Origin of the sequence: Streptomyces carpinensis, from assembly GCF_002154505.1 — a bacterium.
In the GTDB taxonomy this organism is placed as follows: Bacteria; Actinomycetota; Actinomycetes; order Streptomycetales; family Streptomycetaceae; genus Streptomyces; species Streptomyces carpinensis.
In genome coordinates, this window is record NZ_MUBM01000011.1 from 1 (window position 1) to 45,833 (window position 45,833).

Here is a 45,833-nt window from a genome sequence, read left to right on the forward strand (position 1 = left end):
GCAGCATAAACGCCAAGCTTAAGGCTTGCCGATCATCAATGTGTCGTCTTGATCTTGCCGTTGGGGCAGGGGTACGCCGAGTTGATGCAGGCGTACCGACCTGTGAGTTCCCACTGAACAGGCTTCGGTTTCCCTGGACTTACGGGCCTCCACGGGTGTGAGTAGTTGCGGTACAGGAATCCCGATGCGAACGATCATGGTCCGGTCGGCGCGAGCGCACTGACCCGGTTCTCGGGGTTGGATGTGCCGCCCAGGGCAGCGTTGGAGACGCTGCCCTGGGCGGGGGTGTGACGGCCAGCCTCGGGTCCCGTCGGACGGGATGGGCCTGGGCCGAGCGAAGGGCTGGGGATCGCACGGGGCGGCAGCGCCCTTGACGGCGGAGTACCAGGTGCCGACCTGGTTGCGCTCGATCACCAGGGTGTCGCCGCGGTGGAGGGTGACCTGCCAGTCGGCGTCGGCGCCCTTCCCCTCCGTACCCGGCGGCATCGGGAACGCGATTCCGCGGGCGCCCTCCGCTGCCCACTCGCGCATGAGCTCCTCGACCGCCTCGCGGTCCATGACGCCCGCCGGGTGCTGGAGGACCTCCCCCCTGGGCCAGGCACAGGCGGTGCCGGCAGGCGGGCTGTCGACGCTCACCAGCACTCCCAGCGCGCGCAGCCGGGCCACGAGTGCGTCCTGCTCCTCGCGCTCCGGTGTGAGGTCGAAGAGGTTGACGGTGACGCTGCCGTCTCCGTTCTGGTCCACGGCGTACGCCTTCGACGCCCCTGGCGACCCGGGCAGCACCACCGCAGTCACCGCCGCCGCGGTGGCCAGCCCGGCCGCGAGCGCGAGCCGCGGCACGGTCACCACGCGGCGCCGGGGCGCCGGGGCGGGCTGCGGTCCCCGCGCTGCGATCTCCCGCTTGAGCTCCTCGAGCAGCCGGTCCTCGAATGTCGCCTTCATGTCCTCTCCCCTGTTCCCGTGATGAGTGCGTCCCTGGCGAGCGCCGGCCCCGGCGTCCGCTGATCCGTTACGCTCTGGGCCGCCCCATGCAGCGTCTTGCGCGCCCGGTGCAGCCGCACCCGGGCGGTCACCTGGCGGATGCCGAGCGCCGCCGCTGCCTCCGGGAGCGTGAGCTGGTCGACGGTGATGAGCTCCAGCAGCGCGCGCTCCCCCTCCGGGAGGACGGCGAGCGCGGCCAGCGCCCGGCGGCCCGCGGCCTCGGCGTCCAGCTGCTCCTCCAGGCGCGCGATGTCGTCCGCCTCCAGCAGCCTGCGGCCCGCGATCCGTGCGCCCAGGGCCGCCTGGCGGGCGGTGCGGCGGGCCTCGGCGCAGACCAGGTTGCGGGCTATGCCGTACAGCCAGGCCGTCTCGCTGCCCTGTCCCGGGCGGTAGGAGTCCACGGAGTCGATCGCGGCGAGGAAGACCTCCGCCGTCAGGTCGGCGACCGTGTGGGGGTCGGCGACACGCCGGGCGATGAAACGGGTGATCGCGTCGAAGTGGCGCCGGTAGAACTCCTCGAAGAGGTCCGGGTCGCGGGCTGCTGCCGCCGGTCCCTCCCTGCCGCGGGTTTCGCTCGTCAAGGTGGTGCCTCCCATCTCCCAGCCTGCCTGTCACATGTACTTGGCGGCGGACGGGAGAGGCGTTACACGAGCGCCGCACGACAGGTCTAAACCAATTTGTCCACAACCCCTTGTCCGGGGGTGAGGAGTTGCGGTACAGGAATCCCGATGCGAACGATCATGGTCCGGTCAGCGCGAGCGCACTGACCCGGTCCTCGTACTCGCGGCGAGCCTTGCGCTGGGTCGGAACCGACTGGGCGCCCGGGGTGTCGTCGAGCGGCTGGCAGTGGGCGAGGAGCTGGCAGTGGGCGAGGAGCTGGAGGTGGACGGCGGGGGCGGCCGTGACGCGCAGGGTGTAGCCCTGGCCGCGCCGTACGGTCACCCCCTGGTCGAGCGCAACCCACTCGGCGGGCTCCAGTTCTGTGGTGCGGAGGTAATCGGCGACCTTGCCGGCATGTCGAGGGTGACCGGCAGCTCCGGGGCGGGGCGTCCCCCGTGGTCACCGCTCCAGCTTGAATCCGGCGACCATGCAGTTGCGGCACCAGTCGTGCCATCGCAGGCCGAGGCCTGTCAGGTCGACGATTCGGGTGGCGATCGCAGGCTCCCCGCACGAGGAGCAGTGCGCCCGGGTTGGGGAGTGCGGGTAGATGCGGGCCCGGTAGCCGGTTGTCCGCGGCGGTCCGGCGGGTGCCGGGTCAAGGCGGGCGGGGTCGATGCCGAGGAATGCGAGGGCTAGCAGGTCGGGCCGCATGCTGCCTCCGGTGCGTCGCCCCCCTCTTGCTGTGCTGGTGGGCACCCTACCGCCTAGAATCGAACGTGTGAACGACTTGCCGCCGGACCTGCCGGGCCTCCGCACCCCGGAGACCTGGCTTGCCCTGTCCCTCGAGCGGGTCCGGCAGCACATCGCCACGGCCGAACGGCGCGACGCCGAGCGGCAGCGCGGCGAGCAGGCCCGGCCACCGGTGCCGGACTGGATCCTCGAGGGCGGCCTCAACCGGGACGCCCCACCCGTCGCCGTCCACGTCGGCGGCTGCCACATGGCAGGCAAGCGGTGCAAGGGCGTGCCGCGGGACGTCGCGCTGAGAGCACTGGCTGAGGGCGTCGAGGCGTGCGGACACTGCCGGCCGGATGCAGAACTCGGCTTCATCGACGGCTAAAAGGCATTCTCAAGGTGACAGGCTGGTCAGCCGGCTGACCCGAGCGAGGCCAAGAATCAGGCTCCGGCGATGGTTCGTCCCGGCATCGGGTCCGCGAGCGCGGCCCGCCAGGCCGGCGCGGCGAAGGGGTCGGCGAAGTACTGCGTCTCGTGCACCACGTGCTGGTCAGCGAATTCCATGATGCTCACCGAGTACGAAGGCGCACCGTCATAGGTGATGATGCATTCGCTCACCCACAGGTGAGCATGGCCAGTGATTCGCTGGACGGTGAAGTGTCGGTCGGCCGGGTGCCCGCCGCGTTGCGCCAAGATCGTCGCTCGGCCCTGGAATCGTTCACCTGACTGCGGATAGTCCAGGATCGCGTCAGTGGCATAGATGGCATGTTCGGCTTCGGTGTCCCCTCGTTCCGAGGCCCGCCAATGCTCCTCGATCGTGGCCCTGGTCCGGGAGTCAGCATCCATGGCACCGCCCTTCGGTAGCGGTGACAGCCTATGTATCCCGGGCCGCCGTCAGCCCAGGACCAGGCGGACCTGGCTGTCAAGTCCTCCCTTTGGCCGGATTGGGGAGCAGGCGACCACCATGGCAACGACGTCGCACCCGGACGGCTGAGCGCTGCGCGGCCGTCGGCCCGTCGTCTTCTTCTCGGTGGTCTTCTTGGCGGGTTGTTTCTTCGTCGTCTTCTTGAGGGCGGGCATCTCATGCACCTGGGCCTCCCCCTCCTTGCCGCGGGAGGCTTTGGCGCGGGCCACCGATTCGTTCAGCAGTGGTTGCATCACCGCTTCCGATCAACCCGGAGGTCCCGGTGCCCCGCCTCGGCAGCACCGGGACCTCCGTGGCATCTCACCCAGACCGACCGCCCCGAGTGCGCGGAACCGCCCGCCCCCGCAGGCTGGCGGCATGGCTGCTCAAGTCGTCATCTATCCGCCCACCATGGCCGGCGGCCGGTGCGTGCGCGTCGACGGACAGATCCTCGGCACCGCCTACAGGCTGATGGACGTGGCGGAGTTCCTGCGCCGTGCCGGGATCGAGGACGCGGACGCGGTGTACCTGGGCGGGTCTCAGCTGATCGAGTGGCGGGGTGGCGGGCCCGAGGTGTGGGAACACTGAGTCCAGCTGGGCAACCCGCCCTTCTGCGTCACGCGCGAGGCCCGGCCTTGGGCTGCAGACCTTGTGCACCGTGGTGCCTCCGGGTGCCAGCATGGGGCATATGGGTGCGAAGCTATGGAAAAGTCACCCAACCATGCAGGCGAGCCACGCGTTCCTCGTGATCCCGCTCGCTCTGATCGTTGTGATCGTGATTGCGGACGTCCTGACAGGCAAGGGTGTCCAGCTGGGTCCTTTGCTGGTCGTCGCTCCTGCCGTCACCTCGTCCTTCGCCGGCCCGCGCCTTACGGGGCTCATGGGTGTCCTGGCCGTGGCGGGCCAGGTCATCGTGCCCTTCATCGAGGGCGCCGGCATCACTCCGGGGCTGCAGATTCAGGTGATCGGTATTGCGGTGGTCTCCGGGTTCCTGGTCGCTCTCCGCTCGGTGCGCGATCTGCGCGAGCGGCAGCTCGTACAGACACGCTCCGTCGCAGTGGCTGCACAAGAAGTCCTGATACGACCGCTCCCCCAGCGTTGTGGACGGCTGCGCATGGCCGCCGACTACATCGCTGCGGAGCAGGAGGCGCAGATCGGCGGCGACCTGTACGCGGCCACCCGTGCCAACGGCGCGACCCGGTTGATCATCGGTGACGTCCGAGGCAAGGGGCTGGCCGCCATCAAGGACACCTCCCATTTGCTCGGCGCTTTCCACAGCTCCGCCTATCGCAACCTCTCGCTGCTGGACCTGGTGATGGACCTGGGAAACGCCATGCACTGGAGCTGGGCCGCCGCCCCCGACGACGACCCTGAGGCCGGCGAGTCCTTCGTGACCGCGCTGCTCCTGGACTTCCCCGACGATCTCGACCAGGTGGAGACGATCAGCTGCGGCCATCCCCCGCCTCTGCTGCTGCGCAACGGCAACGTCAGCCGCCTCGAAGCGCGCAGTCCAGGGCTCCCGCTGGGCATCACCGCGCCCTTGGAAGACCAGTACGCTGTCGACACTTTCGGCTTCGGATCAGGCGACGTCCTGCTCCTCTACACCGACGGCGTCATAGAGGCTCCCGACCCGAACGGCGCCTTCTACCCGCTCACCAAGCGGGTCGAGGCGTGGGACGGCGCAGGCGGCCCCGAACGCCTCGTCCGGTACGTCCACGAAGACCTGTTGAATCACACCCGTGGTCCCCTCGGTGACGATGCCGCCCTCATCGCCATCCAACGCCTCCCATGACGCTCGTGAGGCACTGACGCTACGGCCAGCTGGCCAGCTCTTCCCCGGTCTCCTCGCCGACGAGGAGGAGACGGGCGTCGTGCAGGCCGCTGTACTGCCCGACCCAGCCGGAGAACTTGTAGCGTGCGGTCGCCTCCCTCGACCACCAGCCTTGCTGCACCCGTCGGCCGCTGGCGGTCAGGGTGAGGTCATAGCGCTCGGGGTGCACAGTGCGCACGCTGCGGCCGCTCGAGCTTGAATCCGGCGACCATGCAGTCCCGGCAGGAGTCGTGCCATCGCAGGGCCGAGGCCGGGCACGTTCACGATCCGGGTGGCGACCGCAGGGTCCCCGCACGAGGAGCAGCGTGCCCGGCTCGGGGAGTGGACGACGATGCGGGCTCGGTAGCTGGTCGTCCGGAGTGGTCCGGCCGGTGCCGGGTCGAGGCGGGGAGGGTTCAGCCGAATTCGCCGTCCCGCACGCCCTCGCGGAAGGCAGCCCACTCCGAAGCGGTGAAACGCAGGTCACCGCGCTCCCGGGCGTTGGAATCCCGTATCGCCACGGCGCCGTCGCCGAGGTCGGCGACCTCCACGCATTCGGGGCGATAGACGCTCTTGCTGCTCTTGCGCCACGTCACCGCAGACGTGTCCCTCGCATACAGCTCTTCCTTGCCCATGATCATCCCTCCTTGGGTTGTTTCCGCTCCTCCCTCCAGCCTCAGGTGCCACAACTCGACGCGCAAACGGGTCGCCGACTTCCTCCGCACCGCCGAGCTGGAGCCCGCTGTCCTGTGACATCGAACCTTGATCGTGTGCCATCAAGTTTGAGTGGTCCGGGTCACTTGATCGTGATCCCTTCTGTGCCGGAGGGCAGGGCGGGGGGTTGGTCCAGCCGGCATGACGGGCGTTTACGGGCTCGCCAACCAATCGGTGTACCAGGATCGGAAGCCCGGGCTCACCGGTACGAAGCCACCCCAGTCCGGATCGATCTGCCAGATCTCTCCTGCGTGTGGGCCGTTGAGGATGAGCCGGTTGTAGATGCCGCAGCCCTGTTCGGCCAGCATGAGCGTGCCCTGGGTCAGATCGGCGGGTGCCCCGATCGGGCCGGGCAGGGGTTCGGTGGAGTGGGAACGGCCCGGCAGCCGGTCTTCCTCCCACTCGTCGTCCGCAGCCCACTCCTCGTCGGCCTCCGGGCGTGGGAGGGTCAACGGCATCATGCCGTGCCCGGGCCCGGCTTGACGACGTACACCTCCCAGGGCTCCCCGCAGGGTCCGGGGACCCAGATCTTGTCCTGGAGGACGTAGCAGCAGGACGTGTCGTTCTCCTCGAAGGTCGCCAGACCCGCGTCCGTGAGCCGGGCGGCGGCCGCGCGGCGACGTCCTCGGTGGAGGCGACCTCGACGCCGAGGTGGGCCAGGCGGGTGTCCTCGCCGGCTCCGCCCTCGATGAGGACGTGAGCGGCGGCTCGGTGACGGCGAAGTTGGCGTAGCCCTTGCGGCGCTTGGCCGGCTCGGCGCCGAACAGCTTGGAGCAGAACGCGATCGAGGCTTCGAGGTCGGCGACGCGCAGGGCGAGCTGGACACGGGACATGGCAGGCTACTTCGACCAGGCCCACTTCGGCCACGAGTTCCGGGCGTTCACCGGGCTCACGCCGACCCGGTACGTCGAAGTCCGGCGGTGGTTCCTGCGCGGACATCCCGGCCACGCGCTGGACGGCTGGCCGCTGTCGGCCGATTGATTTCTTACAAGAGCGACAGCTCACGTCACGCTAATTTGGGGCACCCCAAAGCAGAGGAGGGCCCCGTGGGCAAGGTGGTCATGTACAGCTCGGTCTCGGTGGACGGCTTCGTCGCGGACGAGAATGACCAGCCCGGACCGCTGTTCGACTGGTTGTCCAGCGGTGACGTCCCGTTGGACCAGAGCGGCGAGGTGAAGGTGTCGCAGACGTCCTACGACTACACCCGGCCGTACTGGGACCAGATCGGGGTGACAATCTGCGGCCGCCACGTCTTCGACATGACGGACGGCTGGGACGGAAAGCCTCCGAGCGGGATCGACCACGTGGTCGTCGTGACACACCGGCCGCAGCCCGAGGGCTGGGACCCCGAGGCGCCGTTTCACTTCGTCGACGGCGTCGAGGTAGCCGTGGCCAAGGCGCAGGAGCTTGCGGGTGACCGCATGGTCGAGGTCGCCGCTGGCGACGTCGGTGGCCAGGTGCTTGCCGCGGGCCTGATCGACGAGGTGCGCATGGACGTCGTACCCGTCGTGTTCGGGTCCGGCAAGCGCTACTTCGGGTCGGTCGACGCGCAGCACCTGTTGGAGGATCCTGACGTGGTGATTCAGGGCAACCGGGTGCTTCACCTGCGCTATCGGGTGCGCCGTTGACCGACGAAGCGGGCAACCTCGCCCTGTCCGCCCACATCCTCGCGCTGGAGCGCAGGCGGGGGATGTCCGGGAGCACCGGCTCGGACCATGCGGAGTTGCAAATGCCCAAGAACACGACCGCATTCCCGCCATGTCCACCGCAGCTGCGGTGGGAGATGGCGTGTTCGTCCTGTCCGAGCACGGCCTCTTCCAGACTGTGGTCGTCCCGGCGGGAGAACCGCTCGCCTCTGGCGAAGCCGTCCTCACTCAACACACTTGCGCACCTCTCACTTGCCTCGCTACGTGATCGTCGAACCGCACGGCGGTGCCCTCTCAGACGACCCACCGGCCGCCGTCCCAGCGCAGGGCAAGGACATAGGTGTGACCGAGCTCCAGCCGGGGTGCCTCCAGAGCCGTTCCCTCGATCCGTTTCCCGCTCTGGAGTACTGACCAGCCAGGGGGCTCATCGCGAACTCGCTCCCCGCCTCATGCCGGGCGGTATCGGCGGACCAGAGAGCCTTCTCCTGTCGCAACGTCACCGACCGGTCGAGCGTGTACCGCACGGGTCCCTTGTCGAAGTCCTGCCTGTTGATCTCTCGCTCGGAGGTCGGCCTCCCCACTACAACGTGATCCGCCCCGGCCTTCCAGCCTGTCGCATTCTGGGACCGGCACGCGTCACTGGCCGGGCCGTAGCCACCGCCGTGTCCAGCCCCTTCCGGCCGATCAGAACCCTCGCCGTGAGACCGGCGAGGGCAGCGCAACGGCGCTTGCGCCCGACAGCGGCGGGGCCGTGAATCTGACAGCCATGCATGTCGTACTTGCCTTTCACGCGTTCTTGTCGAAGCGATGCCATGGTGTTGACGCGACCGTCCCGAGGGCTTGTGCGTCGGTGCCCACTCATGGAACGACAGCGCCATGTAGGGCCAGGCGGGCCACCCGTACTGTTCATATCTGGTGGCGTGTCTTGTGGCCGCTCGCCCCGGTGTACGGCGACGCGACGCGGTACCGCTGGAATCCTTCGGCCCGGCCCTGTCGGACGGATTCACGGTGTCGGCCTGCCCGGGACGGGAGCGACTCGTGGGTGCTGTGGTGGCCGTTGTCGGGGGATCACCTGGGTGTCGCACGTGGCGCCCACGGCCACGTGGCCGGCCTCGGTGTGAGGCCACCGCCGAGAACCGCCTGTCAGTCGCGCGAGCGTCTCGGAGCTGTCGAAGATCCCGCCAGTGTCCAGGAGGCCAGCAGGCTCAGCGCCTGGGCGGACGCCGACCGGGGTTCGGCGGTGTAGAGGACCAGAGTGGTTTCGCTGTCACCGGGAAGCGAAAGCGTTTCGTACTCCACGGTGAGTTCACCGACCAGGGGATGCCGAAGCCGCTTGGAACCATGAGTGCGCTGGTGCCCGCGGTGCTGCTGCCAGCAGCGGTCGAAGTCGTCGCTCCGTTCCCTCAACTCGGTGACGAGCGCCTGCGTGGCCTGCCGGTCCGATTCGCGGACCGCGTCCAGACGCAGGTTCTCCACCGCGGCGCGGGCCTGGACGTCCCAGGCAGCCGGGGCAATCGAGTTCACACTGGCGGAGGTTCGGCGACTCCTGGCAGCTTGTCGTTCTCCACCCCCGCACCTTCGTGGTCGCCGAGGACGACACCACGCGCTGAGCTGGTCGAACCGGCTCCGACGACGCCAAGCGGTCGCTCGGCGCTGTCACTACCTGCGGCGCTGTCGCACGATCGAGGGCGGCCTGCCGAAGGCCACACCTGATCACTGTGCAGCCCGCTACACTCCAGCCGCCCAGCAAAACCCGCAGGTCAGACTGCAAAATCCTGCTGGAGTACTAGTGGCGCTCGAGATACGCGACGATTCCCGTCTCTCGAGCCGCGCTGATCGCTTGGAGTCGCGCGAAGTTGACCGTGCTCATATCCCGCCTCCACTCGTCGATCGTCGCTACACGCCACGCGGTGTGCTCGTTCGTGATGTGCACTTGGGCGAGCCGATCGTCGGTGAGTACGCCTCCGTCGAAGATGAAGCCGATGTGGTTGACCGGCCAGGTCGTGCGTTGGGGGACGAAGTGGACACCGAGGAGGCGCTGCGGCCCCCGGAAGTCGATGCCGGTCTCTTCCAAGCACTCGCGCCGAGCGCACTCCCAGGGTGTTTCGCCAAGCTCCATATTGCCGCCCGGCCACTGCCACACTTCCACGCCGTTGCGTGAACGTAGTTGGAAGGGACGGCCGGCGGTGTCTGTGAAGTAGAGGCAGGCATAGGAGGTCGCGCGTGCGATGGTCTCGATGTACTGCTCCGGCGGGAGCCACGCATTTGTCATACTTGCGTCCCTGCGAGAAGGAACCTTGCGGCCATGAGCTTTAGCTAGAGAGCGAAGTACGTGGCGGCATCCAGCGCAGTCGTGCGACTGCGTGCCTGTGATGGTGATGGCGCGGACATCGACGTGCACGTCGTGCCATGAGTGCAAGCTGTTGTTCCGTGGGTTTGTCCCTCTCACGCCGATGACGGCTTATGCGACTTCGTCGTACTCATACCCATTTCTAGCATCTGAAGCACATGCGGTTTTCCTAGCCGACACGCCGTCAGTGAATCGACCGTGACGGCCCGCTCGCGCTACTCCCGGCTCGGTCCACCCCGGTTCGCCCCGCGCCCGTCACCCGGCCGGCGCCCGCGGTGCCCAGCCAACCGGTGCCGACGTCCTGCTGCCGGGCGGCCCAGAACGCTTCGACGGCCTGCTGGTCGAAGTAGAGGAGGCGGCCGACGGTGCAGATGAACTTCCGGGTGCCGGTCTTCGGGCTGCTGATGACGCTGGGCGTACCAGCGGGCCGCCGTCGCCGCTGACGCACCCGTCAACTCCCGGATCCAGGCACGGCTCACCATCCACCGCCCCTCATGCACCCGGCGCAGCCAACATCCTCCGCACCCGCCACAGACCTTAAACCCATCCACGCCGACAGGGCGCTGGTCAACCGCGGCATCCTCTCAGGGCCGGATTCGCGCTCCAGCACGACAGCGGTCCGCCGCGGTTCGCTGACCGTCTCCCTCGCACCGTGGGCTGTGCACACTGGACCGTGATCGACCGGACAGCTCCTCAACTAACCGGCGCGGCAGGGCTCAACTGGCTGCGCAACGCTGTGACCAGCTGTGGTCGGAGTAGCCCGTGGCTCCCACGCCAGGGTGGGCTGGGGCTGCGCGGGGTGCCGGTGGAGGCAGTCAATGTGACCGGCTGCTCATGGGCTCGGGGCGGCGGCTGCGTCGGCTGGCAGGCCGCGGGCTGTGACCAGGTGGGTGGTGCCGCCTTGCAGGAGGTAGGTCATGCCCACGATCGCGGTGCGTCCGGCGGCGAGGTGTGCGGCGAGGACCGGGGAGCGCTCAAGGAGCAGGTCGACGGTGTGCCGGACGTGCTCGGCGATGACGTCGCGGTCGCTGCTCAGGCCGGCGGCTCGCGCGGCCAGCACGCTGGGCATCACCCGCTCGATCACCTCGCGTACGTACCCTGTTTCCGTGATGGTCCCCTCGTCCACCCCGGTTTGGGCGGCCGCGACCGTCCAACATGTGTCGTGGCCGAGGACCACCACCAGTGGGCAGCCCAGCACGCCCACCCCGTACTCGATGCTGCCCAGCACCTCCCACCCCACTACGTGGCCCGACGTGCGTACCACGAACAGGTCCCCCAGCCCCCGGTCGAAGATGATCTCGGCGGCAAGTCGGGAATCGGAACACCCGAACAGCACCGCGAACGGGCGCTGACCGGGCGCCGTCTGCGCCCGGCGCGCGGCATCCTGATTCGGATGCTGCGGGGTGCCCGAGGCGAATCGGCGGTTTCCGCTCAGCAGCATCTCGAAGGCTCTCGCGGGAGTCGGCATCGCAGCGTTCGTCATCAACCGCAGGCTACGGCCCAGGTGCCGCCTTCCACCGCGCGGTGTCCGCACAGCCGAGCCGGGCCGTCGGTGAAATCACCCGGCTGCCGGTCGGGCTGGCCTCAACCGTGCGCGGCTGATCCGACAGCCTCGCAGCCAACGAGCGGGGCGTCGGGGATGACGGCCTCGCCGCCCCCGATGGGGTAGTGGACTTCGGGGATCCAGTCCAGCGGCCGGCACAGCACGCCGCGGCGGCGTGCGTCTTCGAGGAAGGCGAGGCCGGTCTCGGTGACCGTCAATGCGTGTCCGACCCGCTGCCGTGCCGCGGTCCGGTCCGACACCGTCTTCGACGGCCGCCGTCCCCGCAACTCCGGGCACTCGCAGGCGACCTGCATCCCGCGCGCGCCTGGCTCGCGCGGGCGCTCCGCATTGGCGCGCCACTGGGCGCGCCGGTGTTCGGCGGCGGTGTGGATGGCGCGCGCCACTGGCTTGTGGAGGCTGCCGGTGACCGGGTCGCTGAGGAGATGTTGAGGTCCTGGATGAGCCACCTCGGGAGCTCGTGCAGGAGCCGAGTGCGGGGCGTTCGCCGCTGGTCGGAGCGGGTCGCTCGCTGGTGGCGCGCGCCACCAGCTCGGCGGGTGGCTCGTCTGGCTCGCAGGTGGAGAGGATGCGCGCCACCGTGTTGTGGTGGATACCGACCTGGCGCGCGATGCCGCGCTGGCTCATCCCATCGGCGGCCAGCTGGCGCACGGTGGCGTCCCGGTCAGTCGTCGGGGTCGTCATGGTGGTTCCAAGAGAGTGACCGGCCCCGCCGGGAGGCACGGGGCCGACCGGTCGGCGGGTGGTCAGCTGCCGTTGCGGCGCCGCTTCGGGGCGAGCTTCCACAGGGACAGCCCGGCCGCGATGAGGGTGGTGCAGGCGACGACGAGGGCGACGGTGTCGAACCCGGTAGCGGCGAGCGCTCCGGCTGCTCCGGCTCCGCCGATCTGACCGCCGACGATGGCTCCGTACATGAGTGCTTGATCTCCTTGCGGGTTTGGGGTTGGGGGTGTGGGCCCGCGGTCATGTCGTGGCCCACTGCTCCTCGCGCCGAAGGACCAGATCGGCCAGGGCGCGGAAGTACACGGCGTGCTGGAAGAGGTCGTAGGCGAGCTCGACGACGAGCAGCGCGGCGAGGAGGCGGGAGCGCCAGCCGGCGGACCACACGGACACGACTTTCTCGACGACGAAGACGGCGCCGATCGCGGTCCAGAACGAGGACACGCCGAGACGGCCGAGGTAGGCGAGCTGCAGGGCGACGAACGCGAGGTAGAGGGCGAACGCGAGCGCCCCGACGCCCTGCATGATCTGCTTGCCGAAGTACGGGGCCGTGACTCTCGTCAGCCCGTACGTGCGCAGGTTCTCCAGGGCGCCGCGCTGCCAGCGCAGACGCTGCGCCCACAGCTTCGGCAGCGTGGCCATGACCTCGGTGGTCACGGCGCACCCAGCCGGGCTCATCGTCCGATACCCGAGCGTCTTGACGGCCTTGGTGATCTCGTCGTCCTCGGTGAGGGACGCGGTGGTGTAGTAGGAGCTGCCGCCCGGCAGACGTCCGGCCAGGCGCGCGGCCTTGATCTCCCGCAGCACCCGCACCCGAAAGAGGGTGGCGGTGCCGGTGAGGACGACGGCCCGGTCGCCGTTGCGGTGGATCTCCCATGCGTACCGCTGGAACTCCATGCGCTGCAGCTGGCCGAGCAGCCCCCCGCCGGGCTCGCCGTAGAACACGCCTCCGACCGCGCCGACCTTCCGCCGCATCGCGGCCCCAGCCGACTCGACGAACCCAGGGGTGAGGATGGTGTCGGCATCCTGAATCAGGATCAGGTCCTGGTCGTCGAGCTCGGGCAGGACGTCGTCGAGGGCGGCGTTGAGCGCGCCGGCCTTCTTCCCGCGAACGCCGTGGAGGTCGAGAACTGCGGCGCCGGCGTCCCGCGCGGCGATCGCGGTCGCCATGCAGTCGGTGCAGTTGTTCGTCACCGCGATGATCTCGTCCGGGACGCGGGTCTGGGCGTGCAGGCCATCGATGGCGGTGGCGATGCGGGCGGATTCGTTGCGGGCGGGGATGAGCGCGATCACCCGCGCCGCGCCCATGGTGGGGCGGCGCAGGGTGAGCGTGGTCTCGTTAGAGGTCGTCATGAGAGCACCAGACCGAGGGTGGCATAGGCCGAGAGGGTGAACACGAAGAACAACGCGCCGCATCCGCTCTGGGTCTCGTGATCGAACGACGCACGGTCTTGGAGCTGGCGCGCGGAGTGGCCGCGTTGGCGGTCCCGGCACGTGCGGCCCGTGTCGCCCGGTCGGTGTCACCCGCGCTGCCCCAAGAGTGGGGCGGCGCAGGGTGAACGTGGTTGCGGTGGTCATGTGGCCTTGCCTCAGTACGTAATCCGCTGGCAGCCCTTGCGGTCCTTGGCGCGGTCCTTGTCCTCCCACGTCTGGCCCTGGCGGGCGGCGCGCTGGGCGCACTTGCTGCGGTGCCGCTCGCGCCGCAGCCGGGCGGCCCGGTCCGAAGCGGACTCGCGGCCTGCGTACTGCTCGGCGGCCAACGCGCGGTCGTCGCCCGGTCGAAGGCTGCGGACGAAGTCGCGGATACCCATCAGTGGCCTCCGGTGGTGGGCGGGGTGCCGTCCTGGGCCGAGGCGGAGACGGTGCCGCGCTGGGTGACGGCCTCGCCGGTCTGGTCGCGCTGGGCGCGGTCGGCGGCGCAAGCCTGCACGGTGGCGGGCTCGGCGAGGATCTTGCTGGGCTTCGGCGTGAAATCGCGGCTGCTCATCGGGTGACCGCCTGCCGGGGGAACGGGTGCTCGGCGAAGTGCGCGGTGAGCGCGCGGCCCTGCCGGGCGAGGCCGGGGTGGTGGAGGCTGGCGCACAGGTTGCAGTTGCGGGCCGAGTGAGGGCTGTGCGGGCGCTATACGGTGGCAAGCGTTGGTGCTCCCGAGAGGGAAGGGAGCGGCCGTGGCCGATCAGCCGGATGGCGAGCAGGAGGTGCGGATCGTGACGGACGTCGTCGACTCGCTGGAAGCGCTGGAGGACCCAGCCGAGCGGGCGAAGCGTGCGGGTCGGCTGCTCGCGGAGTGGCCCCCGCTGGGTTCGCGTCTGCGGGACATCCGGCAGGAGGCGGTCGTGGCGATGCGTGCGCAGAACGTCAGGTACCGGAAGATCGCTGAGGTGCTCGGGATCTCGCTGGCGCGGGTGCAGCAGATCGAGGCTGGCGAGCGCGGCAGGAAGCCGAAGGTCGAGGGGTAGCGGTGGACGATCTCGTGCAGTGGCTGCGCGCCCAGTTCGACGAGGACGAGCGGATCGCGCAGGCGGCTGATGCCGAGCTGAGCAACGTCTTCACGCGTATCGAGACCTTCGATCCCGAGATGGCGGCGGACGAGCGCCAGATCATGGAGCACCGCCCGGCGCGGGCGCTGGCCGAGGTCGACGCCAAGCGACGCATCCTCGATCTGTACGCGTCCTCTGTTGATGACCGCTCGGCGTTGCGCGCCCGGATGCGCGAGGTGATCTACACGAAGCCGGACGAGCTCTCTGGGCTGCATCGGCAAGAGAGCGCGCTGATCGAGACCGCCGAACAGATGGCCCCCGTTGTACGCCTGCTCGCCTTGCCGTACGCGAACCGGCCGGGGTACCGCGAGGAGTGGCGGCCGTAGCCGCAACCGGAGCGCCCCCGTCTCGCGGGTCGAGGCGGGGGCCGTTCGTATGCCCGTCTTGTGAACGGGACCGCGAGGTGGCCACGCGTAGCACCGCCCACTGGGGCCTGTCTGACGGGTCGCGTCACCGACCCCGCACCTGACAGCAATGTCACCCGAACGGCCCAACATGACGTGCCACTCGCATGGATGAACGTCAAGCTGATTAGTGCCCCAATCAAGGCAATCCGTGAAAGGGGAACCGAATGCGCATTCGACGAATCCTCGCCGCCGTCATCGCCACGGCAGCCCTCACCGGACTCGGCCTCACAGGTGCCGCCACCGCCACCGCCGCCACCCTCGCCCCGAGTCAGGGCGGCGCCGCCCTCACCCCGGGTGAGTGCACGGACGGCGGCGGTACGGTCGATTGGTCGAACCCGAAGGTGCCCCATACCGGGACCTGCAGGGGCGGCACGCACGACGGGCAGACGGTCGACTAAAACCCACTAAGCGCCCCGCAGCCACGCGCTGCGGGGCGCTCCCGCGCGAGTAATCGTCAAGACCTGTGGACTGGGTGATTAGAAGAAGCCGATCGTGTCCTTGAGGAGACGAAGGGTTTTTGCGCGGTATGTGGCGCTGTCGCGCCAGGTCTTCTCCACCTGCACGCTGGTGATCGTGACGCCTGCCCTCCCGGCCGAGTTCTCCGCGGGCGTCAGGTGGCCGCAGGCGATGAGTACGCCGATGCGAAACAGGGCGATGCCCAGTTGGCGAGCGGCCTGGGGCTGGGACAACCAGGCGTCGTCTGGCACCCGGGGAACCCGCAGGAGCTTGGGGTAGCGGCGCTCGTCTCGCGATGTCATCAGGCGGCCCTCGCTTCGGAGCGTTCGACGAGGTGACCGTTCTCGAAGCGTGCTCCGGCGCGGACGAGGGCGACGAGCTTGGGGGCCGTGATCGCGCGCCAGCGGGCCTGGGCGGACTCGACGAGCTTGAACACCATCGCCAGAGCCGCGGCGAGCATCCGTCGGGCACCCTCGCGGACGAGGTCGTCCATCAGGGATCCGCTCTCGGTGGTTCCGTCGTTGTTGACTACGCTGAGCACGGGCGTGCCTTCCCAACTCGCGGTGCAACGCGGGTCTACTCGGTGACCATCAATCGATCACTCGGGAAGGTACGCCCTCCACGTTCCGCGAGGCACCCCTCCCGAGGCCGATCCACAGGTCTTGAGCATTGCTCCTCCCGCGCGAGCGTAGCCGGGCAAGTCGCAGGGACCGTGTCATCTGTGATCGTCTTAAGACGGCTCCGACTCGTCCGGCCAGGTCGCCAAAACGGTGCCGTCCTGCTCGTCGACGAGGGTCACGTGAGCGTCCGGCAGGGCGCCGTACTCGCCCACCCAGCTGACGAACTTGCCGTCCGCCAGGGTGCGGTCGTCCCACCAGCCGCGCACGACCCGGCGGCCGGCGGTGGTGGTCAGCGTGTGGCGGTAGCGCCCGGGGTCCACGGTTCCCACGCTACGGCCGCTCGAGCTTGAATCCGGCGACCATGCAGTCGCGGCAGGAGTCGTGCCATCGCAGGCCCAGGCGGGGCACGTCGACGATCCGGGTGGCGACCGCCGGCTCCCCGCACGAGGAGCAGCGCGCCCGGGTCGGGGATTGCGGGTAGATGCGGGCCCGGTAGCCGGTCGGCCGTAGTGGGCCGGGGCGAGATGGGTGGGGTCAATGACGCCTGCCTCGGGCCAGGGCCCAGGTAGGCCAGGAACGCCCGCTCGGGCAGGCCCGAGCTTCATCAGCCCGGATCGCTACACGGAGCGGCACCACTACAGGTGGGACAGAATGGGCCATTATGTGCAAGAGTGATCGAATTGAACGGAGTGGGCGATGGGGCGTCCCTGGCTGCGCGTGCTGGCACAGGTGGTGCCCATTCCGCTCGGGTTACTGCTCAGCGGTGCGCTGGTCTGGAGTGCCACAAACGCCGACTGGAGTGGGACCACCAGCAACAGCGGCAACACGTGGGAGTCTGGCTCGCTGGGGCTGGCCAACGACAGCAAGGTGCCCATGTTCCGCATCGACAACATGCGACCCGGCGACACAGGCTCCAACTGCATCAGGATCGAGTCGAACGCTGACTTCCCCACCGCGCTCAAGCTGTACAGCAACTCACCGAACTGGCCCAGCAACTTCCAATCCTTCATCAACCTCAAAATTGAGGTAGGCAGCGGCGGCACCTTCGGCGACTGCAACGGCTTCACTCCGCACAAGACGGCGTTCGACGGCACCCTGGACCAGTTCGTCGCCCTGTACACCGACTTCCGCACCGGCCTGGGTCCCTGGACCCTGCCCGGCAAGCCACCCAACTCGCTGAGCTTCCGTTTTGCGTGGAAGTTCAGCCGGAGCGCACCCAACAGCGCGCAAAGCGTGGCCACTAACGAGGTGACGTTCACCTGGGAAGCGCGGGAACACAAGTGACTCTCCCAAGTGACCCAGCCGCCAGCGCGCCCTGCCAACCCGTGGTCAAGGGCACCCCGCACCCGATCCGCGTGGTCACCTCGGTCACCTCACGTACCCTGCTCGGTTCGCTGGTTGGGCTGCTGTTGTGGGCGCAATTGCCCGTGGTGGCGCTGGGCTGGACAGCGGGCGTGGTGCAGTCCGGCTCCATGCGTCCCGCCCTCATGCCGGGCGACGTCGTCCTCTACCAGCCACCACCGCGCAACCGCACACCGGCGGTGGGTCAAATCGTGCTGGCCCAGGACCCCACCCGACCTGGCCAGCTGCTCACCCATCGGGTCTACCAGGTACTTCCCAACAACGACCTGATCACCAAAGGTGACGCCAACTCCACACCGGACTCCACCCCGATCCGGCCCACGGCGCTCCAAGGCGTAGCACGGTTGCGCGTCCCCTGGATCGGGTTGGCAGTCCAGCTCTGGCGCGCCGAGCAGCCCGTGCCCGAGGCGATCCTGCTGCTCGCACTTGCCATTCTGCTTGCGCTTGCCACTCTGCCGGTGCACAGCCGCAATCGACACAATTAGCCACGGCCAGGCCCCCGATCCCTGCCCTTGAGGGCGCGTGCTGCGCAGTAACGCGCGGGACGCTCACCAGTCCCGGGTGGCGATCAGTTCCTCTACATCCGCGTCCGTGAACCCGTATGCCGACGCGACAAACCAGAAGTCCTCAGCGATCACCTCGCGCGCAACCGTCTCGATCTCACTCCCGGTTGCCTCGAACTCCGCCTCCAGACGGTTGATCCTCAGTTGCGGCCTGGGCAAGCACATACAGGGGCTCCCGCCGGGTGCGCGGCACCGGCCCGTGCCCGGAGGCTGGGGGCATGGCCGCTGCGCGCGTCGTCGTGTACCCGCCGTCCGAGACAGGCGGCCGGCAGGTGCGCGTCGACGGGCAGATCCTGGGCACGGCGTACTCGCTGCCCGACCTGGCGGCGTTCCTCGCTCGGGCAGGGATCGACGACACAGACGCGGTGTACGTCGGGGCTCCACAACGGGTCGAGTGGCGGGGCGGCGGCTCGGACGTGTGGGAGCACTGACGCTCACTCCTCGAAGAGGGGGAGCTGGTCCACGGGCAGGTCGTCGCGGAGGCGGAGGTAGCGGACGGGGTGCCGGTAGACGCCGGCGTCCAGTGCGGTGTCGGCGAGGACTTCCGCGACCAGCTCGGGCCGGACGGGCGTATAGGTGAGGTCTTCGTGGTGCCCCAGCGAGCGGGGAAGCGGCGCCCGATCCATGGGTGGTCCGGGTTGGCGGGGTGGATGCGGCGGGCCAGCTCCTGTCGCGCGGGGCCGCGCAGGAGGGTGGTGCGGGCGACCATGTGCAGCCGTTGCTCGGTGTCGTAGCGGGCGAGGAGCAGCGTGGTGGGCGAGCTGGCCGGGCCGGTGATTCCGGCGACGGTCGCTTCGGTGGTGGTGCGGGCACGTACCTTGATCCAATCGCGTTTGCCTGGCCGGTAGGGCTGGGCGAGCCCTTTGACGACCACGCCCTCGATCCCTGCTGCGCCCCACTCCGGGGCCATCCACTCCTCGGCCGCGGCCCGGTCGGTGGTGGCCGGACACGGCGTGAACGGCGCGGCCAAGATGCCGCCGGCGAAGAGCTGCTCCAGGAGTCCGCGCCGCTCCCTGTACGGCTGGCCCAGGAGCTGCGTGCCCGCGGCCTCGAGGACGTCGAAGGTGACGAGGAAGGCGGGCCGGGTGGTGGCGACCGCGCGGGCGATTCGGCCGCGGCGGCGGGCGCGGGCCTGCAGCTCGGCGAAGTCGAGGCGGCCGTGGTGGGGCACGACGAGTTCGCCGTCCAACACGAGGTTCTGGCCGAGGGCGTCGGCGGCCTGGGCGATGTCGGGAAAGGCGCCGGTGAGGTCGGCGCCGTTGCGGGACTGGATGCACACCCGGCCAGGGCGGGCGAAGACGACGGCCCGGTTTCCGTCCGCCTTCTGCTCGTAGGCGAGCCCGCCGGGCAACTCCTGCTCGCCTTCTTGGCCGCAGCGCCGACTGGCTTGTTGTCCTTCGTCGGCGTGCTGTCTGCGGATGCGGTCGACGAGCTGCTCGTGTCTGTGGACTTGGTGCTGTCGGTCGGCGCGCACGCGACGGCCATGCTGGCAGCGGCGCAGAGCGGGACAGAGCTGATGATGCGGGTACGCACGATCGGGGGGATGCCGGCCTGGTCGGCAGCGGTGACGGCACCGGCTTCTGATGCTGTAGGAGCGGCCCACGACCGGGAGGTCCGCGCCGCCGCCGAACGGCGCTCAAAAATTGGCGAGTACACGCCCATTGTCCTGGGCGCGGCGAAGAGGTTACATGGTTCGTGCACGCGGACGAAAGCGCTTTCTATGAGTCGGGACAACCCGGCCTAATGCCCCTTCACCGCCGCTGGGAGGCTGTATGTCACCGCCCCGCACCAGACGCTACTCACTCGCCGTCGCCGCGCTCGCCGCAACCGCCTCGCTTGCCGCCGCCACGTTTCCGGCCCAGGCGGCCCGCCCCTCAACCGCCCCCACTTCGCTGCGAGCCCAGGCTGTGGCGGCGTACGACTTCGGACACCCGGACCCCGCCGACCCCGGTCGCGAGCAGGACATCGGACGCTCCGGCACCACGCTCAGCCTGATCAACGGCGGCTCCGCGATGCGCGTGGCCGACGAAGCGTACCCGGGTGCTTCGCCCGCCCTGCAGGTGCGCCAGCAGAACCCGGCCACCGCGGGCAACGACGACTGGAAGGCCGGGGCCTGGGACGCCGAGGGCATGTCGTCCCTCCGGGCCTTCCGCAGTGCCCGCGGTGCCACCGTCATGGGCTGGTTCAAGATGACGGGCGACAATCCCGCCCTCAACTCCAACACGCCCAACCCGAGCGACCGTTACAACGCGATCGGACTGGCCGGCGTACTGTCCGGAACCTCCGACGGTCACGCGGTGCGTGCGCTGCTCGAACTCATCCAAGTAAACGGCGAGTTGAAGCTGGTCGCGCTGGGGAGACGCCTGGACAGCGGCGCCTCCCAGACTTTCGCCGCCGAGGCCCCGTGGGAAGAACTGCTGCCCCGCGGTGAATGGGTCCATCTGGCCGCGACATTCGACTTCCGCGACGGCACCCTCGCGCTCTACCGCGACGGCAAGCCCCTGGACGGCTTCTACGTCACGCCGGGCGACCCCTGGGAACTCGCCACCACGCCGGCGCCCCACCGCGCCTCGCCCACCGATCCCCGCGGCATCAAGATCGGCGGCAGCTTCCCCCAGAACACCCGGGAGAACAACGCCTGCGACTGCCGCGTGGACGACCTCCTGTTCCTGGACCGCCCGGTGCCGGCCGGAGCGGTGGCGGCGGAGTACCAGCGCATGACGCAGAGCCCCTGACCGTTCCGGTCCTGGATCTTTTTCCCTACTTGTCGCGGCCACCACGAAGGGACCCGCATGGCGTCACGACATACACATCGAAGGAACTGGGCGGCCGTGGCCGTCAGTGCAGCCCTCGCCCTGGGCGGTCTCGCCGCCCCTTCCCACGCAGACGAGCCCGCCGCGGCGACAGCCGCCCTGACCGACCCCATTCCACAGAAGCCCGTCCAGTCCACGACGGGCCTCGTCCTGGAGGAGTTCGCGCAATTCCCCAAGTCGGAACCCGTTCCAGCACCAACGGATCCGCGCCTGATGCGCCACGCCCGGATCAACACCATCAATGAACTCCCCGACGGCTCCGGCCGGATGGCGACTCCCGACCTCAACGGCACCCTGTACCTCACCGACCCCGGCACCGCGACCAGCGCTTCCGGCGGCACCCCGCACCCCTACCTGGACGTCAAGGCCGCATTCCCGCACTTCTTCTCGGGCCGCGGCCTCGGCCAGGGCTTCGGGTACGCCGCGTTCCACCCGGAGTTCGGCACGAACGGGCGCTTCTACACCATCCACACCGAGCTCGCGTCGCAGGCCACCGAGACCCCCGACTTCCGGCAGGCCGGCACGCCCGCCTATCACGGCGTTATTACCGAGTGGACCGCCGACGATCCCTCCGCGGCCGTCTTCCACGGCACCCATCGCGAGGTGCTGCGTATCGCTTTCACCGGCCAGGTCCACGGCATTCAGCAGATCGACTTCAACCCGACGGCTAAGCCCCACGACGAGGACTACGGCCTCCTCTACCTGGCGGTGGGCGACGGAGGGCAGGGCGTCGGCAACAGCGAGCCGCAGAACCTGGCGCTCCCGCACGGCAAACTTCTGCGGATCGATCCCACGGGCCGCGACAGCGCGAACGGCCGGTACGGCATCCCCGCGTCCAACCCGTTCGTCGGTGAGCCCGGTGCCCTTGGGGAGATCTACGCCATAGGCATGCGGGACCCGCACCGCTTCAGCTGGGACGCGGGCGGCAGCCACCGTATGTATCTCGGCCACATAGGCGAGCACGCCATCGAGTCGGTGTACGAGGTCAAGGCCGGGGACAACTTCGGCTGGAGCGAGCGCGAGGGCCCCTTCGCATTCGACAAGAAGGCCACCGACCCGTGCGCCCGCATCCTCCCCCTCCCCGCCGACGACGCCCAGTACGGCTACACCTACCCGGTCGCCGCCTACGACCACGACCCGGGACCCGACTGGAACTGCCGCTCCGACGTGGGCCGCGCCATCGCCGGAGGCTCCGTCTACCGCGGCAAGGACGCGCCGGCATTGCGCGGAAAGTACATCTTCGGCGACCTCGTGGACGGCCGGATCCTGGCCGCGGACACCCGCGACATGCGCCGAGGCGCCGACCTCGCGCCGCTCGAGCAGCTGATGCTGTTCGACAAGTCGACCGGGAAGACGGTCACCATGCGCGACCTCGCCGGTGACCAACGTGTCGACCTGCGCTTCGGCTCCGACCGCGGCGGCGGCTTGTACATCGTCTCGAAGGCCAACGGCAAGGTCTGGAAGGTGACCGGGACCCGCACCTTCGCCGACTGCGAGATCGGCAACACGCCCACCACCCACACCACCGGCCCCGACAACTGGGCGCCGGTCACCCCGGCCAAGTGGGCGTACACCGAACGCGAGACGATCATGACCGAGCCGGGCGTCGCCCACCCGGGACCGCGGCGCCCCTTCGAGTACGCCGTCCTGACCGCGGGCCCGCGCTACTCCTCCGTCACCGTCGAGGCTGAGGTTCGGATCGACACCCCCGTCGAGATCACCAACCGTGACGTCATTCTCATCTGGGACTACCAGTCGGACACCCGATACCAGTACGCGCACCTGTCGAGCGACAACACCATCTACCCGCACAACGGTATGTTCACGGTCAACGACGCCGACCGACTGCGCATCGACGACCAGTGGAACGGAACCTTCGGCGCACCTCCGGCGATCAAGGACGCCGGGTGGCACAAGGTGCGCCTCACCCACTGCGCCGACACCGGTGAGACCGCCGTCTACCTGGACGGCAGCCCCAACCCCCTGATCACGGCCACCGACCCGGTCTTCGCCTCGGGCCGGGTGGGCTTCGGATCCTTCGACAACGCGGGCCGCGTCCGTCACCTGAAGGTGACGGGCACTCCGGCCGGCGACTGACCTCGCGGGGGCGGGCCGAGACCTTGGCCCGCCCTCCCGCCGCAGAGCCTGCCGAGTCCGAGCCGAGGATGCGTACGATCTGCTGGCGAACCACTCTGGATGTATGAAGGCCATGTGGTCGGGGATGATCCAGTTCGGGCTTGTCACTGTGCCGATCAGGCTGTACGCGGCCGCCGCGGAGATCTCGTGCGCCTCCACGAGATCCATGTCGCCGATGGCAGCCGCATCGAGCATCGCCGCTTCTGCACGGCCGAGAACCGAGAGGTCCCCCACGAAAAGGGCGGCAGGGGATCTGCCCTGGCAGACGGGCGCGTGGTGCCGCTTACGGAGGACGACCTCGCACACCTGCCCTTGCCCACGAAGCGGACCATCGACGTGTTTGGCTTCGTGCCCTTCGAGGACATCGACCCTGCCTCAGTCGTGGGGGAATCATTTCTTCCTGATGAGGCGGGCCGCTGTCCGGATGCCGGGCTTGCAGGCGCCCGTAGCCAATGGCGTTCCCGCAGAGGGCCATTGACTGCGTCCTGTTGAACGTCCCTCGGCCGGGGCGCTGCCCGCTATCGACAAGTCACGCTGCCCTGCGTGCCAGGATCTCGGAAACTCCCTGTGCCGTCGGGTGGGCATCAAATCTCGGTAGGAGTTCGCGTACGAGCTGTACACAACGGGGAGCGCCGATCCGCTCAGCGAGGTTCGGCGATTCCAGCGCGGATGTGGCGGCGAGCTCGGGTTCGCCGAGGTCGAGATGGCTCCTGGCCTCGTAGGCGTAGGAGATGCCACGGGTCTTGTCTCGGCTGTGCGGCAGGAGGCCTGGCCCTCGCGGATGAGCTGATGGGCTCGGCGAGTGTCGCCGAGATCGAGCAGGCTCTGTCCAGAGTCGACTGCGATATCGGCTTCAGACAGCCAGGAGCAGTGAGGCGGTGCAGCTTCACCCACACCCTGGCCTTCGACCACTCGGCGAAGCGGCGGTGAGCTGCCGCATGCGACGGCCCGAATGAGGCGGACGACAACTGCTGCCACGTGCACCCGACGTGGCCACGAACACGATCGCCTCCAGCGCTGCCCCGTCACCGTTGCCGCGCCGACCACCGCCTCGCGGGCGGGTCGGCGCCTCAGACACCAATCGCTGGAGCAGCTCCCACTTGCCGTGCGGCCCGGTTGACCGTCCCGCGAAGGGAACCTACGCTGAGCGGCGCAACTCAGTAAGCGCTTTCCATGTCCCGTAGGCAGTCTTTTCACTCGCAACCGGGAGCGCCATGAGTCCTCTGGTCCGAAGAAGTCGGTCACCCCTTCCCATCTTCGCCGTACTGCTCTCCCTCTTCCTCACCTGGGCCGTGGCCTCTTCGCCACCGGCGCACGCCGAGCCGCAGTTCCGCGTCCTGGTCTTCTCCAAGGTGACCAATTTCCGTCACGACTCGATCCCTGCTGGCATTGAAGCGATCAAGAAGATGGGCGCGGAGAACAACTTCGAGGTCGAGGCGACCGACGACTCGGCCGCCTTCACCGACGCCAACCTCTCCCGCTTCCAGGCGATCGTCTTCAACAACACCAACTCCACGCCGGAGTCCGGCGACCTGCTCAACGCCGACCAGCGCGCTGCCCTGCAGAAGTACATCCGCGGCGGTGGCGGCTGGATCGGCCTGCACTCGGCCTCCGCCAGCGAGCGCGACTGGGACTGGTACGGGGGCCTGGTCGGCGCCGTCTTCGACCAGCACCCGGCCATCCAGACCGGCCGGGTCAAGGTGCTAGACCAGGTGCACCCCTCCACCGAGGGCCTCCCGGACCTGTGGGAGCGCACCGAGGAGTGGTACAACTGGCGCGTCAACCCCACCGGCAAGGTCCACACCCTTGCGCAGATCAAGCAGCGTGACGGCATCACCGGCCTGACCCAGGGCGTCGACCACCCGTGGTCCTGGTGCCAGAACTACGATGGCGGCCGGTCCTGGTTCACCGCGGGCGGCCACGACTCCTCCGCCTTCTCCGAGCCGCTGTTCGTCAAGCACCTTCTCGGCGGTATCGAGTGGGCAGCCGGGGCCAAGCCCGGCGACTGCTCCGCCACCAAGACCGGTAGTTTCCAGCGCACCCCGCTGGTCACGGATGGCCTGGCCGACCCGTTCGAGTTGGCGGTGGCGCCCGACCGGAGGGTTTTCTTCATCGAGCGCACCGGCAAGCTGAAGATCGTCGACCAGGAGAACCTGAAGGTCACCACCGCGCTCGACCTCGCGTACACCCCCGAGATGACCAGCCAGTCCGACGGACTGCTCGGCCTCACCCTGGACCGCGACTTCGCCGACAACCACTGGCTGTACCTGCTGCACTCGGACAAGACCGAGAAGCGCCTCAACCTCTCCCGCTTCACCGTCTCCGGCTCCACCGTCGATCCGGCGTCCGAGAAGCGGCTGCTGACGATCCCGACCTGGCGCGGCGAGGGCCGGGCCAACTCGCACATGGCGGGCTCGCTCGCCATGGACACCAAGGGCAACCTGTACGCGGCGACGGGCGACAACACCGACCCGTTCGAGTCCGACGCCTTCACCCCGATCGACGAGCGAGAAGGCCGCCGCGCCTGGGACGCGCAGGGCACCGCGGGCAACACCAACGACCTGCGTGGCAAGGTCCTGCGCATCCACCCGGAGGCCGACGGCACGTACACCGTGCCCGAAGGCAACCTCTTCGCACCGGGGACGGACAAGACCCGTCCCGAGATCTACGTGATGGGGATGCGCAACCCGTTCCGGATCACCATCGATCCGCACGACGACGCGCTGATGATCGGCGACTACGGTCCGGACTCCAAGAAGGAGGTGGCCGACCGCGGCCCCGAGGGCACGGTCGAGTTCAACCGGGTCACCAAGGCCGGCAACCTCGGCTGGCCGTACTGCATCGGCAACAACATCCCGTTCAACGACTACGACTTCGCGACACGGAAGTCCGGCCCGAAGTTCGACTGCGGCGCGCTGGTCAACGACTCGCCGAACAACACCGGCCTGCGCGAACTGCCGCCCGCCCAGCCGGCGGTGGTGTGGTACGCGTACTCCGCCTCGAAGGAGTTCCCCGAGCTCGGAGCGGGCGGTGGAGGCCCGATGGGCGGGCCCGTCTACGCGTACGACAAGGACAACCCGTACAAGTCCAAGTTCCCGGCCTACTTCGACAAGAAGTGGTTCACCTACGAGCTGACGCGCCAGTGGTTCAAGACCTTCTCGTTCCAGCAGCAGGACCAGTCCTTCCAGAACTCCCGCTTCCCGGACGCCAAGAAGGGCGAGCTGCAATCGATCAACTCCGTCTTCGCGGACATGAAGTGGAACCAGCCCTTCGAGGCGGAGTTCGGTCCTGACGGAGCCCTGTACGTGATCGACTTCGGCCTCGGCAGCGGAACCGGACGCGGCGGCAGCAACGAGGGGTCGGGCATCTACCGCATCGACTACGTCCAGGACGGACGGCTGCCGACCGCGAAGGTGGCGGCCGGCCCGGACAACGGTCCCGCGCCGCTGACGGTGAAGTTCTCGAGCGAGGGGTCGGGCGTACCGGACGGGAAGCCCGTGACCTACGCCTGGGACTTCGACGGAAACGGGACCGTCGACTCGACCGAGGCCAACCCCACGCACACCTACCGTGACAAGGGTGTGTTCACCGCCCGCCTCACGGTCACCGGTCCCGGCGGGCTGGAGGCTGCGGCGGTGAAGGAGATCACCGTCGGCAACACCCGTCCCGAGGTGACGATCCAACAGCCGCCGAACGGAGGGATGTTCGCCTTCGGAGACACCGTTCCCTTCAGGGTCAAGGTCAAGGACCCGGAGGATGGCACGATCGACTGCGAGCGAGTGGTCGTGCAGTCCCAGCTCGGCCACGACACGCACCTGCACCCGCTGGACAACTACACCGGGTGCGAGGGCGAGATCGTGACCGACACCGGTGACAGCCACGGACCGGGCCAGAACCTCTACTCCGGGATCAGCGCGCAGTACGAGGACAAGGGCGCCCCGGGCGTGCCGGCCCTCACCGGCTCCGCGGCGCTGACGCTGCGCCCGACCTTCCGCGAGGCGGAGCACTACACCGCCACTGGCGGCGCTCACGGCGGCGCGCAGATCGGGGACCGGTCCGATGCCTCCGGCGGCAAGCGGCTCGTCGAGATCGAGGACGGCGACTGGATCAGCCTCGACCCGGTTCACCTGAAGGGCATCGACTCGGTGACCGTCGGGGCGGCGTCCGGCGGCATCGGCGGTGACGTGGAGTTCCGGGCCGGGTCGCCCACCGGAACGCTGCTCGGCACGACCCACATTCCCAACACCGGTGGCTGGGGCAACCTTGTCTCGCCGACGGTCGATCTGGCCGACCCGGACGGGACGGTGAAGCTGTACGTCGTCTTCCGCAACCCGGAGTGGACGGCCAGCAAGGCGGATCTGCTGGCCCTGGACTGGCTGCACTTCAACGGTCCCGGCGTCCAGCAGCGGCCCGCGGGCAGCGTGGAGGTCACGGCCTCGCCGTCGCAGGGCGACGCACCGCTCGCCGTGGCACTCAAGGGCACGGCAAGCCTTCAGGCCGGGCGGACCGTGCAGTCCTACCACTGGGACTTCGGTGACGGCGGCAAGACGGCGAATACGGCGACGGTGCAGCACACATACGCCCGCAAGGGCAGCTACACCGCCCACCTCACCGTCACCGATGACAAGGGGCACACGACGACGGGAGCGGTCCGGATCAGCGTGAGCTGACCGTTTGAAGCGCGCAGCGTGTGCGGCCCCGCCGCACATGCCGGTGGCCGGGCTCGAAGGAGCCCGGCCACCGCGAAAGGCCACATGGCCGACAACCTGTTTCGCTCCCCACCAACCCACCGCTCATTGGAGGCGACAGCACATGGACGGCGCACAACGGCACGCAACGCGCAGTCTGGGATCGAACGCCGCGCGCGGGCACGCACCCGGGCCCGGCCGGCGGTTGTTCCTCGGCGGCCTGCTCGGCGCCGCGGCGGCAGCGGCGACGGCCGGCGCGGCGACGGCGGCGACCGGCCCTGCCGCGAGCACCTCGGCCGAGGCCGGGCAGACGCGGCGGATCCCGCCGAGTGCGATCGGCATGCACCTGTACACCATGCGCGGCCCGCTGGCCGGGGACTTCGAGGGCACCCTCGAGAAGCTGGCGGCCATCGGCTACGCGACCGTCGGAGTGAGCGGCCGCCACGGGCACAGCGCTGCCGAGATACGCCGGATGCTGGACGCGACGGGTCTGAAGGCGGTACTCGAACACGTCGCATACGACACGGTCACGGGCAGCGGTCTGCCGCAGGCCCTCGAGGACGTCCGTACGCTCGGCGGGAAGTGGATCGTCGTACCGAGCCTGCCCGGCACCCTGCACTCTCCGGAAGGCTACCGGGAAGCCGCGCGCAAGCTGAACCAGGCGGGTCTGATTGCCCGCGAGGCCGAACTGAAGGTGCTGTTCCACAATCACGAGCCGGACCACCGGACGGTCAACGGGCAGATGCTGTACGACATCCTGCTCGCGGAGACCGATCCGCACCTCGTCGGCTTCGAACTGGACCTGTACTGGGCGGCGAAGGGCGGTGCCAAGGACCCGGCCGACTACTTCACCGAGAACCGGCACCGCTTCCCGGCCCTGCACGTCAAGGACATGGCCCCGAACGGCGACTTCGCCGACGTCGGCTCCGGCGTCCTGGACTTCGCCCACATGTTCGGCTCGGCGCGACGGGGCGGCGTCAAACAGTGGCTGGTCGAACACGACAACCCGACCGACCCCTTCGCCTCGGCCCGCAACAGTTACGAGTACCTGCGGGACGTGCGGTTCTGATCCGTGGTCTGTGGCCCCGTGGCCTGTCCAGCCCAGGTACTGGGCAGGCCACGGGGCCTCGTATGCGGGCGCCGGGCACGAGGGTGCTGGTCGAGCTGTTCGCCTGCCTGCCGATGCGGAGGGCGTGGCTCGATGCTGTGATCTGGCCTCTGATAGATCGGATGTATCGCGGCGTATTGACGATCTCATGCAGCGTATCTACCTTGCACGGCGAGATACCTCCGATGAATTCTTGCTCAGCCCGAGCCGCCGGGAGGCGTCATGCCGAAACCGTCCAGAAGAACCGTGCTCGCGACCGGCTCCGCGTTCAGCGGAGCGCTACTGGCCGAAGGGCTGCCGACACCGGCTCGGGCGGCGAACGCCCCGGGACTCGGGGCACCACCCGCGACGGGCCCGGGCCGTGTCGACGCCCCCGACGACGCCTGGCGCACGGTGCTCGACGACGCCGATCTCGTCTGGCGCCGCGTGCCGAAGACCTGGTACGAGGGGCCGTATCTGGGCAACGGTCTGCTCGGCTCCGGGATCTACGCGGAGCCCGGCGCGGCGACGAGGGCCGTCCGCTTCAATGTGCAGCACTCCGAGGTGCAGGACCATCGGCCCGAGTTCGGCTCCCTCTTCGGCCTCGCGCGGCTGCCGATCGGGCACTTCACGCTGGAGCCGGTCGGCACCATCACGGGCCTGGACTGGCGTCTGGGACTGCGCGACGCCGAGTTGACCGGCACGCTGACCACGGACCGCGGTACCCTCACGCTCCGCGCTTTCGTCCACACCTCCCGCTCGGTGCTGGCGGTGGAGGTGACCCCGAGCGCGGGCGAGCGCGACTTCCGCTGGGTGTTCCACCCGGCGAACGCGATCAGTCCGCGCGCCGCGTTCATGCCGCTGCCCGACGGGTACCGAGGTAATCCGCCCGCCGAGGTCGAGGAGCACGACGGCGTGTCAGCCGCCGTGCAGCCGTTGCTCGCGGGCGGGCAGCACGTCACCGCCTGGCGCGAGCGCACCCGCGACGAGCGGCGCACTCTGTATGTGCATGTGGCGCACTCGTTCCCCACGTCGACGGCCCGCGACCGCGCACTGCGAGCGGTGCGCGACGTCTCCGTGTTGCCGTACGAGGCGCTGGCCGTCGCGCATCGCGCCTGGTGGCACGACTTCTACCGCAAGAGCTTCCTGTCCGTGCCCGATGCCCGCATCCAGCGGTTCTACTGGATCCAGCTCTACAAGGCCGCCTCCGCCGCACGCCGTGACGCGCCCGTGATGGCGACCTGCGGCCCCTGGCTGGAGTCCACGCCCTGGCCCAACACCTGGTGGAATCTGAACGCGCAGCTGGAGTACTGGCTGATCCACGGTTCCAACCACCTGGAACTCGACGCCGTCACACGCGCGTTGAGCGAGTTCCGGGAGAATCTCGCGAAGGAGGTGGCGGCCCCGTACCGCGGCGACTCGCTCGGTATCCCGCGCACCACGGACCCGTCCCTGGTCAACGGCGCGGCAAGCACCCTCACTGGCTACGGCGTCGGCATCCCCGGCCAGAACCCGCCCACGCCCGAGGTCGGCAACCTCACCTGGGCCCTGCACAATGTCTGGCTCAGCTACCGCAACACCATGGACGAGTCGATCCTGCGCGATGTCCTTTTCCCCCTTCTGCGCAAGGCGATCAACTACTACCTGCACTTCCTGGAGCCGGGCGCGGACGGCAAACTGCATCTGCCGGCGACGTTCTCACCCGAGTACGGCGGCAACTCCCGCGACTGCAACTACGACCTGATGCTGCTGACCTGGGGCTGCAGGACGCTGCTGGAGTCGGCCGAACTGCTCGGCATCGACGACGAACTGGCCCCGCGCTGGCGCGAGATCCTGGCCAAGCGCGTGTCCTATCCGACGGACTCCAACGGCTTCATGATCGGTGCCGACATCCCGTTCGCGAAGTCCCACCGTCACTACTCCCACCTGCTCGCCGTCTATCCGCTGTACGAGCTCACCGGCCGCACCCCGGACGAGAAGGCCCTGATCGAGAAGTCCCTGGCCCACTGGGTGGGCTTCGAAGGCGCCCTGCAGGGCTATACGTTCACGGGTGCGGCGTCGATGTCGGCCCTCCTCGGCAAGGGCGACGACGCGCTCAGGTACCTGGGCCAGCTGATGAGCCGCTTCATCCAGGCCAACACCATGTACAAGGAGTCGGGCCCGGTCATCGAGACGCCGTTGTCCGCCGCACAGTCCCTGCACGACATGGTGTGCCAGTCCTGGGGCGGCGTGATCCGCGTCTTCCCGGCGCTGCCCGTCGCCTGGCGCGAACTGACCGTGCACGACTTCCGCACCCAGGGCGCGTTCCTGCTGAGCGCGGTCCGCGAGGCCGGGGCCACCCGCTGGGTGCAGCTGGCCAGCGAGGCCGGCGCGCCCTGCGTGGTACGCCATGGGATCGCGGGGCCGGTCGACGTTCGGGACGGGCGGGGCAAGCCGCTCGTGTACGAGGACGCGGGCGACGACGGGGCGATCCGCATAGCCCTCGGCAAGGGGGAGTCGGCGCTGATCACGGCTCAGGGCGACCGTCCCGAACCGCGGATCGGACCGGTCACGCCCAACGCACCGGCGCCCAGTTGGGGGCTGCCCTCGGCTTGAGTCCCCCGGGTCCGTCAGATCGCGTGCTCGAGCGCGAGCAGGTGCTGCTTGCGCTCGAGGCCGCCCGCGTATCCGGTGAGCGAACGTCGGCCCGATGATGCGGTGGCAGGGGCACACGATCAGCAGTGGATCGGCGCCGCCGGAAGAGCCAGTACGCCGTCTCCCGTGATCGGTACCTCTCCGGCACATCCCGCCGCGGCGATCGCGTTCGCGCCCGCCACCAGAGCGCGTGGAAGGACCTGCCGGCGGTCCCGCTGCCTCAGGCGCGACTTCGGTGCGGCGGCAGCAACGGTTCCAGCCGCTCCTACTGGTCGTCTTGGATCCCCACGAGCCACCTGAGGATTGTTCCACGACCTTGATCAACATTTCAGACAGGTCCTGGGCCGGGCTGGAACCGAAGCCGGCTCCGGCCCGGGCAGCTCGGTCTACGCCTGCCACGCGTACGCCGGGAAGGGGTGGTGCCTTCGGCCGCCGAGGCCGCGTAGGCACCCCCAGGCCGACGCCAGGGCCGCAGATCGGCGCCCGTCAGTCGGCCGCCGAGGCGGCGCCCAGCAGAGTCCGGATACGGGCCGTGGCACGGCGGAACTCCGGGCGGCTCATGGTGTCGGTGTAGTCACGTTCCGGCGGCAGGCCGACATCGATGACCTCGGTGACCGTGCCGGGCCGTGCACTCATCACCGCCACGCGGCCCGCCAGGTACGCCGCTTCGGAGATCGAGTGGGTGACCAGCAGGACGGTGGTGCCTGTCTCCCGCCAGATGCGGTTGAGCTCGACGTTCATCTGCTCGCGGGTGAGCGCGTCGAGGGCGCCGAAGGGCTCGTCCATGAGCAGGACCGGCGGCTCGTGCAGCAGCGCTCGGCACAACGCCACGCGCTGCTGCATTCCGCCGGACAGTTCGTGCGGGTACGCGTCCTCGAAGCCGGTCAGGCCGGTCATCTCGATGAGTTCGGCGGCCCGCGTACGGGCATGGTCGGCGGACATCTTCCGCATCTCGGCCTGGAGGAGGATGTTCCTCCGGACTGTGCGCCATTCGAGCAGAGCGGCACGCTGGAAGACGTACCCGATGTCGGGTCGGGGTGCGGTGACGTCCTCGCCGTGCAGCCGGACGGCGCCCGAGGACGGCCGCAGCAGCCCCGCGACGAGTTTGAGCAGCGTCGACTTGCCGCATCCGGACGGTCCGACGATGGCGACGAACTCACCAGACGCGACGCCGAGCGAGACGTCCCGCAGGGCGGTGACGTCCTTCTTCTTCGTACGGAACCGCACCTGCACCGCGTCGAGTCCGACGGCCGTGGACGACTCGGCCGCGGACGGCTGCCGGCCGGCGTCCGCTCGCGGCGTACGGAGGGTCTTCTCTGCCATCATCATCCTTTCGGGGCCGCGCTGGTGTCCCAGTACTCCGAGACCGGCTTGGCGTTGCGGACCATGCCGACCTGGGCGAAGAGGTCGATGGTCTTCTTCCAGTCCGCATCGGTGTTGACGCCCGGGGCCTTCCCCTGTGTGGCGTCGGTGTGCAGCAGGGTCAGCGTGGTGGCGAACTGCTCCGACAGGACCTTCGCCGGCGGGAGCTGGCCGGAGGCGCCCGCCATCGAGGCGACGGCGGGACCAGGGTTCTGCTCCGCTGCCGCCCACGCCTCGCTGGTGGCCTGGGCCATGCGCTGGGCCAGGTCGGGGTCGCTGTTGACGGTGCGTTGCCCGACGATGAGGCCGTTGGAGTAGAAGTTGAGCCCGTGCTCGGAGAAGCGCAGGTAGGAGACCTTCTTGCCGGCCTTGTTCTGCATGGTGGGGCCCTGGTCGCTGGCGTATCCGAGCAGCGCGTCCGTCTGGCCTGAGATCACCGCGGCGATCTTTCCGGCCGGGTCGGTGTTCTGGATCTTCACGTCGGACTCGGTGATGCCGTTCTTCTCGAGGAAGACCGGGAAGGTTTTGGAGAGGGCGTCACCGGCGGTTCCGGCGATCGTCTTCCCCTTGATGTCCGAGGGCTTGTCGATGCCCTTGTCGGCGAAGAACTGCACGGACGCTGGGGTGGTCTGCAGGAACACGCCCAGGCTCTTGACCTTGACTCCCTGGTCCACGCCTGCGAGGACGGCCGGAGTGTCCGCCCAGCCGAAGTCGGTCTGCCCGGCGGCAGTTGCCTGCACGGTCTTCTGCGAGCCTTGTCCGGCCCGGATCTGCAGGTCGATGCCGTGCTTCTCGTAGATCTTCTGCTGCTTGCCGTAGTAGAAAGGCGCGTGCTCGCCGTAGGGATACCAGTTCAGGGTGAGCGTGACCTTGTCGAGCTCCTTGCCCGACGCGCTTGTGGTCTTGTCCGAGCCCTCGCCGCCGCAGGCCGTGGCGAGCAGCAGCAGCGGGACGAGGACGGTGGGCAGTCTGCGCAGGTGCATGGTCCGGCCCTTCTCGGAGCGGGGAGCGGAAAGTTGCCTCAGTAGGCGGTGCTGACGGCGTCACCCCGGCGGCTGGCGTGCCAGGGGAGCAGGAGCTTCTCGGTGATTTCCACGATCACGAAGAGGACGACACCGATCAGCGACATCACCAGGAGCCCGGCGAAGAGCATCGGGGTGTCGAGATTGCCGTTGGCCTGGAGGATCACATAGCCGAGACCTTCGTTGGCACCGACGAACTCGCCGACGACCGCACCGGTGACCGCCAGCGTGACGGCCACCTTCAGACCGGAGAACAGGTGTGGGAACGACGCGGGGAAGCGGATCTTGACGAAGGTCTGCAGCGCGCTCGCGCCCATGGTCTGGGAGAGCTGGATCATCTCGGGGTCCACCGACTTCAGGCCCGTCACCATGGAGATGACCACCGGGAAGAAGGCGATGAGCACGGCGATGAGGATCTTCGGCGCGATGCCGAAGCCCAGCCACACCACGAACAGCGGCGCGATGGCGATCTTCGGGATCACCTGCGCGAACAGCAGAATCGGATACAGCGTCTTCTCGACGGTCGACGAGTAGACCATCACCACGGCCGCGAGGACGCCGACGACAACCGCGATCACAAAGCCCAGCAGCGTCTCGTACGTGGTCACCCAGCTGTGGTGCCAGAGGTAGCCGCTCTTGGTGGCCATCACGTCCAGGGTCGCGCCCGGCGACGGAACGAGGTAGGGCTCGACCAGGCCGGCGGCTGAGACGGACCACCAGGCGACGAGGCACACGAGGAGCAGGGCGAACGGCCGCCACGAGTGCTCGACCGCCTCGCCGAGCCGCTCGGCCGCGCCGCGCTGCGCGCGCTCGCTGACTCCCGCCGGGGGAGCGGGAGTCCGGGTGATGGCGCTCTGGCTCACGGTGAACTCCTCTGACGTCGGGTCGTGGTGGAGAAGGGGGACGTAGGGGACTGGTGAAAAGCCTGTTGCCGGAAACCGCTTCCAGAAAGCGCTTTCTGATATGCTCTGCCACGTTAGGGACAGCGCGTACGAATGGTCAAGAGGGCGTCAAGGGGTTTCCGGACCTCGCCGCGCCTGTGACCCTGGTGCGACCTGGGGGTGCCGTGAGCCGACCCGTAAACCGAGGAAGCGTGCCCGTGCCCGAACGGCCCGTAAGGGCACGGACCTACGTGACCCTGGACGCCGTCGCCCGTACCGCCGGAGTCTCCGCGGCCACCGCCTCACGTGCACTCAACGGCACCGCACGAGTCCGCGAGGACCTGCGCACGCGTGTGCTGCTCGCCGCCGAGCGCCTCGGCTACATCCCCAACGCCCACGCGCAGGCGCTCGCGAGCGCCCAGAGCTCCGTCGTCGGCGTCATCTGTCACGACGTCGGCGATCCGTACTTCTCCGCCATAGCCAGCGGCGTGATGCGCGCCGCCGCTGCCCGGGACCTCATGGTGATGCTGGCGAGCACCTTCCGCGCACCCGCCCGCGAAGTCGCCTACGTCTCCACGCTGCGCGCCCACCGCGCCCGCGCCATCCTGCTCATCGGCTCCGGCTTCGAGGACACGGCCTGGGAGCGGTCGATGGCCGCGGAACTGGGGCCGTACAGGTCCAGCGGTGGCCGGGTCGCCGTCGTCAGCCGCCACCGCAGCCTGCGGGTGGACACGGTATTGCCGGAGAACCGGGCCGGGGCGGCGGAACTGGCCAGAGCCCTGATCGGCCTGGGGCACCGGGACTTCGCGGTGCTGACCGGCCCGCCGTCGCTGACGACGGTCGCCGACCGGCTGCGCGGCTTCCGCGACGCGCTGGCCGAACACTCGATCCGGCTGGCCGCCGACCAGGTGGTCGAGGGCGCGTTCACCCGTGAGGGCGGGTACGCCGCGGCCGCCGAACTGCTCGCCCGGGGCCTCAGGGCGAGTTGCGTCTTCGCCGTCACGGATGTGATGGCCGTCGGGGCGCTGGCGGCGCTGCGCGAGAGCGGGCTCCGGGTGCCGGAGGACCTCTCGCTCGCGGGCTTCGACGACGTACCGATCGTACGAGACCTCACCCCGCCGCTGACCACGGTCGCGCTGCCGCTCGTACGGATGGGAGAGACCGTCCTGGACCTGGCGCTGCGCGAGCCACGGGGGCAGCGCTCGCGCGTGGAGCGCATCGCGGGTGAGGTCCTGCTGCGGGGCAGCACAGCACCATGGCGGGGCGGCACTGCGCCACCGGGAAGCGAGTGACGCCGTACACCCGGCCGCCCACCGGCTCCTGGCCGTACGCCCGGCCCGGCTCAATGACGGCAATTAGTCCGGACGGAAGGAACGCCCATGACACCGCTTCGGCTCCCGCTCGGTGATCTGACCATCGACCGCATCACCACGTACGCCGTGGCCCTGCCCACCCGGCGCTCCTTCGGAGTCTCCGGGGGCGCGGTGGCCGTGGCCGGCCGGCCCAGCATCCGCGTCCTGGTACGGGTCGACGCCGACGGCGTGCACGGCTGGGGCGAGGCGACGCCGATCCCCGCGTGGACGTACGAGACCGCGGAGTCGATCGTCACGACCGTCGACCGCTATCTCGCGCCGGCGGTCCTGGGCCGTCCGGCCTGGGATCTCGACGGTGTGGACGCCGCGTTCGACCGGGCCGTCAACCGGGGCTTCACCATCGGCGCCCCGCTGGCCAAGGGAGCGGTCGACATCGCGCTGCACGACCTGCTCGGCCGGGCGGCCGGCGTGCCGTTGGGCACGTTGTGGGGGCAGCGGCGCCGGGAGACGATCGAGTTGGGCTGGGTCGTCTCCGGCCAGTCACCGGCGGAGGCGGGCGACAGCGTGGCGGAGGGCGTGGACGCGGGCTACCGGGCGTTCAAGGTGAAGGTGGGGCTGCACGACGAGGAGACGGACACGGCAGTGGTGGCGGCCGTACGCGAACACGCCCCGGCCGGAGCCCCGCTGTGGGTGGACGCCAACCAGGCGTACACCGTGCCGGCCGCGCTGCGCATGTCCGCCCGCCTGGCCGGCCTTCAGGTGGCCGCCTTCGAACAGCCGCTGCCCGCCAACGACATCGCCGGACTGCGCAGGCTCCGGGAGGCCTCACCGATCCCGGTCGCGCTCGACGAGAGCCTGCGCCACCCCACCGACCTGGCGACGTTCGTCCGTCTCGAAGCTGTCGACATCGCCATCGCCAAGGTGCAGCGCAGCGGCGGGCTCACGCTCTCACGGCGGCTGTGCGCGCTGGCCGAGGACTGCGGCGTACAGCTCATGGGGTCGGGACTCACCGACTCGGACGTGGGGCTCGCCGCCTCGCTGCACCTCTTCGCGGCCTACGGGCTCGACACGCCCGTGGATCTGAACGGCCGCCAGTTCGTCGAGTCGCCCTACGCGGGGCCGACCGTGGTGATCGAGAACGGGACGGCGCGGGTGCCCAACGGTCCGGGACTCGGCGTCGAGGTCGACGACGCCGCGGTGGGGAAGCTGGCTGTGGACGTCCTCGAACAGCGGTCGTGAGCATCAGGGCGCGAGGCCTTCCGTCCCGGGCACGACTCTGTCGCGAGGCGCCTGGTCCCCCCGTAGCCGTCGTCCTGCGGAAAGGCGGCCCCGCTGAGGGCCGCCGCACGACCGGTCCCGCTCGTCCGCGACACGGTTCTGCTTGTCGGCCATCACGCACGTTGCCCTCGTCGACTACCTCATCCATGCGGGTAGGGGCCGCCCTTGGGGCGCCGCGACGTCCGCCCCGGGACGGACGCGTGGATGCGCTCATATGGGGGTGATCGCACCCTGTCCTTTCCGAGTTGTCGCTGCAGGCCCGTGATCTGGTGGCGTAGGGCCAGGATCTCGGCGTCCTTGTCCCGATCGCTGAGCGGGAGCAGGCACAGCATGGCGAACGCGTTGGTCACGCCCAGACAGGCCAGTCGCAGCAGCACAGCCGGCCATCATGCCGCGATGCTCGACAGCCGCGCGAGAGCGCCGGCTCGAACGACCGCGCTCGACCTCTCCTGCCATCGCACGCACCGGCTCCTACCAGGGCGGATGAGGTTTCCGGCAAGGGAAAGGTTTCGCGCCTGCCTCACTCGCCATTGCGGGCGACACCAGCACCGAGCATGCCGTCAGGGTTGCGAGGCAGCCAGCGAGTCCCGATGCTCGCAACTTCGCCGACCCCTGGTACGAGGGACGGCACGGCGACCAGATTTTGACATGATGCCTCCCCGAGGTGCCTCCCTGGCCCTCGCCATGAGCGAGCCATGCGAGAGGTCTGGCCTGTTGCCCATCGGGGATACACCGGCTACCAGCGGTACACGTACTCGTATCCGCCGAATGTGGCGTGCGTGCCGCTCGGCTTGGTGATGGTGACCGTGTGCGGGCCGTCGCCGAGCCGCGGGGACTCGTAGACGACAGCGTCGGCCACACGCTTGGGCGACGCGGTGTCCACGGTCACCGGATCCTGGTCGTCGATGGTGATGGCGACGGGCCTGGTCGTTGTTCTTCTCCCCGTGGATCCGCACCCGGTTGCCCGTGAAGGTGAAGCTCACGGTGGCGCCGTCCGTCCAGGTGAAGAGCACGTAGTCCTGGAAGTCGCCGAGCCCGCGGGAGGCCGAGCGTGACCAGCCGGAGCTCGTATCGGGTTGCGTCCCAAGGTCTGCGTCATTGCCGATTCGGAGGTGGTCGGTCATACCGGAGCGTAACGGGGCAACGGATACCAGCGCCTCCCGAGTGGTCTACACCACATGAGCGTTTCCTGTGAAGAGTCTATGGCGGAATCGCTCGCCTAACTCCCCTCCGGCGCCCAGCTCTTGACAGTCATCCGATGTATCTCTAGGTTCACGCCCGTAGGTGGTCAAGGAATCGTCAACTCTCCCTCGACGCATCTCGATACATTGGATGAATCACCGGGGCTCCGACCGCGGAGGTCGCGACCTCGGGCCGTGGTCGGCACGGTGGGGTCTGCCCGTAGAGCTCGATCGCGGGGCCGGCCACCGGCCATTGCCGCCGACGTCGCTGTGTGCCCTCGCTCCCGTTCGCCGATGTCCACCGACCGATTCAGGAGACGACAATGCGTCGCGTCATAGCGCTACTCAGCGTGATCGTCGCGGTACTCACCGGGTCCTTCCTCACCCCTGCTGTCGCGGCTCCACCCGCGGAGCGAACCGGTGCTCCACCGGTGGTGCCCAGACCGGCGACATGGGATGACTTGGGCGGCACGGTCGCGCTCACGGAGCGGTCACGGATACTCGTCGACCCGGCGTCGCGTTCCCGTACGAGCACGCCTACCGGGCGTCAGGCCCTCCCCGGACCCGCCCGCGAGACCGTGCAACAGCTGGCCATGGGACTGCGGGCCGAGATCGAGCAGGTCACCGGCTTGCGGCTGACTGTCAGCAGCGGGCCCGGGAAGGCGGGCCCGGGTGACATCCGCCTGCGGCTGATCGATGACGAGGCGCTGGGCGCGGAGGGCTATCGGTTCGACAGCGCCGGAGCCATCGACATCAGGGCGGCATCGACACACGGATTGTTCTACGGGACCCGTACCCTCCTGCAGACGCTGCGGGCCACGCCCGGCCACCCGGACGTGCCTCGCGCCCGCAGTACAGACCGGCCCAGCCAGCAGGTCCGCATGGTCATGCTGGATGCCGGCCGCAAGTACTGGCGGATCGACTACCTGGAGAACCTCATCCGCAGGATGGCCGACCTCAAACTCAACACGCTCTTCATGCAGTTCTCCGACGCCGAGGGATTCAGGCTCAACAGCCCGAAGTTCCCCGGCCTGGCCGACCCCGACCACAGCTACAGCCGGGCCGACATCGAACGCCTCAAGGCACTCGCGGCCCGCGAGCACGTCCAGTTGATGCCGGGCATCGACGCTCCCGGACATGCGACGGTGATCAGCGACGCGTTCGACATCGGATTCGGTGACGGCGCGGACCCCTGCACGGGGGCGCACACACACTCCCACCTCACCCCCGACTGGATCCTGGACATCACCGACCCCAAGGCGGCCGAAGTGAGTCGGCGGATCGTCGACGAGTTCGTCACCTGGTTCGACGCCCCGATGTTCAGCATCGGCGCCGATGAGCTTCCCGGTCAGCTGGCCAACTGCCCGCGGGTCAAGCGACACCTGGCAGAGGACCCCGACGTCAGCACCCTCGGCGACATGCTGAACCGGTACATCAACACCCTCGACGACGTGGTGACCTCGCACGGCAAGCGCAGCGCGATCTACAACGGATCGGAACACCTGGCCGCACCCCAGCAGACGGTGCACCCGTCGGTCGTCTTCCTCACCTGGGAGGGCACAGGAACCCAGCCGGTCATCCCGAACCACGACGAGATCGCCATCGGCCCCTTCTACGTGACGCCGAACAACTACCACAACCTGTATCCGGACGAGTCGTGGATGTACGGCACCTGGGCACCCAGCACCGCACCGGACATGCTCGGTTCAGGCCTGATGAACTGGGCCGATTACAACTTCTGGGCTCAGGACGGGTACTTCGAGCAGACCATGGCAGCACCGCGCGCCATCCTGGCGGACCGGTCCTGGAACGCCTCCCCGACGCCCGGCGCGGTCGGTGACTTCCGGGCCACCGTCGCGCGGATCGGCGACCCGCCCGGAATCCGGCCCGAGCCGGTGACCCCACGGGTGGACGACGGCCGGCCCAGCCACCAATGGACGTTCGACGCCGCCTCCTATCCCAGGGGCTGGACCTACGCCAGCCGCCCCCCGAACACGATCATGACCGAGGACACCGCAGGAGACCTGCCCGGTACGACCTACATCATCAACAACCCGGACCTGGTGGAGGGAGGCGTGCGCGGGCAGGCCTTCCGCTTCGACAACGACCGTGACGGCGTCGGCTTCGGCGGCCTCGATGTCTCCGAGCCCTGGACCGCGTCGGCCTGGGTCAGGCTCACCGCCCGCACCAGCGACCAGGTGCTGCTCAGCTCCCGCGCCGGCGCCCTGAAACTGCAGCAGTACGGCACCGGCAGGGTCGGCCTGACCCGCTACGGCGTCGCCGACTACAGCTTCGACTACACCGTTCCGCTGGACCGCTGGGTCCAGCTCACGTGGGTGGCCGAGCCCGGACACACCACGCTGTACGCCGACGGTGAGCGCGTCGGCACGATCGACGCCTCCGTCCCGCTGCCCCTGCGCTCCATCGGTACACCCCGCGCAAGCCTGCGCGGCGATCTGGACGAGCTGTTCACCTGGGACGAAGCACTCAACCCCAGCCAGGTCCACGACCACTTCGCCAGCTACCGACGCTGAACCGAATCGGAGGAATGGTGAGACACCCAGAACCCCACCGCGGACGCGGCCGGAGAGCAGGCATCACCGCCACCGCCGCCGTGGCCGTACTCGCCGCCCTGCTCACCGCACCCGCGCCCGCGAACGGGGCGGCCGCATCGAGCGGCGACTACGAGCCCACGGTCGCATCCCTCAACAGCCACCCGACACCACGCTGGTTCAACGACGACAAGTTCGGCATCTTCATCCACTGGGGCGCCTACTCCGTGCCTGCCTGGGGACCCCGCGGCAGCTACGCGGAGTGGTACTGGAACTACATGAACTCCCCGGGCAGCCCCACCAACGCCCACCACCGCAGCACCTACGGCACGGACTTCGACTACGACGACTTCATCCAGCAGTGGAAGGCGCAGAGGTACGACCCCGACGCCTGGGTGAAGCTGTTCAAGGACGCGGGCGCCAAGTACTTCGTACTCACCTCCAAACATCACGAAGGCGTCGCCCTCTTCGACAGCAAGGTCAGCGGCCGCGACACCGTGGACCTGGGTCCTCACCGCGATCTCGCGGGCGAGCTGTTCAAGGCCGCCCGCAAGGACGGTGGGCTCAAAGCAGGCTTCTACTACTCGCTGTACGAGTGGTACAACCCCTCCTACACGGGTAAGCCCGCCCGCAACCCGTACACCGGCGCCACCGTTCCGTACACCGGCGCGCCGAAGGTCGACGACTACGTGCGCGACTACATGGCGCCTCAGATGCGCGAGCTGATCGACCAGTACGACCCGGACATCCTGTGGTGCGACGGTCAGTGGGAGAAGCCCGCGTCGTACTGGCAGGCCGCTCCTGTGATCGCCCGTTTCTACAACCAGGCGAAGAATCGAGAGCATCCCAAGGAGGTGGCCGTCGCCAACAGGTGCAAGATCCAGACCGGGGAACTGGAGAGCAAGGAGCTGGACTTCCAGACGCCCGAGTACACCGTGAAGGCGGACATCGATCCGGACAAGTGGGAGGCCAGCAGAGGCATCGCCCACTCCTACGGCTACAACCAGAACGAGCCCGAGTCCGACTACCTCACCTCCGACCAGCTCATCGACTCACTCGTCGACATCGTCAGCAAGAACGGCAACCTCCTCCTGGACATCGGCCCGCGCGCCGACGGCACCATCCCGGAACTTCAGCAGCAGCGTCTGCGCGACATCGGCGCCTGGCTCAAGACCAACGGCGAGGCGATCTACGGGACGACGTACTGGAACCACGCCGAGGAACCCGCCGGCGACGACGACATCCGCTACACGGTCAAACAGGGCACTCTCTACGCGACGGCGTTGAGCTGGCCCGGTAGCCATCTGACCCTCGGACGCGACGTCCCCGCCGGCCCTGGCACCCGCATCACCCTCCTGGGTTCCGACGGCCGCGATCTGTCCTGGCACCGGGACTCCCAGGGGCGCGTCGTCGTCGACACACCGGCCGAGGGCACCGTCGCCACGAGCAGTACGGACGCCTACGTCTTCAAGATCAGTACACCGGGCGTCAACGGGCTGCTGCGTACCCGCTCCGAGCTCCCGAAGGAACTCAACCCGGGCCGTACGGCCGAAGGCACCCTGACGGTGACCAACACCGGCAGCCACGAGGCCGCGGACACACGGATCGACATCCAAGCGCCCTTGGGCTGGGCGGTTTCCCCTGCTGAGACGCGGACAGGGCCCCTCCCGGCGGGTTCCGACGCCTCTGTCCCGCTGCGGGTCACGCCACCTGCCGACGCCTTGAAGGGCGTCCACACACTGGAGGTCACGCTGCGCAGCGGCCGCCAGACCACCACCACGTCCATCCAGGTCACCGTCGCCGCGGAGAATCTCGCCCTGGGCAAGAAGGCCGAACAGAAGAGCACCGCCTGGGACGCTCCGGCCGGACGCGCCGTCGACGGAAACACCGACGGCAACTTCAACGGCGGCTCCGTGACCCACACCGCGGAGCCCGAGACCCAGGCATGGTGGCAGGTCGATCTGGGTGCTCCGGCGGCACTCGACAGCGTGGACATCTGGAACCGCACCGACTGCTGCGCCGACCGTCTGAAGGACTACTGGGTCCTCAGCTCCGAACAGCCCATCACGACGGACGATTTGGACGAGGCCCGATCGGCACCCGGTGTCACGGCCGTGCATGTCACGGATCAGGCGGGCCGGCCGTCCACGGTGCAGCTCCCGCCCGGCACCCACGGCCGCTACGTGCGGGTGCAGCTCGCCTCCGGCACGAATCCCCTGTCGCTGGCCGAGGTACAGGTCCGCGGACATCTCATCGGCTGACACGCACGGTCGTAGCTGGACAGGGAGGGAGTTCCGGCCGCAACTCGGCGGCGGCCGGGACTCCCTGTCGCGCGGAGGCAGCCGGGACAGACCGAGGGCTCGTCGCGGGCAAGCACGGTGGCCGCACCCGCGGGGCCGGCGTCGCGCCGACTCCGCCGAGCCGAGTGCTGTGTCACGGACCTGCACACCGGGGCCGGGTGGACCTCGACCTCCGGCGCCATCGTCACCGTGGTCACTTGCGCCGACTCCCATCCGGGTCGGCTCAACCTCATTCCTGGCGGCCATTCATCCGACGTATAATCGCGGCCGCGGTATGAGGAGGTCACCACTGTGCCGGTCACCGACGAGGCGATCGAGAAGATCAAGGCCATGATCGTCGATGGCGAACTGCGCCCGGGGCAGCGGCTGCCCAAGGAGGCCGAGCTGGCCGAGCGGCTGGGATTGTCACGCAACTCCCTGCGGGAGGCGGTCAAGGCGCTCTCGCTGATACGGGTACTGCACGTGCGCCAGGGCGACGGAACATACGTGACCAGCCTGGAGCCCGACCTGCTGCTGGACGCGCTCGGCTTCGTCGTCGACTTCCATCAGGACGACACGGTGCTGGACTTCCTCGAGGTCCGCCGGATCCTGGAGCCGGCCGCCGCGGCCATGGCGGCGGCGATGCCGGACGAGGACGTCGCCGCGCTGAAAGACGTGCTGGACCGTCTTCCGCGGGAGCCCTCGCTGGAGGAACTCATTGCCAACGACCTGGAGTTCCACCGCCTGATCGCCGCCGCTGCCGGCAACCCGGTGCTGTGCTCGCTCATCGAGGGTATTTCCGGCCCGACCACCCGTGCGCGGATCTGGCGCGGGCTGACCGAGGAGGGCTCCGTGGAGCGCACCCGCGATCAGCACCGGGCGATCTATGAGGCCATCGCCGGCCGGAACGCCGAACTGGCCCGGTCCTGGATGACGGTGCACGTAGCCGGCGTCGAACAGTGGCTGCGCGACACCCTCGGCGGGACCGGATCCGCACTCTGACGGGTGTCGCCGCTGTGCTGCGGTTTCGGCGGTGCGCGGGGCACGCGTTCTCGACCGAAGCGATATGGATCATGGCTTCGGAGCCGGCGGTGAGGGTCTCGTAGTCGAGCGGTTGTGGATCGTGGACGGCACCCTCAGCCCAGTCCGCGACCGCACCGTGGGCATCCGGGCAGAACGTCGGCACAGCCGCATCGACAAGCGCGGCGGCGTCCTTGCCCTTGAAGCCGAGCCTCGCGAAGATCACCTGTCGTCACGCACGGCGTTCGATCAGCGCTGACCGTTGCCCCTTGCAACCCGGCCCATACGTGCCCACCGACGAAGGCTACGATATGCCGCTTCCATAAGCCCCGTCCCGCCGAACGGCACAACGTCACTCCCCACTACCTTGCGCAAGCCGCCCGACGCAGGTGCTCACCCCGGCAGCTCCGCATCAGTGCGCCTCTGGGCGCCGCACTGCCCTGTCCGGGGCTCCCCACCGCGTGTATTGAGTCACGGATGGAACCGCCACCGGCCTTCAGAAATGACATCCACCTCGCCGTCCCTGACGCGAACGGCCGTCTCGTCGTCGATGAAGTAGATCGGGAAGTCCGCCCGCGCAGCGATGCGATCAGCCCAGGCGTCGTCCCGCTCGGGGAAATCCGGTGAGTACAGGTGGGGCTTGAGATACCAGTCGACGAGGCCGAACGGTGGCTCCACGGTCGTCGCGCCGAGCACGTGGAGGTCCGTGGTGTCCCCGATGACGTCGGCAGAGTGTCCGGTGAGATTACGGCTGAAGATCATTGATCCGGCGCTGAACCCCACATAGACCCGGCTCTCCAGTGCCTCCAGGAAGCCGTCGGCCAGGCCGTTGCCGGTGATGCTGCGCGCGAGGTGGTAATGGCTGCCGCCCCCGACATAGATGACGTCGGCGTGGAGCAGCCGGTCGAGCACCATCTGCCGGGGCAGGCCGTTCAGCTCCAGGACGTCGAACTCCCGCCAGCCGAGGCCGTACAGCCGGTTCATGTCCGCGACGAGCCACGCATGGTCCCCGGACTCGGCTACTGATGCCGTGGGAACGTACACGACGTTCGCCGATCCGAACGGCCTACCCAGCATGTCCCGCAGCGCATCCCGCAGCGACTCGTTACGCAGGCCACTCGCCGTCAACAGAAGGTTCATCGGGCGAGCCAAGCACGACTCGCGGGTCCCGCGCAACGAACCCAGGATCCACCAACACCGTCATGGCATGGCCGCATCAGGAAGAGGCACTTAGGGAAGTAGCCCCGCATGGTGGGTCGGATGGCTGCTCTCCGTGGGGGAGGCACGCAGTCGCCATCGTGTCGGGGCAGAGGCGCCACCCTCCGCGCGCGTCTGCCCCGCACGCGCACACTGACCTACACGTCGTCGACTGCGTGCAGATGGCGCTGGCCGGCCTTCCACGCGTCGAGTCTCGCGACGATCTCTTCGTCGCTCAGCTGGTCGCCCTCGCCGCCTCGACGTAGGACAGCGATCACATGGCTGCCGTCTTCGCGTAAGTGGCGGACTATGCGATGGGTCTCGTTGCCTTCGGTCACGGCGTGGTCCCTCCCTGTGGCCTGAGGGATCAGGGTGCGTCGGCGGGTGGTTGTGGTCAAGAGGGCTGGGGGCGGCTGCAGGGTGG

Annotated in this window: 51 protein-coding genes and 6 pseudogenes; 23 read left to right on the forward strand and 34 right to left on the reverse strand. The window is 69.0% G+C overall.

Annotated elements, in window-relative coordinates; all coding sequences use genetic code 11:
• Window positions 1–18: 18 nt before the first annotated feature.
• The 4 genes from BZY54_RS01650 to BZY54_RS01665 form a co-directional block, all read right to left on the reverse strand.
• Entirely contained in the window at window positions 19–942 is a 924-nt protein-coding gene (locus BZY54_RS01650; protein ID WP_208640514.1) for a hypothetical protein, read from the reverse strand.
• Window positions 939–1,562, reverse strand: coding sequence for an RNA polymerase sigma factor (locus BZY54_RS01655; RefSeq protein ID WP_086722574.1), 624 nt, complete (start codon window positions 1,560–1,562; stop codon window positions 939–941). The genes BZY54_RS01650 and BZY54_RS01655 overlap by 4 nt, the downstream gene beginning before the upstream one ends.
• A gap of 157 nt (window positions 1,563–1,719) precedes the next feature.
• Window positions 1,720–1,923, reverse strand: coding sequence for a hypothetical protein (locus BZY54_RS01660; RefSeq protein ID WP_244216902.1), 204 nt, complete (start codon window positions 1,921–1,923; stop codon window positions 1,720–1,722).
• 117 nt (window positions 1,924–2,040) lie between these two features.
• Window positions 2,041–2,292 (reverse strand): hypothetical protein, encoded by a 252-nt coding sequence (locus tag BZY54_RS01665; RefSeq protein WP_086722532.1) that lies wholly within the window; start codon window positions 2,290–2,292, stop codon window positions 2,041–2,043.
• A gap of 67 nt (window positions 2,293–2,359) precedes the next feature.
• On the opposite strand from BZY54_RS01665, the gene BZY54_RS01670 reads away from it, so the two are divergent.
• The gene (locus BZY54_RS01670) at window positions 2,360–2,698 is read left to right on the forward strand and encodes a DUF6233 domain-containing protein (RefSeq protein ID WP_086722533.1); all 339 of its coding nucleotides are present in this window, start codon (window positions 2,360–2,362) and stop codon (window positions 2,696–2,698) included.
• A gap of 56 nt (window positions 2,699–2,754) precedes the next feature.
• Here the strand turns inward: BZY54_RS01670 and BZY54_RS01675 are convergent, their stop codons facing one another.
• Window positions 2,755–3,159 carry a nuclear transport factor 2-like protein gene (locus tag BZY54_RS01675; RefSeq protein ID WP_086722534.1) on the reverse strand — a complete coding sequence of 135 codons (405 nt, stop codon included), beginning with the start codon at window positions 3,157–3,159 and terminating at the stop codon, window positions 2,755–2,757.
• Between the two features lie 48 nt (window positions 3,160–3,207).
• Window positions 3,208–3,471, reverse strand: a complete 264-nt coding sequence (locus tag BZY54_RS01680; RefSeq protein WP_086722535.1) for a hypothetical protein — start codon at window positions 3,469–3,471, stop codon at window positions 3,208–3,210.
• 124 nt (window positions 3,472–3,595) lie between these two features.
• On the opposite strand from BZY54_RS01680, the gene BZY54_RS01685 reads away from it, so the two are divergent.
• Complete coding sequence (locus tag BZY54_RS01685) at window positions 3,596–3,805, forward strand: hypothetical protein (protein WP_086722536.1); 210 nt, start codon at window positions 3,596–3,598, stop codon at window positions 3,803–3,805.
• A gap of 133 nt (window positions 3,806–3,938) precedes the next feature.
• Window positions 3,939–5,009 (forward strand): PP2C family protein-serine/threonine phosphatase, encoded by a 1,071-nt coding sequence (locus BZY54_RS01690; protein ID WP_244216903.1) that lies wholly within the window; start codon window positions 3,939–3,941, stop codon window positions 5,007–5,009.
• 19 nt (window positions 5,010–5,028) lie between these two features.
• On the opposite strand, the gene BZY54_RS01695 is transcribed toward BZY54_RS01690, so the two are convergent.
• The 4 genes and pseudogenes from BZY54_RS01695 to BZY54_RS01710 form a co-directional block, all read right to left on the reverse strand.
• On the reverse strand, window positions 5,029–5,226 hold the full coding sequence (locus BZY54_RS01695; RefSeq protein WP_143667973.1) for a hypothetical protein: 198 nt from the start codon (window positions 5,224–5,226) through the stop codon (window positions 5,029–5,031).
• Window positions 5,227–5,443: 217 nt separating this feature from the next.
• Window positions 5,444–5,662 carry a DUF397 domain-containing protein gene (locus BZY54_RS01700; protein WP_341868656.1) on the reverse strand — a complete coding sequence of 73 codons (219 nt, stop codon included), beginning with the start codon at window positions 5,660–5,662 and terminating at the stop codon, window positions 5,444–5,446.
• 231 nt (window positions 5,663–5,893) lie between these two features.
• The gene (locus BZY54_RS01705; RefSeq protein WP_143667974.1) at window positions 5,894–6,193 is read right to left on the reverse strand and encodes a hypothetical protein; all 300 of its coding nucleotides are present in this window, start codon (window positions 6,191–6,193) and stop codon (window positions 5,894–5,896) included.
• 5 nt (window positions 6,194–6,198) lie between these two features.
• Window positions 6,199–6,574, reverse strand: a pseudogene (locus BZY54_RS01710) (ArsI/CadI family heavy metal resistance metalloenzyme).
• Between BZY54_RS01710 and BZY54_RS01715 the strand changes: the two are divergent.
• Together BZY54_RS01715 and BZY54_RS01720 are read left to right on the forward strand one after the other, a co-directional pair.
• Window positions 6,573–6,722 carry a helix-turn-helix domain-containing protein gene (locus BZY54_RS01715; RefSeq protein ID WP_208640516.1) on the forward strand — a complete coding sequence of 50 codons (150 nt, stop codon included), beginning with the start codon at window positions 6,573–6,575 and terminating at the stop codon, window positions 6,720–6,722. The pseudogene BZY54_RS01710 and the gene BZY54_RS01715 overlap by 2 nt on opposite strands.
• 65 nt (window positions 6,723–6,787) lie before the next feature.
• Window positions 6,788–7,369: a dihydrofolate reductase family protein gene (locus BZY54_RS01720; RefSeq protein WP_086722541.1), complete on the forward strand. Its 582-nt coding sequence runs from the start codon at window positions 6,788–6,790 to the stop codon at window positions 7,367–7,369.
• Window positions 7,370–8,530: 1,161 nt separating this feature from the next.
• On the opposite strand, the gene BZY54_RS01725 is transcribed toward BZY54_RS01720, so the two are convergent.
• The 9 genes from BZY54_RS01725 to BZY54_RS50690 form a co-directional block, all read right to left on the reverse strand.
• Window positions 8,531–8,911 (reverse strand): MmyB family transcriptional regulator, encoded by a 381-nt coding sequence (locus tag BZY54_RS01725; RefSeq protein ID WP_425276251.1) that lies wholly within the window; start codon window positions 8,909–8,911, stop codon window positions 8,531–8,533.
• A gap of 262 nt (window positions 8,912–9,173) precedes the next feature.
• The gene (locus tag BZY54_RS01730; protein ID WP_086722542.1) at window positions 9,174–9,659 is read right to left on the reverse strand and encodes an NUDIX domain-containing protein; all 486 of its coding nucleotides are present in this window, start codon (window positions 9,657–9,659) and stop codon (window positions 9,174–9,176) included.
• A gap of 262 nt (window positions 9,660–9,921) precedes the next feature.
• Window positions 9,922–10,185 (reverse strand): hypothetical protein, encoded by a 264-nt coding sequence (locus BZY54_RS01735; RefSeq protein WP_086722543.1) that lies wholly within the window; start codon window positions 10,183–10,185, stop codon window positions 9,922–9,924.
• 384 nt (window positions 10,186–10,569) lie between these two features.
• The gene (locus BZY54_RS01740) at window positions 10,570–11,220 is read right to left on the reverse strand and encodes a carbonic anhydrase (RefSeq protein WP_086722544.1); all 651 of its coding nucleotides are present in this window, start codon (window positions 11,218–11,220) and stop codon (window positions 10,570–10,572) included.
• Window positions 11,221–11,321: 101 nt separating this feature from the next.
• Window positions 11,322–11,684: a hypothetical protein gene (locus BZY54_RS01745; protein ID WP_244216904.1), complete on the reverse strand. Its 363-nt coding sequence runs from the start codon at window positions 11,682–11,684 to the stop codon at window positions 11,322–11,324.
• 360 nt (window positions 11,685–12,044) lie between these two features.
• Window positions 12,045–12,212 (reverse strand): hypothetical protein, encoded by a 168-nt coding sequence (locus BZY54_RS51520; protein WP_167413926.1) that lies wholly within the window; start codon window positions 12,210–12,212, stop codon window positions 12,045–12,047.
• A 49-nt stretch (window positions 12,213–12,261) separates the two neighbouring features.
• Window positions 12,262–13,371: a glycosyltransferase family 2 protein gene (locus BZY54_RS01750; RefSeq protein ID WP_244216905.1), complete on the reverse strand. Its 1,110-nt coding sequence runs from the start codon at window positions 13,369–13,371 to the stop codon at window positions 12,262–12,264.
• 236 nt (window positions 13,372–13,607) lie between these two features.
• Window positions 13,608–13,829 (reverse strand): hypothetical protein, encoded by a 222-nt coding sequence (locus BZY54_RS01755; protein WP_086722546.1) that lies wholly within the window; start codon window positions 13,827–13,829, stop codon window positions 13,608–13,610.
• Complete coding sequence (locus BZY54_RS50690) at window positions 13,829–14,005, reverse strand: hypothetical protein (RefSeq protein WP_158103791.1); 177 nt, start codon at window positions 14,003–14,005, stop codon at window positions 13,829–13,831. The genes BZY54_RS01755 and BZY54_RS50690 overlap by 1 nt, the downstream gene beginning before the upstream one ends.
• Window positions 14,006–14,186: 181 nt before the next feature.
• On the opposite strand from BZY54_RS50690, the gene BZY54_RS01760 reads away from it, so the two are divergent.
• The 3 genes from BZY54_RS01760 (at window position 14,187) to BZY54_RS01770 (ending at window position 15,363) form a co-directional block, all read left to right on the forward strand.
• Complete coding sequence (locus tag BZY54_RS01760) at window positions 14,187–14,477, forward strand: hypothetical protein (protein WP_086722547.1); 291 nt, start codon at window positions 14,187–14,189, stop codon at window positions 14,475–14,477.
• 2 nt (window positions 14,478–14,479) lie between these two features.
• Window positions 14,480–14,884, forward strand: a complete 405-nt coding sequence (locus BZY54_RS01765; protein ID WP_086722548.1) for a DUF6221 family protein — start codon at window positions 14,480–14,482, stop codon at window positions 14,882–14,884.
• A gap of 245 nt (window positions 14,885–15,129) precedes the next feature.
• The gene (locus tag BZY54_RS01770) at window positions 15,130–15,363 is read left to right on the forward strand and encodes a hypothetical protein (protein ID WP_086722549.1); all 234 of its coding nucleotides are present in this window, start codon (window positions 15,130–15,132) and stop codon (window positions 15,361–15,363) included.
• A 78-nt stretch (window positions 15,364–15,441) separates the two neighbouring features.
• Here BZY54_RS01770 and BZY54_RS01775 read toward each other — a convergent pair whose 3' ends face one another.
• The 3 genes and pseudogenes from BZY54_RS01775 to BZY54_RS01785 all read right to left on the reverse strand — a co-directional run bounded on the left by BZY54_RS01775 (window position 15,442) and on the right by BZY54_RS01785 (window position 16,361).
• Window positions 15,442–15,723, reverse strand: a complete 282-nt coding sequence (locus BZY54_RS01775; protein ID WP_086722550.1) for a DNA-binding protein — start codon at window positions 15,721–15,723, stop codon at window positions 15,442–15,444.
• Window positions 15,723–15,875 (reverse strand): annotated as a pseudogene (locus BZY54_RS52665) (IS256 family transposase); the annotation flags it as partial. The pseudogene BZY54_RS52665 and the gene BZY54_RS01775, both read right to left, overlap by 1 nt.
• A gap of 276 nt (window positions 15,876–16,151) precedes the next feature.
• Entirely contained in the window at window positions 16,152–16,361 is a 210-nt protein-coding gene (locus BZY54_RS01785; protein ID WP_143667975.1) for a hypothetical protein, read from the reverse strand.
• 376 nt (window positions 16,362–16,737) lie between these two features.
• On the opposite strand from BZY54_RS01785, the gene BZY54_RS01790 reads away from it, so the two are divergent.
• Together BZY54_RS01790 and BZY54_RS01795 are read left to right on the forward strand one after the other, a co-directional pair.
• Window positions 16,738–17,325: a hypothetical protein gene (locus tag BZY54_RS01790; protein ID WP_086722553.1), complete on the forward strand. Its 588-nt coding sequence runs from the start codon at window positions 16,738–16,740 to the stop codon at window positions 17,323–17,325.
• Window positions 17,326–17,366: 41 nt separating this feature from the next.
• Window positions 17,367–17,888, forward strand: a complete 522-nt coding sequence (locus BZY54_RS01795; RefSeq protein WP_158103792.1) for a signal peptidase I — start codon at window positions 17,367–17,369, stop codon at window positions 17,886–17,888.
• Between the two features lie 63 nt (window positions 17,889–17,951).
• Here the strand turns inward: BZY54_RS01795 and BZY54_RS01800 are convergent.
• Window positions 17,952–18,135: pseudogene (locus BZY54_RS01800) on the reverse strand (DUF5713 family protein); the annotation flags it as partial.
• Between the two features lie 49 nt (window positions 18,136–18,184).
• On the opposite strand from BZY54_RS01800, the gene BZY54_RS01805 reads away from it, so the two are divergent.
• Entirely contained in the window at window positions 18,185–18,397 is a 213-nt protein-coding gene (locus BZY54_RS01805; RefSeq protein ID WP_086722555.1) for a hypothetical protein, read from the forward strand.
• A gap of 3 nt (window positions 18,398–18,400) precedes the next feature.
• Here BZY54_RS01805 and BZY54_RS52670 read toward each other — a convergent pair whose 3' ends face one another.
• Window positions 18,401–18,592, reverse strand: a complete 192-nt coding sequence (locus BZY54_RS52670) for a hypothetical protein (RefSeq protein ID WP_244216906.1) — start codon at window positions 18,590–18,592, stop codon at window positions 18,401–18,403.
• Between the two features lie 248 nt (window positions 18,593–18,840).
• A pseudogene (locus tag BZY54_RS52675) lies at window positions 18,841–19,569 on the reverse strand (ATP-dependent DNA ligase); the annotation flags it as partial.
• 169 nt (window positions 19,570–19,738) lie between these two features.
• Between BZY54_RS52675 and BZY54_RS01820 the strand changes: the two are divergent.
• The 3 genes from BZY54_RS01820 (at window position 19,739) to BZY54_RS55245 (ending at window position 23,407) form a co-directional block, all read left to right on the forward strand.
• Complete coding sequence (locus tag BZY54_RS01820; RefSeq protein ID WP_086722557.1) at window positions 19,739–20,701, forward strand: LamG domain-containing protein; 963 nt, start codon at window positions 19,739–19,741, stop codon at window positions 20,699–20,701.
• 96 nt (window positions 20,702–20,797) lie between these two features.
• Window positions 20,798–22,876: a PQQ-dependent sugar dehydrogenase gene (locus BZY54_RS01825; RefSeq protein WP_244216907.1), complete on the forward strand. Its 2,079-nt coding sequence runs from the start codon at window positions 20,798–20,800 to the stop codon at window positions 22,874–22,876.
• 99 nt (window positions 22,877–22,975) lie between these two features.
• Window positions 22,976–23,407 carry a Ku protein gene (locus tag BZY54_RS55245; protein WP_107419648.1) on the forward strand — a complete coding sequence of 144 codons (432 nt, stop codon included), beginning with the start codon at window positions 22,976–22,978 and terminating at the stop codon, window positions 23,405–23,407.
• Window positions 23,408–23,787: 380 nt separating this feature from the next.
• Here the strand turns inward: BZY54_RS55245 and BZY54_RS52680 are convergent.
• Window positions 23,788–24,008 (reverse strand): annotated as a pseudogene (locus BZY54_RS52680) (transposase); the annotation flags it as partial.
• Between the two features lie 121 nt (window positions 24,009–24,129).
• Between BZY54_RS52680 and BZY54_RS01835 the strand changes: the two are divergent.
• From BZY54_RS01835 to BZY54_RS01845, 3 genes are all read left to right on the forward strand, one after another.
• Entirely contained in the window at window positions 24,130–27,585 is a 3,456-nt protein-coding gene (locus BZY54_RS01835) for a ThuA domain-containing protein (RefSeq protein WP_086722560.1), read from the forward strand.
• A 358-nt stretch (window positions 27,586–27,943) separates the two neighbouring features.
• Window positions 27,944–28,672, forward strand: a complete 729-nt coding sequence (locus tag BZY54_RS01840; protein WP_425276253.1) for a sugar phosphate isomerase/epimerase family protein — start codon at window positions 27,944–27,946, stop codon at window positions 28,670–28,672.
• A gap of 261 nt (window positions 28,673–28,933) precedes the next feature.
• Window positions 28,934–31,285, forward strand: a complete 2,352-nt coding sequence (locus BZY54_RS01845) for a glycosyl hydrolase family 95 catalytic domain-containing protein (protein WP_086722562.1) — start codon at window positions 28,934–28,936, stop codon at window positions 31,283–31,285.
• Window positions 31,286–31,299: 14 nt separating this feature from the next.
• On the opposite strand, the pseudogene BZY54_RS52685 reads toward BZY54_RS01845, so the two are convergent.
• The 4 genes and pseudogenes from BZY54_RS52685 to BZY54_RS01860 all read right to left on the reverse strand — a co-directional run.
• Window positions 31,300–31,429, reverse strand: a pseudogene (locus BZY54_RS52685) (MGMT family protein); the annotation flags it as partial.
• Between the two features lie 381 nt (window positions 31,430–31,810).
• Window positions 31,811–32,650 carry an ABC transporter ATP-binding protein gene (locus BZY54_RS01850; RefSeq protein WP_425276252.1) on the reverse strand — a complete coding sequence of 280 codons (840 nt, stop codon included), beginning with the start codon at window positions 32,648–32,650 and terminating at the stop codon, window positions 31,811–31,813.
• A complete protein-coding gene (locus BZY54_RS01855) occupies window positions 32,650–33,669 on the reverse strand; it encodes an ABC transporter substrate-binding protein (protein WP_086722564.1) in 1,020 nt (339 codons plus the stop codon). The genes BZY54_RS01850 and BZY54_RS01855 overlap by 1 nt, the downstream gene beginning before the upstream one ends.
• Before the next feature lie 38 nt (window positions 33,670–33,707).
• Window positions 33,708–34,571 (reverse strand): ABC transporter permease, encoded by an 864-nt coding sequence (locus BZY54_RS01860; protein WP_086722565.1) that lies wholly within the window; start codon window positions 34,569–34,571, stop codon window positions 33,708–33,710.
• A 269-nt stretch (window positions 34,572–34,840) separates the two neighbouring features.
• On the opposite strand from BZY54_RS01860, the gene BZY54_RS01865 reads away from it, so the two are divergent.
• Both BZY54_RS01865 and BZY54_RS01870 read left to right on the forward strand, forming a co-directional pair.
• Window positions 34,841–35,881 (forward strand): substrate-binding domain-containing protein, encoded by a 1,041-nt coding sequence (locus BZY54_RS01865; protein WP_086722575.1) that lies wholly within the window; start codon window positions 34,841–34,843, stop codon window positions 35,879–35,881.
• Window positions 35,882–35,968: 87 nt separating this feature from the next.
• Window positions 35,969–37,141 (forward strand): mandelate racemase/muconate lactonizing enzyme family protein, encoded by a 1,173-nt coding sequence (locus BZY54_RS01870; RefSeq protein ID WP_086722566.1) that lies wholly within the window; start codon window positions 35,969–35,971, stop codon window positions 37,139–37,141.
• 179 nt (window positions 37,142–37,320) lie between these two features.
• Here BZY54_RS01870 and BZY54_RS01875 read toward each other — a convergent pair whose 3' ends face one another.
• Together BZY54_RS01875 and BZY54_RS50695 are read right to left on the reverse strand one after the other, a co-directional pair.
• A complete protein-coding gene (locus BZY54_RS01875; protein WP_086722567.1) occupies window positions 37,321–37,557 on the reverse strand; it encodes a hypothetical protein in 237 nt (78 codons plus the stop codon).
• Window positions 37,558–37,916: 359 nt separating this feature from the next.
• Entirely contained in the window at window positions 37,917–38,063 is a 147-nt protein-coding gene (locus tag BZY54_RS50695) for a hypothetical protein (RefSeq protein WP_158103794.1), read from the reverse strand.
• 732 nt (window positions 38,064–38,795) lie between these two features.
• Here BZY54_RS50695 and BZY54_RS01880 point away from each other — a divergent pair.
• From BZY54_RS01880 to BZY54_RS01895, 4 genes are all read left to right on the forward strand, one after another.
• On the forward strand, window positions 38,796–40,895 hold the full coding sequence (locus tag BZY54_RS01880) for a family 20 glycosylhydrolase (protein ID WP_244216909.1): 2,100 nt from the start codon (window positions 38,796–38,798) through the stop codon (window positions 40,893–40,895).
• 14 nt (window positions 40,896–40,909) lie between these two features.
• On the forward strand, window positions 40,910–43,174 hold the full coding sequence (locus tag BZY54_RS01885; RefSeq protein ID WP_086722569.1) for an alpha-L-fucosidase: 2,265 nt from the start codon (window positions 40,910–40,912) through the stop codon (window positions 43,172–43,174).
• Window positions 43,175–43,504: 330 nt separating this feature from the next.
• On the forward strand, window positions 43,505–44,194 hold the full coding sequence (locus BZY54_RS01890; RefSeq protein WP_086722570.1) for a FadR/GntR family transcriptional regulator: 690 nt from the start codon (window positions 43,505–43,507) through the stop codon (window positions 44,192–44,194).
• Between the two features lie 64 nt (window positions 44,195–44,258).
• The gene (locus BZY54_RS01895; RefSeq protein WP_086722571.1) at window positions 44,259–44,471 is read left to right on the forward strand and encodes a hypothetical protein; all 213 of its coding nucleotides are present in this window, start codon (window positions 44,259–44,261) and stop codon (window positions 44,469–44,471) included.
• A 212-nt stretch (window positions 44,472–44,683) separates the two neighbouring features.
• On the opposite strand, the gene BZY54_RS01900 is transcribed toward BZY54_RS01895, so the two are convergent.
• Together BZY54_RS01900 and BZY54_RS01905 are read right to left on the reverse strand one after the other, a co-directional pair.
• Entirely contained in the window at window positions 44,684–45,352 is a 669-nt protein-coding gene (locus BZY54_RS01900; RefSeq protein WP_086722572.1) for a Type 1 glutamine amidotransferase-like domain-containing protein, read from the reverse strand.
• Between the two features lie 215 nt (window positions 45,353–45,567).
• Window positions 45,568–45,833 (reverse strand): hypothetical protein (locus BZY54_RS01905; protein WP_208640517.1); only part of this gene is annotated, 266 nt, incomplete at its 5' end.

Bases quoted from the DNA above. Each gene is read 5' to 3' on its own strand.
- BZY54_RS01750 (WP_244216905.1), bottom strand. From the start codon at position 13,371: ATGACGACCTCTAACGAGACCACGCTCACCCTGCGCCGCCCCACCATG.
- BZY54_RS52670 (WP_244216906.1), bottom strand. From the start codon at position 18,592: ATGGATCGGGCGCCGCTTCCCCGCTCGCTGGGGCACCACGAAGACCTC.
- BZY54_RS01850 (WP_425276252.1), bottom strand. From the start codon at position 32,650: ATGATGGCAGAGAAGACCCTCCGTACGCCGCGAGCGGACGCCGGCCGG.
- BZY54_RS01685 (WP_086722536.1), top strand. From the start codon at position 3,596: ATGGCTGCTCAAGTCGTCATCTATCCGCCCACCATGGCCGGCGGCCGG.
- BZY54_RS01680 (WP_086722535.1), bottom strand. From the start codon at position 3,471: ATGCAACCACTGCTGAACGAATCGGTGGCCCGCGCCAAAGCCTCCCGC.
- BZY54_RS01790 (WP_086722553.1), top strand. From the start codon at position 16,738: ATGGGGCGTCCCTGGCTGCGCGTGCTGGCACAGGTGGTGCCCATTCCG.
- BZY54_RS50690 (WP_158103791.1), bottom strand. From the start codon at position 14,005: ATGAGCAGCCGCGATTTCACGCCGAAGCCCAGCAAGATCCTCGCCGAG.
- BZY54_RS01770 (WP_086722549.1), top strand. From the start codon at position 15,130: ATGCGCATTCGACGAATCCTCGCCGCCGTCATCGCCACGGCAGCCCTC.
- BZY54_RS01700 (WP_341868656.1), bottom strand. From the start codon at position 5,662: ATGGGCAAGGAAGAGCTGTATGCGAGGGACACGTCTGCGGTGACGTGG.
- BZY54_RS01840 (WP_425276253.1), top strand. From the start codon at position 27,944: ATGCACCTGTACACCATGCGCGGCCCGCTGGCCGGGGACTTCGAGGGC.
- BZY54_RS01835 (WP_086722560.1), top strand. From the start codon at position 24,130: ATGAGTCCTCTGGTCCGAAGAAGTCGGTCACCCCTTCCCATCTTCGCC.
- BZY54_RS01755 (WP_086722546.1), bottom strand. From the start codon at position 13,829: ATGGGTATCCGCGACTTCGTCCGCAGCCTTCGACCGGGCGACGACCGC.
- BZY54_RS01805 (WP_086722555.1), top strand. From the start codon at position 18,185: ATGGCCGCTGCGCGCGTCGTCGTGTACCCGCCGTCCGAGACAGGCGGC.
- BZY54_RS01690 (WP_244216903.1), top strand. From the start codon at position 3,939: ATGCAGGCGAGCCACGCGTTCCTCGTGATCCCGCTCGCTCTGATCGTT.
- BZY54_RS55245 (WP_107419648.1), top strand. From the start codon at position 22,976: ATGTATGAAGGCCATGTGGTCGGGGATGATCCAGTTCGGGCTTGTCAC.
- BZY54_RS01900 (WP_086722572.1), bottom strand. From the start codon at position 45,352: ATGAACCTTCTGTTGACGGCGAGTGGCCTGCGTAACGAGTCGCTGCGG.
- BZY54_RS01885 (WP_086722569.1), top strand. From the start codon at position 40,910: ATGGTGAGACACCCAGAACCCCACCGCGGACGCGGCCGGAGAGCAGGC.
- BZY54_RS01650 (WP_208640514.1), bottom strand. From the start codon at position 942: ATGAAGGCGACATTCGAGGACCGGCTGCTCGAGGAGCTCAAGCGGGAG.
- BZY54_RS01675 (WP_086722534.1), bottom strand. From the start codon at position 3,159: ATGGATGCTGACTCCCGGACCAGGGCCACGATCGAGGAGCATTGGCGG.
- BZY54_RS01730 (WP_086722542.1), bottom strand. From the start codon at position 9,659: ATGACAAATGCGTGGCTCCCGCCGGAGCAGTACATCGAGACCATCGCA.
- BZY54_RS01775 (WP_086722550.1), bottom strand. From the start codon at position 15,723: ATGACATCGCGAGACGAGCGCCGCTACCCCAAGCTCCTGCGGGTTCCC.
- BZY54_RS01820 (WP_086722557.1), top strand. From the start codon at position 19,739: ATGTCACCGCCCCGCACCAGACGCTACTCACTCGCCGTCGCCGCGCTC.
- BZY54_RS01665 (WP_086722532.1), bottom strand. From the start codon at position 2,292: ATGCGGCCCGACCTGCTAGCCCTCGCATTCCTCGGCATCGACCCCGCC.
- BZY54_RS01715 (WP_208640516.1), top strand. From the start codon at position 6,573: ATGGCAGGCTACTTCGACCAGGCCCACTTCGGCCACGAGTTCCGGGCG.
- BZY54_RS01895 (WP_086722571.1), top strand. From the start codon at position 44,259: ATGGATCATGGCTTCGGAGCCGGCGGTGAGGGTCTCGTAGTCGAGCGG.
- BZY54_RS01855 (WP_086722564.1), bottom strand. From the start codon at position 33,669: ATGCACCTGCGCAGACTGCCCACCGTCCTCGTCCCGCTGCTGCTGCTC.
- BZY54_RS01870 (WP_086722566.1), top strand. From the start codon at position 35,969: ATGACACCGCTTCGGCTCCCGCTCGGTGATCTGACCATCGACCGCATC.
- BZY54_RS51520 (WP_167413926.1), bottom strand. From the start codon at position 12,212: ATGTACGGAGCCATCGTCGGCGGTCAGATCGGCGGAGCCGGAGCAGCC.
- BZY54_RS01740 (WP_086722544.1), bottom strand. From the start codon at position 11,220: ATGACGAACGCTGCGATGCCGACTCCCGCGAGAGCCTTCGAGATGCTG.
- BZY54_RS01845 (WP_086722562.1), top strand. From the start codon at position 28,934: ATGCCGAAACCGTCCAGAAGAACCGTGCTCGCGACCGGCTCCGCGTTC.